Origin of the sequence: Bradyrhizobium nitroreducens (assembly GCF_002776695.1) — a bacterium.
Lineage (GTDB): Bacteria > Pseudomonadota > Alphaproteobacteria > Rhizobiales > Xanthobacteraceae > Bradyrhizobium > Bradyrhizobium nitroreducens.
In genome coordinates this window covers 7,366,902-7,423,436 of the sequence record NZ_LFJC01000003.1, presented here as the reverse complement: position 1 = coordinate 7,423,436, position 56,535 = coordinate 7,366,902, and the positions used below count along the sequence as shown (strand labels likewise).

Below are 56,535 nucleotides of genomic sequence, written 5' to 3'. Positions count from 1 at the left end.
CGAGGAGAAGGAACTGCTGGCGCGCGAGGAGATCGAGAAGACAAGGATCGCCAACCAGCGCTCGATCGACACCACGCGGATCGCGTCCGAACGCGAAGTGCGCCAGCGCGAGATCGAGCGGATGCGTACCGTCGAGGAAGCCGAGATCGCCGCGCGCGAAGCGATCGAGAAAGCGAGGATCCAGCAGGACCGCGCCGTCACCGACGCCCGCATCGCCAACGAGGAGGAGACGCGCCGCCGCGAGATCGAGCGCACCCGCGCCGTCGACGAGGCCGAGATCGCCGCCCGCGAGGCGACCGAAAAGGCCCGCATCGCCCAGACGCTGATCGTCAATGTCGAGCGGATCTCCTCCGACGAGCGCACCCGCGCGCTGGAGATCCAGCAGGTCCGCACCATCCAGGAGGCCGAGATCGAGGCCCAGCGCGCGGTCGAGGCCGCCCGCATCGCCCGCGAGCGAACGCTCGCCGCCGAGCGCATCGCCGCCGAGCAGAACACGCGGCAGCTAGAGATCGAGCGCAATCAGGCGCTCGACGTCGCTGGCATCACCGCGCGCGAGGCCACGGAGGCCAGTCGGATCGCCCAGGAGGAGCGCGTGCGCTCGCTGGAGATCGCCCGCAACCGCGCCGTCGAGGAAGCCGACATCGCTTCCCGCGAGGCGATCGAAGCGGCCCGTATCGCCCAGGAGAAGGCGGTTGCGGCCGAGCGTATCCAGGCCGAGCGCGATACGCGTTCGCTTGAAATCGAGCGCACCGGCGTGCTGGAGGCGGCCGAGCTGAAGCGGCGCGACGCCATCGAGCGTCAGCGCATCACGGTCGATCTGGCGCTCGAGGCCGAGCGCATCAATTCCTCCAAGAAGCGCGAAGTGCTCAACATCGAGCAGAAGAAGGCGATCGAGATCGCCGACGAGGACCGCGTCATCGCGCTGTCGACGAAGAAGTCCGAGCGGATCGATGCCGACCGCCAGGTCCGGCAGGCCGAGATCGTCGCGCGCAAGGAGGTCGAGACCACGGACGTCTCGCGCGAGCAGGCGCTGGAAGCCGCCCGGATCGAGCGGCGGCGCGCCATCGAGCAGCTCGAGGTCGCACGCGTACAATCGTTGCAGGAGGCCGAGATCGCCTCCCGCGAGGAGGTCGAGCGCGCCCGCATCGCCTCCGACCGCGGCCTGGACGAGGCCCGCATCGGCCGCGAGCGGGAGCTGCGCAAGCTCGAAGTCAACCGCGAGAAGGAGGTCGAGACCGTCCTGATGGAGAAGGCCATCGCGATCCACACGAAATCCCTGGAGGAGTCCGCCGCCAAGGCGTCGGCCGAGGAAGCGCGGATGCGCGCGACCGAAGCGACCGAGCGCGTCATCACCGCGCGCGAGAGCGAGATCGCCAAGCGACGCAAGACGGTCGAAATCCTGATCGCCGAGAAACAGGCCGAGGAGACCCGCATTGCTGCCGAAGCCGAGCGCGTGCGCGCCGCCGTCGAGGCCGAGGCACAGCGGATGCTGAACGAGGCCGAGAACGTGCTGACCGACCAGGCGCGCTACTCGCTGTTCCGCCGCAAGCTGCTCGACCGGATCGAGGGCATCGTGCGCGAGAGCGTCAAGCCGATGGAGAAGATCGAGGGCATCCGCATCCTCCAGGTCGACGGCCTCAACGGCAATGGGAATAGTGGCAATGGCGGACGCAGCGCCACCGACGAGGTGATCGACTCGGCCCTGCGCTACCGCGTTCAGGCGCCGCTGATCGACTCCATTCTGGCCGACATCGGCGTCGAGGGCGGCAGTCTCTCCAAGATGCCGGGCCTGATCCGCGAGGCCCGCGACATGCAGGGCATCAAGGAGTCCGCGCGCAAGAGCGGCGGAGGTGGCGGCGACAAGCCGGCGGCCTCGCCGGCTCCCTCGGCCGAGGGTGGCGAACCTCCGGCCGAACGTGGGCCGAGGAAGAAGAGCTGAGGTCGCGCCATGGCCCGCGTCTATGTCTCAACCGTCGTCAATGCCCGCAACGATCGCGTCTGGGCGCGGGTGCGCGATTTCAACGGCCTGCCAAACTGGCACCCGGCGATCGCTGAAAGCCGCATCGAGGGCGGGGAGCCCTCGGACAAGATCGGCTGTGTCAGGGATTTCCGCCTGCGTAACGGCGACCGCATCCGCGAGAAGCTCTTGGGCCTCTCCGACTACGACATGTTCTGCACCTATTCGATCCTGGAGTCCCCGATGGGCGTCGAGAACTATGTCGCAACCCTGCGGCTGACTCCCGTCACCGACGGCGACCAGACTTTTGTGGAATGGACCGCCGAATTCGACTGCGCGCCCGAAAGGGAGACCGAGCTCGTGAACAACATCGGCGGCGGCGTATTCCAGGGCGGGTTCGATGCCCTCAAACGCGTGTTCGGAGGTTGATGTGATCCGAACCATATCGATTAAGGCACATTGCGCTGCCTCGCCCCGCAAGCGGGGCGAGGTAAACGACACCGAACCGCGCCGCCGGGTGGAGACCTAGCCGTGCCGCATATCGTCAAGAGCACGATCCTGGACGCACCGACCGATGCGGTGTGGCACGTGCTGCGCGATTTCAACGGGCATGATCGCTGGCATCCAGCTGTTGCGACCTCCTCGATCGAGCGCGCGCAGTCTTCCGACAAGATCGGCTGTGTCAGGCGGTTCAAGCTGAAGGACGGTGCAGAGCTGCGCGAGCAATTGCTGGCGCTGTCCGACCTGGAACAGTCCTTCAGCTATTGCCTGCTCGATACGCCGGTGCCGATGTTCAACTACGTCGCCCATGTCCGGCTGCTGCCGGTCACGGACGGCGACCGCACCTTCTGGCACTGGGAATCCCGCTTCACCACGAAGCCTGAGGATAGCGACCGCATTACCCACATGGTCGCCGAAGACATCTATCAGGCCGGTTTCGAGGCGATCCGTCGACATCTGAAGGAGGCGGCATAGTCATGGCCGTGACAGTGAAGACCTTTGCAAGCGCAAGCGAGGCGGCCGGGGTGCTATCCTCGGACCGCAGCGCGCGCTATCTCGGCGGCGGCACGCTGGTGATGCGGGCGCTGAACGAGGGCGACGTCTCGATCTCGACGGTCGTTCGCGCCAGCGACCAGGCGCTGACCCGGATCGACGCTTCGGGGCCTCGCATCACGCTCGGCGCCGGCGTCACCTTCGCACGCGTTCTCGCCGAACGGGACCTCGCCTTCCTGCATACCCCTGCCCGTTCGATCGGCGGTCCCGCCGTGCGCAACATGGGCACGGTCGGCGGCAACCTGTTCGCGCCCAGCCCCTATGGCGATTTCACCGTGGCGCTGCTGGCGCTCGACGCCACCGTCGCCGTCGCGGGCGGCTTTGGTTCACGCGACATCCCGATCGAGGAGTTCCTGCAGGCGCGCGAACGTCAGGCCGGAACACTCGTGCTGTCGGTGTCCTGCACCCGGCCGGCAAACAGCGACGCATTCCGCTATCGCAAGATCGCGCGGATCAAGCCGAAGGGCGGTTCTGTGATCACCCTTGCCGCGCATCTGCCGATCAGCGGCGGCCGGATCGCGGGCGCCCGCATCGCGCTGGGCTCGATGGCCCCGACCCAGATCCGCGCCCGCGCCGCCGAGCGTGCGCTGGAGGGCCGCTCGCTGGACGCCGCAACCATTGCGGCCGCCGCATCCGCGGCGACCGAGGGAACATCGCCATCCGACAACGCGCTCGGCAGCGCCTGGTATCGCCGCGAGATCGTCGGCGTCCATCTGCGGCGCCTGCTGTCGGGACAGGAATAGAGCCCATGTCCAAGATACCCCTGCAATTCCGCCACAACGGTCGCGACGTCGCAATCTTCGTCGACGGCGGCACCAATCTGCTGGTGGCGCTGCGCGAGCTGATCGGCGACATGACGCCGAAATTCGGCTGCGGCCAGGGCGGCTGCGGCACCTGCAGTGTGCTTGTTGACGGCGAGCTCCACCTCTCCTGCCTGACATTGGCGGAGACTGTCGCCGGCCGCTCCGTCGAGACGCTCGACGGCATGAAGCAGGGCCCGAGCCTGCACCCTCTGCAGCGCGCCTTCGCCGACAATTTTGCCGCCCAGTGCGGCTATTGCACGCCGGGCATGCTGATGGCCGCCAAGGCGCTGCTCGACCGCAATCCCTCGCCGAGCCGCGACGAGGTCATTGAGGCGATCTCCGGCAACATCTGCCGCTGCACCGGCTACGAGCCGATCATCAATGCCATCCTGGCCGCAGCGAGCGGCCGGGTCAGCGCCTGAGGTCAACCATGCTGGAACTTCGTAAGGACATTTTCGCCGACGAGCGCGACGACAACCTCAAGGAGATCGGCAAGGGTACACAGCGCCAGGACATGCTCGGCCATGTCACGGGCACCTCGAGCTACTTCAACGACCACAAGCTGCAAGGCATGCTGCACCTGAAGGTCGTTCGCTCGACCCAGGCGCATGCGAAGATCCGCCGCATCGATACCACGGACGCAGAGCGCTCGGCCGGCGTGCGCCGGATCATTCGCGGCACCGACGTGCCGGTCAACCTCAACACGCTGCTCAGCCTGATCAACTTCGGCAAGGACGACGAGCCGTCGCTGGCCGTGGACAAGGTCCGCTACAAGGGCGAGCCGATCCTTGCCATCGTCGCCGACAGCGAGCGCGAGGCCTTCGAGGCCATCGCGAAGGTCAAGGTCGACTACGAGCCGCTGCCGACCGTGTTCGACGTCGAGGATGCGCTCAAGCCCGGCGCGCCCGTGGTCAACGAGACCTATCCGAAGAACGCCTTCATCTATCACGACGTCTACGATCACCAGCGCCTGCGCTTCGGCGACGCCGATGCCGCGCTCGCGAGCGCCGATCACGTCCTCGAGCAGCGATACCAGATGTCGCCGATCGAGCATGCGCCGACCGAGACCAACGGAGCCATTGCAGCGCCCGACACCAACGGCCGCTACGTCGTCTACACCTCGACCCAGGCGCTGTTCTTCTCGGTCGACACCTGCGCCAAGATTCTGGACGTGCCCTCGAACACGTTCCACTTCATCGGCGGTACCGTCGGCGGCGGCTTCGGCGGCAAGGTGGACACGCTGACCGAGCCACTCGCCATCCTCGGTGCGATGCTGACCGGGCGCCCCGTCCGCTACGTGTTCGGCCGCGAGGAGGAAATGCAGTACGGCCCGCCGCGTGGTGCCGAGCGCATCTACATCAAGGACGGCGTGATGCGCGATGGCCGCATCGTCGCACGCAAGATCCGCGCTCTCTTCGACAGCGGCGCCTATACGCGGCTGTCGAGCTATGCCGCGGTGAAGTGCGCCGCGCATCTGCCGGGCCCCTACACCATCCCGAACGTCTATGGTGACGTCTATTGCGTCTTCACCAATCGCACGCCTGCGACCGCCATGCGTGGCTTCGGCGTCACGGCGATGGACTTTGCCATCGAGTGCCAGATGGACAAGCTGGCCAACCTCGTCGGCATGGACCCGATGGAGTTTCGGATTCTGAACGCCTATCGCGACGGCGACATGAAGGCGCACCGGCGCGAGGCCAAGAACACCGCGCTGATCGAGTGCGTCCAGGTCGCGGCCGAGAAGGCCAAATGGCCGATCCGCGAGGAGTTCAAGCGGGCGTCCTCGCGCAAGGACGGCGGCGGCAGCCGTGCGGCCATCCCGCCGACGCCGACGGATTCTTCGCGCACGAGGCCAGCCGCGCCGGTCCAGCAGCGCACCAGTTACGACCGGCTTCCGCCCACCGTCACCCGTGAACCGCCGCGCGATCCGCCGCCACCCGCGCCGCCGCCTCCCCCACCACGCCCGGCCGCGCCGTCCCACGGCGCGACGCGGTTCTCCTCCGTGTTCGGGACGAGGAGGCGCTGACATGACCAGGCACCGCGGACGCGGCATGGCGTCGATCAATTATCCCATCGGCATGAATCTCGGCGGCGATCCGAGCCAGGCCCTGGTTCACTCCAATCCCAGCGGCAAGTTCACCGTGGCCTTGTCGTCGATCGACCTCGGCCAGGGCATGAAATCGGTGACGCGGCAGATCTGCGCCGAGACGCTGGGTGTGCCGGTCGAGGACGTCTATGTCGACACGGCGGATTCCGACACCGGCCCGCATTGCATGGGCTCGTTCGCCTCGCGCGGCACCCACCGCGTCGGCAACGCCGTGATGGCCGCCGCGCGAGAGGCCCGCGGCGTGATGATGGAAGCGGCGGCCGAGGAGCTCGAGGTCAACGCCGCCGATCTCGAAACCGACGGCCGGGGCAATATCCACGTCAAGGGCGCGCCGCACCGTTCGATCTCGACCAAGGATGTCGCGATTGCCGCGCAGTTCAAGCAGGGCAAGACCATCTCGGGCCGCGGCATCTTTCTCGTTCCCCTCTCCAACGTCGATCCGGAGACCGGCGAGATGTCGCCGGCAACCTGCTATGCCCATGCCTGCCTCGTCGCCGAGGTCGAGGTCGACGACGAGACCGGCGAGGTCGCGATGGTCCGCATGGATTCCGCCTATGAGCTCGGCCGCGCCCTCAACCCGCGGCTGGTCGAGCAGCAGCTGGTCGGCGGCGCCTGGATGGGCGTCAGCCACGCGCTCTACGAGACGCCGGAGCCCTATTATCCCGATCCCGTGCACGGCCCGCGCGACTTCGTCGAATACCTCATGCCCGGCCCCGGCGACATCTGTCCGCACGATATTGCCGTGCTCGAACGGCCCGCTCCTGACGGCCCCTTCGGCGCCAAGGGTCCCGGGGAGATGTGCGCCAACCCGGTGCTGCCGGCCGTTGCGAATGCAATCTTCAACGCCGTTGGCGTCCGCATCGACGAACTGCCGATCACGCCCGAAAAGGTGTTGCGCGCGATCAAGGCCCAGGGCGGCGCACGGCCGCAGGCACGGCGCTAGAGGATCAACCGTGGCGGTTCGCAGCAACATCGTCGGCATCGACAGCCCGGAGGCGCTGGAGAAGGCGCTGCGCGCCGCCTATTACCTTGCCGACGAGGGCCTAGCGACCGCTGCCTATCTCGGCCTCGCGCTCGGCAAGCCCCTGCTGCTGGAGGGCGCGCCCGGCGTCGGCAAGACGGAGGCCGCCAAGGCCATTGCCGCCGTGCTCGGCCGGCGCCTGATCCGCCTGCAATGCTACGAGGGGATAGATGCCTCTGCAGCACTGTATGAGTGGAACTACCCGCGCCAGATGCTGGCGATCCGCCAGGCCGGTGACGAGAGCATCGACATCTATGGCGAGACCTTCCTGATCGAGCGGCCGATGCTGGCCGCGCTCCGCGCGCCCGATTCCGCCGTGCTCCTGATCGACGAGATCGACCGCGCCGATCAGGAGTTCGAGGCCTTCCTGCTCGAATTCCTCTCCGACTTCCAGATCTCGATTCCCGAGCGCGGCACGGTGCGCGCGGCCGAACGCCCCGTGGTCGTGCTGACATCGAACCGGACGCGTGATCTGCACGAGGCCCTGCGCCGCCGCTGCGTCTATCACTGGATCGACTATCCCAGCGCCGAGCGCGAGGCGCGGATCATCATGATGCGCGCCTCCAGCGTCGCCGAGGCCACCGCCCGCGCCGTCGTCGCGGCCGTGGAGAAGTTGCGGCGCGAACCGCTGAGCAAGGCGCCAGGCATTGCCGAGGCCGTCGACTGGGCCGAGGCCGCGACGCTGCTGCACAAAGGCGGCGCGCGCTGGCCGGATGCGTTCAAGCGCTCGATCGGCGTGGCGCTGAAGGACGAAGAGGATCTGCACTTCATCTCGCCGCGGCTCGATGCCATGCTCGCGGAGGCGACGGCATGACCATCGAGCCGCAGCTCCCGCGCGCCGCACGCATCTTCGTTGCCTTCGTGCCCTTGCTGCGCGCGAACGGCTTTGCCGTGGCCCCGGAGCAGACCACGACGTTCCTGGCGGCGATCGAGCTGCTCGGCCCGCGCAGCATCGAGCATGTCAGGCAGGCCGCGCTGGCGACGCTGGCTCCGCCGCCCGAGCGCCGCGCCACCTTCGACCGGTTGTTCGACCTTCATTTTCGCGGCAGCGAGGCGATCGAGCGTACCGAAGATGGAGAGGACGACGAGACGGTCCGCCTGCAAGAGGAAGGCCGCGGCGACGAGGAGCCCCTGCTCTCCGACGACGCCAGCGAGTCCGGCCTGACCGCGACGCGCGCCGAGGCGCTGGTCGAGCGACGTTTCGCTCAACTCTCCACGACCGATGCGCTACGGCGCCTGACGCGCGAGGCGCCGCGGCGCCTGCCGCGGCGGCGTGGACATCGCCGCATGCGCGCCCGCCGCGGGCCGTTTGCCGATCTGCGCCGCACCTTGCGCGACTCCGTCCGCAGCGACGGCGAGATCCTGCGGCTCGGCCACATGAAGCGGCGCCAGCGCCCGCGCAAGATGCTGCTGCTGATCGACGTCTCCGGCTCGATGAAGAGCCGCACCGAGGAGAACATGAGGCTCGCGCATGCGCTGGTGCAGGCGGCCCCCAACGTCGAGGTGTTCACTTTCGGCACGCGGCTGACCCGCATCACGCGTCCGCTGCGGTTGAAGCGCCGCGAGCAGGCCATGAACGCCGCCGCGCATCTGGTCAGCGACTGGGACGGCGGCACCCGCATCGGCGACGCGCTGCAGGCCTTTCTCGGCGTGCCCCGCTTCGGCGGCTATGCCCGCGGCGCCGCCGTGGTGATCGTCTCGGACGGACTGGAGCGCGGCGAGACCGACGCGCTGCGCGACGCCGTCGCGAGATTGTCGCGGCGGGCCTGGCGCCTGAGCTGGCTGACGCCGCTGGCGACAAGCCCCGGATTCCGCCCGCAGACCGAGGCGCTCGTCGCCATCGAGCGCTTCGTCGATGACCTCGTGGATGGCGGTTCGAGCGCGTCGATCGTCGCTCATATTCTGGCGTTGGGACGAAGGAGAGCGGCGTGACCGACATCGTCGACGGCCATCATCACATCTGGCGGCAGGCCGACCTGCCCTGGCTGACCGGTCCCATGCAGCCCCGCATCTTCGGCCCGTATGAGCCGATCCGGCGCGACTATCCGCTTCGCGAATATCTCGATGACCTCAAGGGCACCGGCGTCACCCGCTCGGTCTACGTGCAGACCAACTGGGCCAACGACCGCTTCGAGGACGAGGCGGCCTGGGTGCAACAGACCGCGAGCGAGCACGGCTGGCCGCACGCGATCGTCGCCTATGCCGATTTTGCCGTCGACGACGTACGCCCGCAGCTCGATCGCCTGAAGCGCTATCCACTTGTGCGCGGCGTGCGCATGCAGCTGCACTGGCACGAGAACCCGCTGTATCGCTTCGCCGCCCGCCCGGACCTCTGCGCCGATCCAACGATCCGCCGCAACGTCGCGCATCTCGCCGGCTATGGCTGGAGCTTCGACCTGCAGGTGTTCACGCCGCAGATGCCGGACGCCGCAGCGCTGGCCGAAGCCTGCCCCGACGTGACCTTCATCCTCCAGCATGCCGGCATGCTGGAGGATCTCTCGCCGGCGGGCCGCGCGGCCTGGCGCGGCGGGATGGCCCGGCTTGCCGCCTGTCCGAACGTCGTCTCAAAGCTGTCCGGGCTCGGCACCTTCATCCATCGCAACGATCCCGCGCACATCGCCGCCGTGCTCACGGATACCGTCGCGATCTTCAGCGCCGAGCGCTGCCTGTTCGGCTCCAATTTCCCGATCGAGAAATTGTGGACCAGCTATCGCGAGCTCGTCGGCGCCTTTCGCGCGGCCGCCGCGCCGTTCAGTGCGGAGCAGCAGGACGCCATCTTCAGGACGACGGCGACGCGCGTTTATCGGCTTTGACAAACAAGAAAACGGATGAGGGAGGGAAACGAATGGCGCTGGAGATCAAGATCCTGGACTACGGCGATATCGAGCTGGAATCGAGCTTTCTGGTGCTCGGCCGCGACTGTGGCCGCACCCGCCGCGTCCTCACCCTCGGCTTTTTGATCCTCGGGGGGAAATATCCGGTCGTGGTCGACACCGGCTACCGCTCCAACCAGATCATGGAAACGCTGGGCATGCGGGGCTTGCAATACCACGAGAACATGATCGAGAACCAGCTCGCGCGCCACGGCGTGCGCATGGGCGACGTCCGCTTCGTCTGCCACACCCATCTGCACATCGACCATGCCGGCAAGGACGATCTGTTCCCGATGAACACGACCGTCGTGCTCAACCGCAAGGAGCTCGAATATTCCGTCTCCGGCCTGATGCATCCGCAATATCCCGCCCCCGACATCAAGCACCTGATCGACCGCCTGCACACCAAGAGTGCGCTGCGCTTCCTGGACCTCGAGATCACCGGTCCGATCGAGCTGATGCCCGGCGTCTACTGCGACGCCGCCAATGCACACACCGAGGGCTCGATGAACGTCATCGTCGAGACGGCCGATGGCATCGCGACCATCTGCGGCGACGTGATCTACGATTTCAACGACCAGATCGTGACGCCCTTCAACGAGATCCATGATTGGGAGCCGCGCACGACGGGCAACCACGGCACCAGCAAGCGGGCGGAGAAGGCCTCGATCAAGAAGCTCCTCAGCAATTCGCGCTATCTGCTGCCGGTGCATGATCGCCCCGCCAAGATCGAAGGCGGCAACGTCGTCGGACGCCTGCACGATCAGGTCCCCGGCCCGATCGTGCAATCGCTGCCCGCGCGCAACTGGTTCCCGGCATAGCCCGACGTGAGGATCGACCGATGACGCACGTCACCTTGCGAAGCGAATTCGAAACTTTGATCGACCCCTATGCGCCGGTCGCGCAGGTCGGCACCGGCTTCGACTTCACGGAGGGGCCGATCTGGCATCCGGTCGATCACTATCTCTTGTTCTCGGACATGCCGGGCGACGTCCGCCGACGCTGGGATGCGTGGCGGGGCGTGGCCGAGGTCAAGCGTCCCTCCAACAAATGCAACGGCATGACCTATGATGCCGAGCTCAACCTGATCGTCTGCGAGCACGCGACATCGCAGCTAGTCCGCGAACGGCCGGACGGGCGGCGCGAGGTGCTGGCCTCTCATTACCAGGGCCAGGAGCTGAACAGCCCGAACGACGTCTGCGTGCACTCCTCCGGCGCGATCTATTTCTCGGATCCATGGTACGGCCGCATGCCGGTCTACGGCGTCGAGCGGCCGCGCCAGCTCGGTTTCCAGGGCGTCTATCGCGTCTTGCCCGGCGGCGAGCCGAAGCTCGTGGTCGAGCGCAATTTGTTCGACCAGCCCAACGGGCTGTGCTTCTCGCCGGACGAGACGCTGCTCTATGTCAACGACACCGTGCAGGCGCTGATCCGCGTCTTCGACGTCAACGCCGACGGCTCGCTGTCGAATGCGCGGGTGTTCGCGAGCGGCATCCGCTCCGAGCTGGAGGCCGGCCTGCCCGACGGCATGAAATGCGACCAGCACGGCAATGTCTGGGTCACCGCGCCGGGCGGCGTCTGGGTCTACTCGCCGCGCGGCGAGGTGCTCGGCAAGGTCCGGGTGCCCGAGATGGTCGCCAACCTCGCCTGGGGCGGACCGGATTTCCGCACGCTGTATCTGACGTCAACGCATTCCGTCTACGCCATTCCGACCAAGGTCGGCCCGCGGCATGAGCCCTATATGGCTGGCCGGCGAAGCGGCGGCGGCCAGGCGGCAAGCGCCTCGCCGGCGGCGCCTATCCTCGCCGACGGCGAGATGCGGCTGGACCCGCAGCGCTGCGCCATGATCATCCAGGACCTGCAGAACGACGTCATCATGGACGGCGGCGCCTTCGCCGAATCCGGTGCGCCCGGCCACGCGAAGCAACAGCATGTCGTCGAGAATGTCCGGCGCCTGGCAGAGACCGCGCGGGCCCGCGGCGTCGCCATCATCCACGTCTGGTTCGTCGTCGAGCCCGGCGCGCCCGGCGTGACGCTGAACGCACCACTGTTCGAGGGCCTCGTCGACAGCAAGGCGATGGTGCGCGGAAGCTGGGGAGCGGCGCCGGTCTCCGGCCTGGAGCCACGGCCCGGTGACTTCGTCGTCGAGAAGATGCGCATGAGCGCCTGGGAAGGCACCCGGCTGGAGACCATCCTCAAAGCGACCGGCCGCGACATGATCATCAACACCGGCGCCTGGACCAACATGTCGGTCGAGCACACGGCGCGCACCGGCGCCGACAAGGGCTATTTCATGATCGTGCCCGAGGATTGCTGCTCGACCATGAATGCCGATTGGCACAACGCCTCGATCAATTTCGCCATGCAGAACGTTGCCGTGGTGACCAGGGCCGATGCCGTGATCAGAGCATTGGGATGAGCCGTGGCGAAGCTCCTGCATTTGTCCTGCTCGCCCCGTGCCGAGTCCGAGTCGAACGCCGGCGCACGCGTGTTTCTCGAGAGCTTCCGCAGGGCCCGGCCGAATTGGGACGTCGATATCGTCGACATCTGGCGCGAGCGCATGCCGGAATTCACCGGCCCTCTCATCGAGGCCAAATATGCGCGCATGAAGGCTCAGGCCTTCACCGCGGCGCAACGTGACAGCTTTGCGGAAGCCGAGCGAATGGCAGTGCGTTTTGCGTTGGCCGATCGGGTGCTGATCTCCACGCCGATGTGGAATTTTGGCATTCCCTACAAGCTGAAGCAGTGGTTCGACATCATCGTCCAGCCCGGGCTCACGTTTCGGTTCGATCCATCGCTGGGCTATCTCCCGCTGCTGAAGGATCGGCCGACGCTCGTCATTCTCGCCAGCGGCAGCGATTTCTCCACCGGCATGAATCGCGGACGCATCGACATGGCGACGCCCTACCTACGGGAAATCCTGCGCTTCGTCGGCATCAGCAATGTCAGCTTCGTGCCCGTCGGCCCAACCACCGGGCCGCAACAGCCGATCGAGGCTGCGCGTGAGAGGGCCCATCATCGCCTCGCTGCAATGGCCACGACCTTCTGAAGCTGGAATCGATCTGGGATCCAAGTCAGCGCGACTCCGACCGCCATGCCGGCGGGATCGACGATCAGCATGGATACGCTGCCATGTCACTCCTGGAGCGCCTCCTCGCGCCGGGCGCGGATCGTGGGCAGCATGATCAGGAGGATCGCGACGGCGGCGGCGGCCAGGAGGCCGGCCGAGATCGGCGACGTCAGTAGCGCGGTGGCGTCGCCCCGCGACAGCACCATGGCACGGCGGAAATTCTCCTCGATCGCCGGGCCGAGAACCAGGCCCAGCAGCAGCGGCGCCGCCGGCAGTTGCAGCTTGATCAGCACATAGCCGAACACGCAGAACACCGCCGCCTCATAGACCTCGAACGTTCCGCTGTTGATGGAATAGACGCCGATCGAGCAGAACACCATGATCGCCGGGAACAAATAGCGATAGGGAATGGTGAGCAGCTTGACCCAGAGGCCGACCAGCGGAAGATTGAGGATCAGCAGCATGAGATTGCCGACCCACATTGAGGCAATCAGGCCCCAGAACAGGGTCGGGTTCTTCGTCATCACCTCGGGGCCCGGATGGATGTTGTGGATGTTCATGGCCCCGACCATCAGGGCCATCACGACGTTGGAGGGAACGCCGAGGGTCAGCAGCGGGATGAACGAGGTCTGCGCACCGGCGTTGTTCGCGGACTCCGGGCCGGCGACGCCCTCGATGGCGCCTTTGCCGAACTGCTCGGGATGCCGCGAAAGCTTCTTCTCCAGCGTATAGGACGCAAAGGACGACAGCACCGCGCCGCCCCCGGGCAGCACGCCCAGCAGCGTGCCGAGCGCCGTACCGCGCAGCATCGCCGGCACCATGCGCCGGAAATCGTCACGGGTCGGAAACAGATTGGTGATCTTCTGGGTGACCAGTGACAGTTTGTCGTCCTGCTCGAGATTCTTGACGATCTCGGCAAAGCCGAAGATGCCCATCGCCAGCGGCACGAAATCTAGCCCGTCGAACAGCTGGGGAATGCCGAAGGCAAAGCGCTGGCTGCCGCTGTTCAAATCGGTGCCGACGAGGCTCAAGAGCATGCCGAGCACGACCATGCCGATGCCCTCGATGAACGGACCGCTCGACAGCACCGAGGCCAGGATCAGGCCGAGGATCATCAGCGCGAAGAATTCCTTGGGGCCGAACAGCAGCGCGGTTGCGGTCAGCGGCCCCGCGAGCGCCGCCAAGGCGAGCGTAGCGACGCATCCAGCGAAGAAGGAGCCGATGGCGGCGGTGGCAAGCGCCACCCCGGCGCGGCCCTGCTTCGCCATCTGGTATCCGTCGATCGTGGTCACGACGGACGAGGACTCACCAGGGAGATTGACCACGATGGCCGTGGTCGAACCGCCATATTGTGCGCCGTAATAGATGCCGGCGAGCATGATCAGTGCGGCGTCCGGCTGCAGCGCATAGGTGATCGGCAGCAGCATCGCGATGGTCGCGAGCGGACCGAGGCCTGGAAGCACGCCGATCAGGGTACCGAGCAGGCAGCCGAAGAAGGCGTAGAGGAGATTGGCGGGCTGGGCCGCCGTGGCAAAGCCAACCGCCAGATTATGAAAGAGATCCATCGACCGGCTCGATCAGGTGAGAAGGGACGGCCAGACGGGCAATGGCAGCCCGAGGCCGTAGACGAAGACGGCAAGGCAAAGCACGATCAGCACAGCGGCGTTGGTCAGCGCTCCGATCCAGGTGAATTCGGAACTCGCCCTGCTCGACACCACGATCAGCACGAACAGCGCGCCGACGAGGCCGAGCGGAAACAAGAGGGCCCCGAACAGGATCACCGAACCGGTGATCCAGGCGAGCCCCTTGAGGTCCCATTTGCGTAGCGCCTGCCGGTCCGCGGCCGGCTTCATCGCGCCGAACATCACGACAAGTCCGATGGCGGCGAGCACGATCGCGAGCAGGCGCGGGAAATAGCCCGGCCCCATCTTCGCCGCCGTGCCTGCCGGATATTGCAGCGCGGTTGCGAAGAAGAAGACCGCAAAGGCAAGGAACAGGACGCCGGACGCAAAGGCCCTGTGATTGCGGATTGCCAATCCCTTCATTCCCGTCCTCCGTTCTCATCCGAGCCGGCCTTCGCGGAGCGCTCCTCGAGGGCCTCCATCAGGACCGGCACGCCGATCGCACAGGCGTGCACGCCGAGATGCGCCGTCATCTGGAGAACCTGGCGGATCTCGCGCTGGTCGATCCCGAGCCGCAAGGCCCGCCTGATCTGCAGCCGCAGCCCTTGCGGGTTGAGCGCGGTGAAGCAGGCATTCAAGGCGAGCGAGATCAGGCATTGCGAGCGCTGGTCGAGACCGTCGCCCGTGCCCCGGTCCACGAGAAGATCGAGCAGGACGGCGAGATAGCCGGGATCGGAACGCAGCCATTGCTCGCAGAAATCCGGCCAGTCGCCGAACTGCGCAACGTAGACATCGCGCAACGCCTGCTGCTGTTTCGTAAGCTCGACGCGATCGGCCTGAATTCCGGCGCTCGCCAGTTCCTCAGTGAGGATGCCAATGCCGACGTTGCAGCCGTCCAGCCCTTGAACCGTGGCGAGGCGAAAGACGTCGATGATCTCCCGCGCCGTGGCGCCTTCCTGCAGCGCGAGGCGAAGGTGCAGCGCGAGGCCGGAGCGGAACAGATGCGTCGACGAGCCGTCGAGCGCGACGTAGATCAGCTCGCACATCTTGCGAGACAGCGGCCCCTTCTCTGCGGCATAGCCCCCATACCTGCCGTAGGCCTGAAGAAACTCGGGATCAAAACGCAACAGGCCTTCTGTCCAAGGCCGCCAATAGCCGCGCGCCCTGACATAGGCCTCTTTCAGCGCCTGCTGTTCCGGCGTCAGATCGGACATCACGATGATCCCATCAGGCAATGTTGGTCAAGGTAATGCCGCCATCGACGGTGAGCACCTGCGCTGAGATGAAGCCGGCCTCGTCGCCGGCGAGGAAGCAGATCGCCTTGGCGATGTCGTCGACCGTGCCGAGCCGGCCGAGCGGCGTTCGCGCCACACGGCGTGCGTCGAGCTCGGCATTGCGGTTGCGCATGGTTCCCTCGGTCGGGATAGCCGAGGGCGCCACCGCATTGACGCGGATGTTGCGCGCGCCAAGCTCGGCCGCGGCCGCGCGCGTGATGCCCATGACGCCGGCCTTGATGCCGCTGTAGACGATGCTGTTCTTGGCCGAGATCAGGCCTGCGACCGAGGCGACGTTGACGATGGCGCCGCCGCGCTCCGCATCCATGACCTCCGCGGCCGCCTGGATTCCCCAGATGATCGCCTTGAAGCCGATGTTGAGCATGCGATCGACGGTTTCCGGCGCAATGTCCGGAACGGATTGATAGCGGACCCAGGCCGCGTTGTTGACGAGGATGTCGAAACGCTTCTGTTGCTGCGCCAATGCCAGCACGGCCTGCCGCATGCCGTCGCGGCTTGAGACGTCCTGCGTGACGGCCACCGCATTGCCGCCTGCGGCCTCGATGGCGGCCACGGTGCTCTCGACGAATTCCGGCTTCAGGTCGTTGACGCCGACGATCGCGCCACGGGCGGCGAGCTTGAGCGCGGTCGCACGGCCGATGCCGTTTCCGGCGCCGGTGACGAGCGCGACGCGGCCCGCGAGCGTCTGATCCCTGATTTCGGTCATGGCAATCTCCTTCAAGCTCTTGTCCTTCAAGCCCCTGCCTCGGCGAACGGAGCAACTTCCGATACGTAACGGCGGCCGAACGCATTGATCAGGCCGCTGGCATCACCCTGGGCCTGCAGCGTGCGGATGCGGCGCAGATGGCGATGCACCGGCACGTCCCACGTAAATCCCATGCCGCCATGGATCTGCAGCGCGCCCTCGCCGATCGAGCTGCCATAGGTCACCGCTGCCAGGAACGCGGCATCGCGCTGCACCGGACCGCCCCCCTCGGACAGGCTGCGCGTGATCGCATGGCGGATGCTCTCGAGTCCGAGCTTCTGACGCGCCAGCGCATGGCGGATGGCCTGGTTGTAGGACAGCGCGTGACCGAACTGGCGGCGTGTCGATGCGTGTTCCTGCGCGAGCGCCAGGCACGCTTCGGCCGATCCCAGGATCGCCGCGGCGCGCAGCACGTTGGCGTCCGAATTGAGCAGATCCCACGTGCCCGCGGGCAGGATCGATCCGATGGAAACCTCGACCTTCTCCAGCCGCACCGTATGCTCCGGCACCGTCAGGTCGAGGCCGGCGGCCTCCTCCACCACGACACCGTCGGCATCGGTCGGGACCAGCGCCGCCGCGCCGCCGCTCATTCGCGCCAGAATGTAATCGACGCTCGCGGCGCAGGGCGCGCGTGCCACCATGCCGTTCAGCACCAGCAGCCCGCCTTCGCGCGCGGCGAGGGCCTCGCCCTGCCAGGCGATCGTCGTCAATGTCTTGCCGGACACGATCGCGGCGGCAAGCCGCGTCAGCGACGACTGGAGCGACCGGGCGACGAGGACGGTCTCCAGAAGCGGAAAGGTGAGCAATCCGGAATGGGCAGCCGCGATCACCGGCACCGCGAAGCCGAGCGGCAGGGCCAGTCCCCCCACCTGCTCATCCGCGATGACTCCGAGCAGTCCGTCGCCTGCGAGATTGTGCGCCTGCTCGCGCACGTCCAGGCCCGCACATGCGGTGACTGCGCGCGCCGCGGTTGCCGCGAACTCGTCGGGCTGAAGTCCTTCGGCCATGCTCATCTTCGTCCTCTTCCAAACCCTTCAATCGTTCACTAGGCGAGATATCCGCCGTCGACCGGCAGGATGGCGCCGTTGACATAGGACGCCATCGCAGACGCCAGAAAGACCACCGGCCCCGCGATCTCGTCCGGCTGTCCCACCCGCTTCATCGGCGTGCGCGCCATCAGGCCGTTGAGCCGCGCCGGATTGTCGCGCGTGGTCTCGCTCATCTCGGTCGCGATGATGCCGGGCGCGACGGCGTTGACCCGGATGCCATCAGGCGCGAGATCTCTGGCGAGTGCCTGCGTGAACAGCCTTACCGCCCCCTTGGACGGCGAATAGCCGAGCGCACCGTTCATGCCGCCAAAGGCCGCGACGGAGGCAACGTTGATGATGCATCCGCGCATCTTGCGCAGCGCCGGAATGAAGGCGTGAACCACGTTGAAGGTGCCATTGACGTTGACGTCGAAGACCTGGCGCCAGTTCTCGTGCGCGCGCGGGCTGTCGATCGGCTCACGGATGATGATCCCCGCATTGTTGACGACGACGTCGGCGGGACCGATCTCCTCGTCCACCCGCGTCGCCATCTGCCTGCACGCCGCGGCATCAGTCACGTCGAGCGAACAGGCGATTGCCTCCTTGCCTGCCTCCCTGATCTCGCGCGCTGCGGCGTCTGCCCGGTCCTGCCGCAGATCGGTCACGACGACCTTCGCCCCGGCAGCGGCAACGCCCAGGGCGATGGCACGGCCGATGCCCTGTCCGGCGCCCGTCACGACGACGAGGCGATTCCCGAGCAAGCCCGCTGGAGGGCTCTGGCCGTCGGACACCATCACTTGCCTCGCGACAGCTGGAGAATACGGTCGGCGATGATGCCGAGCTGAATCTCGGTCGTGCCGGCATAGATCGTCTCGGCCCGGGCCTGGAGATAGATGGCTTCGAAGCGCCGCCGCGCCACCTTGATCGCCGGGTTCTGCGGTAGCGACGCTTGCGAGAGCAGCTCGAGGGCAAGTGCCGCAAAGCGCTGGTGCGACTCGCTCCAATGGAGTTTTGCGAGACTGCCGCGTGCGCCGATCTTGTCGCCGTTGACCAGCGCCTCGACCGCGGTCTCGACATGCGCCTTCAGCACCTCGATCTCGACCGCAACCTCGCCGAGCCTGACCGCGTAGTGCCGGTCCGCGACCATCGCCGACAGCGCCGGGTCCGCCTTGCAGGCCGAGATCAGATGGCGCAGCTCGTTCTCGAACCGCCAGGCGCGATACATACGGTTGGTCGCCCGCTCGATCTCCAGCACGCGGATGGCCGCGGCCCAGCCCTCGTCGGGCGCGCCGATCGCATCTTGCTGCGCGACCTCGACCTCGTCGAAGAATACCTCGCAGAAGCTCTCGCGGCCGTCGATCGATTTGATGGTGCGCACGCGCACGCCCTTGGCGTCGAGCGGCACCGCGAACATCGCAAGGCCGCGATGGCGATCCTCCAGCGTCCCGGTGCGGGCGAGCACGAGACAGCGTTGCGACCGGTAGGCGCCGCTGGTCCAGATTTTTTGGCCGTTGATCCGCCAACCGCCATCGCCACGTGTGGCGCGGGTGCGGAGCCCGGCGAGATCGGAGCCGGCTTCGGGCTCGGAAAAGCCCTGACACCAGATGTTGCGCATCTCGAGGATCGCCGGCAGGAAGCGCCGCTTCTGCTCCTCCGTGCCGACGGCCAGAATGATCGGACCGGCGAGCTCCTTGCCGATCGAGTTGACGCTCTCCGGCATCGCAAGCCGGCCGATCTCCTGATTGGCGATGAGATGTTCGCGCAAGGAGCGGCCGTGCCCGCCATAGGCCTGCGGCCAGATGATGCCGGTGAGACCGGCGCGGTACATCGCCGCCTCCCAGGCAATGGACTGCTGGAGCGTGGGCGGCGCGAAGGCGGCGCTGTCACTGCGGAAGCCGGCGGGCAGATTGGCGTGAAGCCAGCGATGCATCGCATCGCGATAGGCCCCGCCGGTCAGGTTCTCGCTTGCGGTGGATTGCGCCGATACCGCTTCAACTACACTCATCGCCTGCTTCCCGCTATCGCCATATGCGCCGCCATGTCCTGCCGGGTTCGTCCACGCGTCACTGCGACTTGAGAAGATCGCAGGCGCTCTCCGAGGCCGGCCGCCACGCATCATCGGGCGCGATCGTGCCGGTGATCTCGTAATAGTCGTAGGTGTACTTGGATTCCGCCGGCGTCTTGATCCGCGCGACGTAGAGCGGGCGCATGACCTGGCCATCGGCCCGGATGCTGACGTTCTTCATCTCGAAATCGTTGATCGGCGTATTCTTCATCTGCCGCATCACGGCATCACCGTCGTCGGAACCGGCCGCGGCCACCGCCTTCAGGTAATGCGTGATGGCGCTGTAGGTGGCCGACTTGCCCTCGTTGAGCAGCTGACCATTGGTCGCCTCGGCATAACGTTTGGCGAAGGCGCGGCTCTCCGGCGTCATGTCCCAGTAGAACGGCGTCGTCAGCCGCACGTTCTGCAGATCCTTGAGGCCGATCCCGTGGGTCTGGCTGATCATGAGGCCGAGCGGGACGAGCAGTTGCGACTTGGTCAGCCCGAACTCCTGCGCCTGCTTGATCGCATTGGCGAAGTCCGCGCCCGAATTGGCGAGCGCGATCGCCTTGGCGCCGCTGGCCTGCGCCGTCAGCAGGAACGAGGAGAGATCCGACGCATTCAGCGGATGCAGCACCGAGCCCACCACTTTGCCGCCGCCGGCCTCGATGAACTTCGTCGCATCCGCCTGCCAGGCCTTGCCGAAGGCGTAGTCGACCGTCAGGAAGAACCAGCTGTCGACGCCCTGCGCGAGCAGCGCTTTCACCGTGGCCTTCGGCTGGGCATAGGTGTCGACCACCCATTGCGTGGTCATCGGCGAGCATTTGTCGTTGGTGAAGAACGAGCCTGCCGTGCCGGCCAGCATGTAGGGCTTCTTGCGGTTCTTCATGATGTCCTGCACGGCCAGCGCGATCGACGAGGCCGAGCAGCCGACGATGGCATCGACCCCTTCATTGTCGACCCAGCGCATCGCGATGGCGACGCCGACATCGGGCTTGTTCTGGTCGTCGGCGATCACGAGCTCGATCTTCTTGCCGCCAACCGTTCCTCCGAAATCGGCGATCGCGAGCTTGGCGGCCGCGACCGAGCCGAGGCCGCAATTATCGGCATAGGGACCATTCTGGTCGTTCATGATCCCGATCTTGATCACGTCGCCCGAGATGCCCTGCGCCCGCGAGGGCGTATACGTCAGCAGCAGGGCCATCATGCCGACCGCCGCCATCGCAAATCTCATCATGTTATCCTCCTGCTTCTTCGCGCTTGCTCTGGGCCGCTTCTGCGGCCTCTCGTGATTGCGTTCAATGACCTCTAACCGGCGGCCCACCGCGCGGGATCAGCAGTGCGTCGAGCGCCACGGCTCCCTCGCCGCTGGCGCGGAGCAGCAGCGGGTTGACGTCGATCTCCGCAATGGTCTCGGCATGGGCAGCGGCAAAGCGCGACAATGCGGCGACGGCACGCGCCGCGGCCTCGAGGTCGGCGCGCGGCCGCCCCCGCGCACCGTCGAGCACCGCGAAGGCCTTCAGCGATCTCAGCATCGCCATCGCCTGCGTCTCGCTGACCGGCGCCATCTGCACGGCGGAGTCCTGAAGGATCTCCGCGAAGATGCCGCCGAGGCCGACCATCACCACCGGTCCGAACACCGGATCGATGCGGCTGCCGAGGATCAGCTCGGCAACGCCCTTGGCCATCGGCGCGACGATCACGCCGTCGATTGTCGCGTGCGGCGCCCTGGTGGCGACACGATCGCGCATCTGGGCATAGGCCCGACGCACCTCCGCTTCCGAGCCGACGCCGACGACCACGCCGCCGACCTCCGTCTTGTGCGGCAGATCTGGCGAAGCGATCTTCAGCACCACGGGATAGCCGATCTCGCCGGCGGCACGTATGGCGGCGTCCGCATCGTGCACGAGGCGCTCGGGGAGCACTGGCACCCCTGCGTCAGCAAGCGCGCGCTTGGCGCCGAGTTCATGACGGAAGGCGTCGGCTGCGAGTGGCGCCGCTCGCACGACGGCCTCGGGCTTGTCCTGTGGACGCTGCGCCGCGGCCTGTAACCGCACCAGCGCGGCAACGGTCGCGCAGCAACCATCGAAGCTTGCGATCGTCGGAAAGCCCAGCGCGTGCAGCTCGGTCAGCGCATCATCAGGGCCATCAACGCACAGGACGATGGGACGCGCGGGAAACTGCGCGCGCATGTTGCGCAGCGTTTCCATGTAGATCGAGCGCAGGCGCGGCAGATGCAGCGAGAACGGCAGCGGCAGGATCACCGTGTCGACCCGCTCGTCCGCCACGACGGCGGTCATGATCTTCTCCAGCAGATCCGGGCGGCTCGACATCTGCGCGGTGGCGTCGACCGGGTTACGGGCCGAGGCAAACGGCACCAGCTCCAGAATTTTCCGCTGCGTCTCCTCACCGAGCTCGGGCAACGTCAGCCCGACCGATTGCGCGGCGTCCGCGAGCAGCACGCCGAAGCCGCCCGACGCGGTGAGGATGGCGATGCCCGGCCCCTTGGGCAACCGGTCCGGCAGCAGGATCGATGCGGCGTGACCGAGATCGATCAGCTCGTCGATGCTGCGCACACGCACCGCGCCGCAACGGGCAAACAGCGCGTCGAAGACGGCATCCGATCCCGCCATGGCTCCGGTGTGCGAGGCTGCGGCAGCCTGGCCGGCCGCGGACGTCCCGATCTTCATGGCGATGACGGGCTTGCCTGCGTCGCGCGCCTCCTCCAGCGCGGAGATCAGGCGGCCGGCGTCACGGCAGGCTTCGAGACAGCACAGGATCACCTTGGTGGCGGGATCACGCGCCATCCAGGCGATGCCGTCGGCGATGTCGATGTCACACTCGTTGCCAGTGGTGATGAAACGGCTGACACCGACGCCGCGCTCGCTGGCAAGGCGCATGGTGTAGCTGCCGAGATTGCCGCTCTGCGAGACGATGCCGAGCGAGCCGGCGGCCGGCATGCCATGCTCGAGCACGATCGAGAACGTCGCAATGCTCTTCTCGGCGACGCTGACCGCGCCGAGGCAGTTCGGCCCCAGCAGGCGCATGCCGCTGCTCCGCGCGGCAACGCGCAGCCGCTCCTGCATGGTGCGCCCCTGCTCGCCGAGCTCGGCAAAGCCCGAGGAGAACACGACGACGCTGCGAACGCCACGGGCGGCGCATTGCTCCACGGCCTCGCCCGCGCGCTCCGCGTCGACCGCGATGATGGCAAGGTCCGGCGCCTCCGGCACCTCGGCGACGGAGCCATAGGCCTGCAGCCCCTGCACCATCGCGGCCTTGGGATTGACCGGATAGATCCGGCCCGCATAGCCGTGGCGGCGCAACAGATCGACCGGCCGGCCGCCGATCTTGGTCGCCTCCTGCGAAGCGCCGATGATCGCGATCGAGCGCGGCGACATCAGCGCGTCGAGACCCTCTCCCGGCCGCATCTCAGCGACCCTTGAACACCGGCGCGCGCTTCTCCAGGAACGCCATCCGCGCCTCCTTGGCGTCCTCCGTCTTGGACAGCGCCATGGTGATGTTCTGCTCGAACCGGTAGGCATCGCGCGGCGGCATCAGCTCGACCATGTTCGCCGCGTTCTTGGCGTACTCCATCGCGATCGGGCTCTTCGAGGCGATCTCGCGCGCCAGCTTCATCGCTTCGGGGATCAGGTTCTCCCTGGTGGTGCAGGCCTCGATGATGCCGAGACGGTAGAGCTCGGCGGCCGGCACGCGGTAGCCGGTGAAGAACATGCGGCGCATCAGGGAGCGGCCGAACAGCGTGTTCAGCATCGCCGCACCACCGGCGAGTCCGACATTGATCTCGGGCATGCCGAACACGGCTTCCTCGCTGGCGTAGAAGATGTCGCAGGAGGCCATCAGGCCGACGCCGGCGCCGAGCGCGACGCCGTTGATCGCGGCGATGACCGGCTTCGAACATTCGCGAATGCAATTGCCGGTCTCACGCGTGATGCGGTTGTGGCTGTGGAACGCGCCGATCTTGGTCGGGTCCGGCCGGTCCTTCAGATCCGCGCCGCTGCAGAACACCTTCCCCGCGCCGGTCAGGATCGCGACCCTGACGTCGGTGCGCTCGGAAATCTCGTCGAACACGGCGACGATGCGGTCGCGCATGGCGCGATCGAGCGCGTTCACCGGAGGCCGGTTCAGCGTCACCAGCGCGATGTTGTCGGACACTTCGAGGGTGACGATATCTCCTGACATGGGCTTCCTCCTGGGCTTCTGCTTGTCTTGCTTGTTGTCGTATCGCTATTCCTGACCGATCGGTCAGCTTTCTGTGCTGATAACACCAAGCACGATGACTTGCAATATCCTGCCAACATCCCATTGACTGACCGATCGGTCGGTATCTACATTCGACGCAAGCAAGAACGACCTTGAGGAGGACTCCCATGCCCAGGATCAGCCGACGCCAGGCGACAGCTCTGATCGCCGGTGCCCTCGCCGCCCCGCTCGGTGCGCCCGCGATCGTCAGAGCGCGCGCATCGCAGATCTTCATCATCGTGCCCTATGCGCCCGGCGGCTCGATCGACAGCCTGATGCGCTCGATCGCCAAGGCCATGGCGGAAACCCTGGACCAGCCGGTGCTGGTCGACAACAAGCCCGGAGCCAACGGCATCGTCGGATCGCAATATGTGGCGCGCGCGCCGAAGGACGGATCGGTGCTGCTCGCCGGCGGCACCGGCCCGATCTCGCTGAATGTGCTGCTGCGCAAGAGCCTGCCCTACAAGCTGGAGGACTTCGCCTCCGTCGCCATGCTCTGCAACGGGCCGCTGTCGCTCACCGTGAACGCGCGCACGCCGGCCACCGACGTCAAGAGCTTCGTCACCTACGCCAAGGGACGCGACAAGCCGCTGTTCTACGCCACGCTCGGTCCGGGCAGCGTCACCCATCTGTTCGGAATCATGATGGGCAAGTCGATGGGGTTTGCGGTCACCGAGGTCGCCTATCGCAACAATCCCGCCTCCATCATGGAGACGCTGTCGGGAGAATGCGACCTCAATTTCGCAACGCCCGCCGCCGTGATCGAGCATGCGCGCAGCGGTCAGCTTCGCATCCTCGCCCTCTCCGCGGAAAGACGCATGGCGAGCTTCCCCGACATCCCGACGCTGGCCGAATCCGGCTATCCCAACCTCACGGCATCGTTCTGGACCGCGCTTCACGCCCCCGCAGGCACGCCGAGCGACGTCATCGCACGGCTGAACGCGGCCGCGAATGCCGCGATGCAGAAGCCGGAGATCGCCAAGCAGCTCGAGACCGACGGACTGATGGTCGATACCGGTGCGCCGGAACGGCTCGATGCCCAGTTGAGCAAGGATGCGGCGCTGTGGGGGCCGGTGATCAAGGCGCAGAACATCGTCCTGGAGTGAGGTGCGGCCGCCGACCGCCGGTCAGCGCGACTTGCGCCGGCCTGTCCTGGACGGCTCCGCCGACGGCAGCGCGACAAGCTCGCCGCTTCGCAGGCCGTTGAAGATCATGTCGAAGAAGATCTCCGCGATCTGCTCGGGGGTCGCGGATTTGTTGGGATTGTACCAGCGATGCATCCAGTTGAGCGAGGACAGGATGAGCCGCCCGGTCATGGGGACATCGACCTTGCGGATCTCGCCGGCGTCGATCGCCTCCTGGATCAGGCCGCGCAGGAAGTTCTCGAAGCGGTCGCGGCGCGTCAGCCGTTCCTTGTGCCGGCTTCGGTCGGGATCATTCCAGAAGGCGGTGGTGGATGCGATCCAGGCCCAGCGGTAGCGGCGGAAATACTCCGCCGTAGCAACCATGAACGCGCGGATCTTCTGCGAGGGTGGCCCGTCTGGAATGCGGTCACGCACGAACAGATAGAGCTCGAGCGTGGAGCCGACCGCGACGCGCGCGTAGATCTCGTCCTTGTTGGAGAAGTGATGATAGAGCAGCGATTTGGAGATGCCGCAGGCGAGCGCGATGTCGCGCATCGAGGTGCCCTCGAAACCTTTGCTGGCGAACAGCCGCCCGGCCTCGGCCAGGATCTGCAGCACGCGGTCCGAGGCCTCGGCCTGGTTCGCAACGCCATCCTTCATCGTTGACAGTTCGGTCATGAACTCCGCAATCCATTGGTCGGCCCGAGGATCTTTGGAATGAAACTAGGTTTTCACCGACCGATCGGTCAAGCCCGGCGATTGCAACGCGAGGAACCATGAGCGAGATCCGAATCAGGCGCATCGGCGCGACCAGGGATCGGCTCGGCGAGAGCCCGGTGTGGGACGAGCGCCGGCATCGCCTTGTCTGGATCGACGCACTCGCCGGAACGATCCATAGGCTGGATCCCCTCACCGGCGTGGTCGAGCAGTTCAGCGTCCCCGCACCGATCGGCTCCCTGGCACTGCGGAGCGACGGCGGCGTCGTCCTGGCGCTGCGCAACGGATTTGCGCATTACGATTTCGATCGGCGCCTCCTGACGGAGGGCCCGTCGATCGGGCTCGACCATCCGAATGTGCGGCTGAACGACGGCAAGGCCGATCCTCACGGCCGTTTCCTCGCAGGCACGATGCACGGCGACCGCGCTCCGGACGAAACACCGCTGGGCGGTCTCTATCGGCTGGACGCCTCGGATGCGCTGGAATTGCTGGAGACCGACCTCGCCGTAAGCAACGGGCCGTGCTTCAGCCCGGACGGCCGCACCTTCTACCTCGCTGACAGCGCAAGACGGATCATCTGGGCCTATGACTACGGTCCGGAGGGCCCCCTCGAGAACAAGCGCGTCTTCGTCGAGACCGATGCGCTGGGGTCAGGCTGCGACGGTGCCACGATCGACTCTGACGGCCATCTCTGGTCGGTGCTCGTGCGCATCGGCAAGATCGCGCGATTTGCGCCTGACGGGACGATGGTGCGGACCATCGACATGCCGATCCGTCACCCCACCAGCGTAAGCTTCGGCGGCCCCGATCTCGACGTTCTCCACGTGACCTCGATCTCGCGCAGCCACGCACTCGGCGATGATCATCCCGATGCCGGCGGCTTGTTCGCCGTCGAAGGCCTCGGCGTTCGCGGGCTGCCGGCACTACGGTTCGCGCCGGACTGACTTGCATCTATTGCGCGGATCTCTTGACCTGCTTCGGCACGTGTTCCGCCATGTAGTCCACGAAGACCCTGATCTTCTCCGGCAAATAGCTGCTCTGGAGGAACGCCGCATAGATCCCTTCGTCGAAGGTTGAATTCGTCACCCGGAAGCCCGGCAGCAAGCGGACGAGGCGCCTGTTCTTCAACTCATCTGCCACGGTGTAGTCGTCGAGCAGAGCGATGCCGTGCCCTGCGATGGCGAGATCGGACAGCACCACACCGTTGTTACTGCCAAAGGACGAGGGCACGACGATCTCGCGCAGCCGGTTCCGGCGCATGAACTTCCAGACCACGTCTTCCGGACCCATCCAGTAGGTCAGGCAATTGTGGCGCGTGATGTCCTCCGGCTCGCGCAGCTTCGGCATCCGGCTCACGTAGTCCGGTGACGCCACCAGAATCCGCTCGCTCCTCAGCAGTCTTCGCTGCATGAGGCCGGGGTCCGTCGGCGCCTGGATCTGGAAGTCGATGTCGAACTCGTCTTCGCGCAGCTGAGGCCGTCGCTCCGACAGGCGCAGCTCAACCTTCAGCTCCGGATAGAGCTTCTGGAAGCCGGGGATCAGCGGCGTGAGCACCTTGATGCCGAACAGCGTCCGCGAGTGCACGCGCAGCGTTCCGCGCGGCGCCGTCTGCAGCGCGAGCGCGGCGGCTTCGGCATCCTCGATGCCGTGCAGCACCTGCTCGGTGCGCTGAAAGAAGATCTTGCCGGCATCGGTCAGGCCGAGATGACGCGTGCTGCGGTTCAGGAGTTGAACGCCGAGCTGCGCCTCGAGCTCGCCGATGTAGCGCGACACCGAGGCCGGCGAGAGGCCGACGCGGCGCCCGGCTGCCGAAAAACTGCCCTCGCGGACGGAGCTGACGAACAATTCCATGGCCTGGAGGCGATTCATCGATCTTTTCAGATTTTGCAAAAGACATGCTCAGATTACGCCAATTGTTCGAAAATGCTCAAGCCCATATCGTTATGAGAACGCGTCGCAACAGCGACCGCTGCGGATCGCAACAGCGACCGCGATATGGTGGGAGGACGCAACCGATGGAATTCGGCGTATTCATTCTGGCGCAGCAGCGCGGCTATCATCAGAGCTCGCAGCAGGTCATCAACAACGCCGTCGAGCAGACGGTCGCCGCCGAGCAGGCCGGTTTCGATACCGCCTGGTACGCCGAGCACCATTTCAACAATTACAGCCTGTGCCCCTCGCCGCTGATGATGGTCGCTCACTGCGCCGGCCTGACCAAGCGCATCCGGCTCGGCTCGGCGGTCTGCGTACTGCCGCTGTATCATCCGGCGCGCCTGCTCGGCGAGATCGGTTTTGCCGACACGGTCTCGAACGGGCGCCTCGATCTCGGCATCGGCTCCGGCTATCAGAAGTTCGAGTTCGACCGCTTCGGCGTCGACCTCGACCATTCGCATGCGCTGTTCGCCGAATTCTACGACGTGCTCCACGCCGGCATGAAGGAGCGCATCTTCTCCTATTCCGGCGAACACCTGAGGATGCCGCCGACCGCGATCGCGGTGCGCACCGTGCAGACGCCGATGCCGCCGATCTGGGTCACCTCCGGCCACGGCGAGACGCTCGGCCGCGCCATTCGCGACAACCACAATCTGTTCGTCACCGCGCTGCTGAATGGCCTCGACGCCATCAAGGCCCTGCGCGAGCGCCTCGAAGGAATTGCGGCCCAGGAAGGCCGCTCCATCGACGGCACCCGCTTCGGCTTCCTGCGCTGCGCCTATGCCAGCGACAATGACAGCGAGATCCAATCCTATCTGGACAATGCCCGCTTCCAGCGCCGGCTGTCCGAAAGCCTGAAGTTCCGCCGCGCCCAGAGCGATGACGGCTACCTGATCAAGGAGGAAGCGGGACCGAACGACATGAGCCTGGAGACGATGCGAAGCAATCTGCCCGTCGGCAGCGTCAACCAGGTGATCGACCGCATGCTGGAGGAGATCAGCATCCTCAGGCCGACGCACATCGCGCTGCAGACCCAGCTCGGCGATTTCGATCAGCGCACGATGCTGCGCCAGATCGAGCTGTGGGGCAGCAGGATCATTCCCGCGATCCGCAAGGAACTGACATCGGGCCGCGGCAAGGTCGCGGGCGAGGCGGTCTCGGCGTAGGCGCAACCGGCGAGAAGCGCGGTTCGGAGGTCCGTCATGGGATGTCAGATGCCTCAAATGCCCGATGTCCGCTCGGTCGAAGCCGCGGAGTTCCGCCTGGCCATGCGCAACCTCGCGAGCGGCGTCGCCATCGTGGCGACGGGGACGGACGCGACACGGCGCGGGCTGACGGTCAGCTCCGTCACCTCGCTGTGCCTGGACCCGCCGAGCCTGCTCGTCGGCGTCAATTCCAGCTCCGAGACCCATGGCGCCATCCTCGCCAACGGCCGCTTCGGGGTCAGCCTCCTCGGCGCTGGGCAGGAGGATCTGGCGTTGCGTTTTGCCGGCAGCGTCAAGGGCGTCGAGCGCTTCGCAACGGCGCAATGGCAGCAAGGCACGCTCGACGTTCCGCTCCTCGAGCGGGCGATCGGCGCCCTGGAATGCGTCCTGCATCATCATCAGACGGTCGGCACGCATGGTCTCTTCATCGGCAGGATCGTGGCGACGCGGGGCGGTCACGGCGATCCGCTCGTCAATTTTCAGGGTGCTCTGCACGCGCTGCCGCGCGGCTAGCTGGATTTGCCGGGCGGGATCCGGCAATACCGTCTTTGTCGACGGGGATCGCAACAGGAGCGACACCATGATCATCGAATGCTTCGACGGAGGTGTCGTCCGGCTTTCCGAACCATCCGACTTTCGCAGGTTCAAGCTGGTGATGCATGCACAGACACCACTCGATCCCCAGGCATGGAAGGGAATCACGCTGCTCGGCGATCGCGATGCGCTCGTCTCGATTGACCTGGTCCCCTCGCTGCAGGGCCGACCTGATCATGCCAGCTGGCGTCTGGGCTATGATGACATGCTGGCCAAGGCCCGCGAGCACGGCTGGATCGACGTCGACAGAAACGCCATTCGCGCTCATATCGAAAGACCGGCCTAGATCGTCCGTTTTTCGAGCGGCCTCAGGCGGCTTGTCGGCCGCGGTCTCGGCACTCTAGATCAGCGGAGCGCCCTGCCGCAGATTCATGTGCCGGTTGACGTCCTTGTAGAGAAGGTAGCGAAACCGGCCGGGACCTCCCGCGTAGCACGCCTGCGGGCAGAAGGCGCGCAGCCACATATAGTCTCCGGCCTCGACCTCCACCCAGTCGCGGTTGAGACGGTAGACCGCCTTGCCTTCGAGCACGTAGAGCCCGTGCTCCATGACGTGCGTCTCCATAAAGGGGATCGTCGCGCCCGGCTCGAACGTCACGATGTTGACATGCATGTCATGGCGCATGTCGGCGGGGTCGATGAAACGCGTGGTCGCCCATCTCCCCTCCGTGCCCGGCATCGATACGGGCTCGACCGAGTCCGCGTTGGTCACGATCACCTCGGGCTCGGCCAACCCCGGCACGCGCTGGTACAGTTTGCGGATCCAGTGAACCTGCGCAGGGCCCGAGCCGCGATTATGAAGGCTCCAGGCGCAGCCGGGCGGCACATAGGCGAAACTGCCGGGCCTCAGCTCACGCTCTCCATCTGCCAGCTTGAGAACGAGCTTGCCGCCCACCACGAACAGTGCTCCTTGGGCGTCCCGGTCCGGCTCGGGACTGTCACTTCCCCCGGCCGGCGCGATCTCCATGAGGTAATGGGAGAACGTCTCGGCGAAGCCGGAGAGCGGTCGCGCCAGGACCCAGACGCGCGTGCCATCCCAGTGCGGCAGGTAGCTGGTGACGATATCGCTTTGAACGCCGCTGGGGATGACGGCGTAGGCGTTGGTGAAGACCGCGCGGCCGCTCAGCAGATCCGTCTGCGGCGGAAGTCCACCCTGCGGTACGTGATAGGTTTGCGACGACATCATCAGGCCTCGTGAAGGTTATCCGCGCGATGCGACCGAGCTGAGATCGAGCTGCATCTCCTCGCTCAGCCAATATTCTTCGAGATTGTCGCCGTCTCCCTTGCGGTCGACGACGAGGAACGAACTGGCGTCCTTGAGGACCAGCAGCGGATGGTGCCAGCAATTGCGGGCATAGTTCACGCCCTGGTGGCCCTTTGCCGCGAACGCCCGATAGCTCGAGAACACGAGCGGGTCCGCGCAGACGACGACCAGCCAATCTGCGCCGTTCAAGGGCATGAACATCTGGCTTCCCAGCGGATGGCGTTCCATCAGGCGAATCGCGATCGGCGCCGGCCGCACCGAGGCGACGAACCAGCTGATATTGACCTGCCCGCCTTCCGAGGCGACGTCGATATTGGCGAGCCCATTGAACCGCTCGGCGTAGCCCTGGTTGATCGACAGGGGCGTCATCCCCCTGGTTTCGACGACATCCCCGAACGGCGCGAACGCCTCTTTCGTCAACGGCTCGATCGAGAGTGTCCCCATTGCCAAACTCAAGGTCTTTCTGCGTTCAGAGCGTCTGCAGACCCGCCACGGGCGCATCGGCATCGACGGGATCGGCCCGCAGACTTTCGACTGACGGATCGATCTCACCGTTCAGAATACGCCGCGCCCTGGCGTGATCAAGGTCCCCCTCCCAGGAGGCGACGACGACCGCCGCGACGCAGTTTCCGACATAATTGCCGAGCGCGCGAGCGATACCGATGAACCAGTCCACCGACAGGATCAGCACCAGTCCGATCGCCGGGATGGCCGGAATGGCAGCCAGCGTCGCCGCGAGGACGACGATGGCCGAGCCCGGAACGCCATGAGCACCTTTGGAGGTCAGCAGCGCGACGCCGAGGATCGCCAGGAGGTCGCCCGTTGCGAGCGGCGTATTCGTCGCCTGCGCAATGAAGACGGCCGCCAGGGTCAAATAGATGGAGAACGCATCCAGATTGAACGAGTACCCGGTCGGGATCACGAGGCCCACGGTCGATCGCTTGATCCCGAGCAGCTCGAGCTTTCGCATGGTCTGCGGCAGCACGCTGTCACCCGCCGCCGTTCCGAGCACGATCATCAGCTCTTCGCGCAAGTACGCCAGCAGCTTGAACAGGCTGAAGCCGGAGATCCGCATGATCGTCCCGAGAATGATCACCACGAACAGCACCACGGCCAGATAGAACAGGGCAACGAGGCCGCCGAGCTGCTTGAGCGAACCGATGCCGTATTTCCCGACGGTGAAGGCGATCGCACCGAACACGCCGATGGGCGCGAGCCGGACCACGAAGTTCATCATCTTGAAGATGATCTCGTTCACGCGCTCGACGAATTCGATGACCGGCCTTGCACGCTCGCCGCACAGCGAGACGGCACAGCCAAACATGATCGAGACGATCAGGACCTGCAGGACGTCGCCCGAGCTGAAGGCGCCGACCAGCGTCGAGGGGATGAGTTTCATCAGGAATTCGGAGACGCCGCCGCCGGCAACCTGGGCGGCCGTCTGGCTGAAGCCGCTGAGCACCTTGGCATCCAGCGTCTTCGGGTCGATGTTCATTCCGGCGCCGGGCTGGAAGTAATAGGCAAGCGCGATGCCGAACACCAGGGCGATGGTGGTGACGATCTCGAAATAGAGCAGCGATCGGATGCCGACCCTGCCAACCTTCGAGAGGTCGCCGGCCGCCGAAATGCCCTGCACGACGACGCAGAATACGATCACGGGCACCAGCATCTTGATCAGCTTGATGAAGCCGTCACCGAGCGGCTTCATCTGCACGGCGGTGTCCGGATAGCCGACGCCGAACGCGATGCCGACGGCGAGGGCAACGACGACCTGGAAGAAGAGTGACTTGAAGATTTTCGGCATGACGAAACTGGACATGGCTTTCCTCGCTCGCTGGGCTTTCGTCTGGCTTGGTCGGCTGCAGCCTTTTGCCATTCTTGTCGTTGGCGCTCGACGTGAGGTCGTCGCGTACGGAGCCGTTCGTCGCGGCCGGGCGCTGGAAGGCTCCATCGGTCATTCGTTGACCAGGTGCGACATCAAGTCCAATATATAGAATGACACGATTGATAGGCTTTCACTATGGATCTCCGCCAGCTCCGTTACTTCATTGCCGTTGCCGAAGAGCGCAGCTTCACCCTCGCCGCCCGGCGGCTGAACCTTTCGCAGCCGCCGCTCAGCCAGCACATCCAGGCCCTCGAGGCGGAGCTCGGGACCCAGCTGCTCTACCGGACTAGCCGCAAGGTCGAGCTGACGCAGGCGGGCGAGGCCATGCTGCTGCGAGGACGCACGATCCTGCACCAGGTCAAGGCCGCGGAGGACGAGGCTCGGTCGATCGGGGCCGGCCTGATCGGAACGCTGGATGTCGGAGCGACCGGCTCCATCCTGCGCGGCCGTCTCGCCGAGCTGCTCGCGGCTTACCGGCAGGTCGCTCCGCTGGTGAAGATGACGGTGCACGAGCAGGCGCCGGCGCTGCAGATCGCGGCGCTTCTTGGCCGCACGACCAACATCTGTCTCATTCGCGGCGATCCCGCCGAGCGCGACTTGGTCAGCAAGCTTGCGTGGCGGGAAGAGGTCGTTGTCGCCATGCCCCGCACCCACCGGCTGGCGCGCCGCAAGCGCGTCGCCCTCGGTGACCTCGCATCCGAGGAGCACGTCGTGCTGGATCCCGATAGCTCCGATTTCGCACGCTACGTCCAGACTTGCTGCGTCGATGCCGGCTTCCTGCCAAAAGTGTCCCAGCAGGTGGTCGACGCCCAGTCGATCCCGAGCCTGATTGCCGCGGGTTTCGGCGTGGCGCTCGTGCCGCAGTCGATTGCGCGCTTCACCACCGCCGACATCGTCTTCCGTCCGATCCGGCCCTCGCCGCCGACGGCCGACGTGTTTCTGGTCTTCAGAGAGGATGAGACGTCGATGGTGGTGCACAATTTCGTCAAGCTGGCGCTTCGATATCTGAGTCAGCGGAAGAGCGTGGGATAAGACGAGGACGGAGCGGTGCGCTCTGTCGTCATTGCTGGCACGCAGCTCAGCTCGCAGACACGTCTTCTCGTTCTCGCGGCGCTTTCGCCCGAGCTTTGCTTCGTCGCTCCACCCTCCAAATCCAAGAGGGCGCAGGGAAGGCCGGGTGCCGGCTGGCACCCGCGGTCCGCTGCGCGAATGATGCACGCAGGAAGAACCGCACAGCAGCATACAGGTGTCGCCGATCACTCGGCCTTCCCTGCGCAGTGGCTGGACGGCTTATGCCGTGATCTCCCGGGAGCCGACCATTCCTTTTGGCCTCCCTCGCCCCGCGAATTTGGATGATGCAGTCTGCCCGGTTGGGCTCGCTCGCACCTTCGCAAGACTTGACCGTGGCAACGACGGCCAGGACCACACGGTTTTGCCGTACGCACGGCCCGCCATGTCGCCGCAGTATTCCCGGCTCCGTCGACAGAGCCGGAAACTTACGAGCGAGACGAAGCCTGACAGCGCCGTCGTCCGCACGCGGCCTCGGGCTCACAGGGACTACCCGCCCTGCCCGCACCTCTCGTGCCGACGCTGCCGCGTCCACCGCAACCCCGGCTCGCGAACATGACGACCACAAGTCGCCCCTCTTGGTGAGCCGGGATGGCCGACACATACGCCGAAACCGAATTTCGGTAAAGTGGAATATTTTTGGCGGAGAGGATTGACAGAGGGCGACACAGGCACCCGTTTTGGCGCGCGATGGGGTGGGGCCCAGATGGCCTTTAGCGCAGCCGCCGATCGAACGTCATAGCCAATGGTCCTGAAAAGAAAGCAAGCAAGGCGATCCAGACGACGCCGCCGCAAGACCTGGATCGCCCTCGCCTTTCCGTTCCTCAATCGATTCGAATCCGACGCGACCTGTCGCGCGGCCGCGGAGCGGCCGTGCTGAATGCGGTCGAGCAGTCGTCGTCGTTCTCACCGTCGAGCAGCGGAGCACCACAGTGCCGGCACATGCGCACCGACATCGACGACGCCTTGCCGCTCGCCAGGACCTGACGATAGTTCGCGAGGTCGATGACGTTGCGGGGCGACGTTATGTGTTTTTCAACCATGGTTGTTCCTCGCGGCTACGCACTGCTTATCGCAGACAAGTTTCGCGCAAACGTTCAGCCCACCGCTCAAATTTTACCGGAGGAATTGGGGCACTGAGCACCCATCACCGCGCGGCCGCAATCCCGCTCTATTCTGCGACACCAACCACCGTGTCTCTGCGAACGGCGTAAGGTCTCGGTAGTATTACAGCCACTTCTTGAACTTGAAGATCCAGTAAGGGACGATGGCGGCGATCAGCATCATCACCAGCGCCATCGGATAGCCGTGCACCCATTCGAGTTCCGGCATGACCTTGAAGTTCATGCCGTAGATCGAGGCGATCAGCGTCGGCGGCATCAGGACGACGGCCATGACCGAGAACAGCTTGATGATGTTGTTCTGCTCGAGATTGACGACGCCGAGCATGGCGTCGAGCACGAAGGTGATCTTGCTCGAGAGATAGGAGGCGTGGTCGGTCAGCGAAGAGACGTCGCGCTGCATGGTCTTGAGCTGCTCGCGCATGTCCTTCGACCATTTCACCCCCTCCACCACCGCCGAGAGGAAGGCGACGACGCGGCCGATCGAGACCAGGCTCTCGCGAACCTTGGAGGTCAGGTCGCCCTTGCGGCCGATCGAGATCAGGATCTGGGAATACCGCTTGGCGTGACCGTGGCGCTCGCTCTCGGGCTCGAAAATGTCGTGGCTGACCTGGTCGATCTCGGCGCCGCAGCGCTCCAGGATGTCGGCGCAGCGGTCGATCACGGCGTCCAAGAGCTCCATCAGCACCGACTCGCCGGTGATGGACGGCGTGCATGAGCGGGCGAGCTTGGCCTCGACCAGGGCGAAGGGCTTCGGCAGGTCGTAGCGCACCGTCACCAAGCGGTGGTCGCCGAGGATGAAGGTCACCGCCGTGGTCCGGGGCATGTCGGTATCGGAGTGGCACATCAGCGTCGCCGTCATGTAGCGCGCGCCGTTCTCGATATAGAGCCGGCTGGAGATCTCGATCTCCTGCATGTCTTCCCGGGTCGGGATGGCGATGCCCGCGAGCCGCTCCACCGCCTTGTCCTCGGCCGCACTGGGATTGACGAGATCGATCCAGACCGCGTTTTCCGGCAACGCCGAGAGATCCTCGATCACGACCTTCTTCAGGGCAGACTCGGAGGGAACAAACACCGAAAACATGCACGACTCCGACAGCACCTGCGACAGAATGACAGCCCTTAGCGCGATTCTGGCCAGTTCACGATGACAACTGCATTAAGGAAGCATTCGCATTTGTGGCAGCGCCATGGCTCAACTGTGGCATGGAATCGACAGTCCGGCTCCCGTAGACCAAAAATCTCCACGGGACCGCAAAATTTGCGGCAGAAAAGCCACAGCTCGGCTCTCGCAGCGCGGGAAAAGGGCTTCAGTGCTGGAATTGTGGCAGATTTCAACGATAATGGGATTAACGGAGTCGAGGAACTTGGGCGTTAAGCTCAAGTCTTCCGCACGGTATTGTTTTGATTGGAACCAAACCATGTCGTCGCTGAAAGTTAAGTTTGGGATTTTGGCCGCTGGCCTGATGCTGTCGGGCTGCATGCAGGCCACGCATTTCGAGGCGACCGACACCAAGGCCTTCAAGCCGAAGGACAAGGAACTTCTCGCCAAGGTCCGGTACGAGAACACCCCGGTTGCGGAGCCGTTCCGCCGCGCCATCGTCGACTACCACCGCAAAGAGGCGCCGGGCTCGATCGTGGTCGATTCGGACAATCACTATCTCTATTACGTCATGGATGGCGGCAAGGCGATCCGTTACGGCATCACCGTCGGCGAAGAGGCCATGGCCTGGTCGGGCATCGCCAAGGTGGGCAGCAAGACCGAGTGGCCGGCCTGGCACCCCACCCCCGGCGAAATTTCGCGCCTGGGTGTGCCGACCTATGTCGCACCCGGTCCGGACAATCCGATGGGCTCTCGCGCGATCTACCTCTATTCCGGCGGCAAGGACACGTTGTTCCGCATCCACGGCACCAACCAGCCGGAATATATCGGCGCCTCGATCTCGTCAGGCTGCATCCGCCTGACCAACGAGGACGCGATCGACCTCTATGATCGCGTCAAGGTCGGCACGATCGTGGTCGTGCTCGAGCCGAAGCACGGCGACTCGCCCTACAATTCGCGGCTGGCGCTCGGCAGCAGCCAGACCGGACAGGCAGGCAGCTACTGATCGCTTGCTGAGCCTTGAGATCCAAAAGCGCCGGTTTCACCGGCGCTTTTTTGTTGCCGGCCTGTGCGGCTGGGACTTGCTGCCCTCGGCCGCCGGCTTCTCAGCGGGCGCGGGCGCCTTCTCCGCCTCGTCGTCAGCGCCTTCCTTTTCTCCAGGCTTGGTCTCGGGCTTGGCCGCGACCTCGCGCGGCGGCGCCTCCTCAGGACGCTCCGCCGGCAATAGCGGGGCGATTTGCGGCAGCGGATCCCAGACATTCCACTGACAGATTCGGTAATCGTTGCGCCGCTGCGCCAGGTCGAGATGGATATGGTCCTCATGGTACCAGTCCGAGCCTGGGCCGAGCACGGTGGAAAACCGCGTGCAAACCGAATGCAGCACGCGCTCGCGCACCTCGCGCGGCATGGTGCGATCAGTGAGGCCGATCGACTGCCCGTTGGCGAGCTTGATGCCGCGAACGTCAAGCGCGTTGGCCTTGCCGTGCTCGGACAGCATCGCGCCGGCGACGCGGTTGCGGCCGCGGCACTCGAAGCTGTCAAAATTATCGAGTTCGCCGATGGTCGAGCCGAGGCTGGTGGCCAGCGGCACCATGTCCTTGCGCAGCCAGTCGGCGATCGCGGAGGCCATGGTGCAGCGGAGGATCGCCGCCGGCTTGACCGTCACCTTGCGCTTGTCCGGCAGCACGATGGCTTCCAGCCGGACCAGATCCTCGCCGCCGCAGGCGCCGGGGCCGCGGATATCCGCAATGGAGGGCGCGATCGCGATCTCCTCGGTCAGCGCCAGACGGCAGGCTGAGACCGGCTTCTGGGGTGGTGAGGCGGCCTCGGCAGGCTTGTCGGCGCCAGGCTTGTCGGGAGACGACTTTCCCTCCGCCTCGGGCGGAGCCTCGCCCGGCGCCTTGGGAGCCTCGTCGGGCCGCGGTCTCGGCAGCGGAATCCTGGCGGTATGAGCGGCCGCGCGCGGCCGTGGTGTACCAAGACCGAAGATGTCGAGGGGCGCAGGATATTTCCGCGCCTCGGCCCTCTCGGCGAGCAGGAGCGATAGCCCGAGCGCAGCGGTAACCATTGCCGCGCCAGCGGACATATAGCCGCGACAAGACCATTTGCGGCGAAAGTCCGGCAGGCTAAAACTCATGGCAATCTTTGGCCCAACGCTGAGAGCGACAACGCGCCCAGCGACTTTCTCGGAGGAACGTCGGAATGCTTGGTTTGATGCAAGATTGGCCCCTGCTCTGCCACCGGATCATCGAACACGCCGCCAAAATTCATGGCAAGCAGGAGGTGGTCACACGCTCGGTCGAGGGACCGATCCATCGCACCACCTACGCCGAGATCCACAAGCGGGCGCTCAAGGTCTCGCAGATGCTGGAGCGCGACGGCATCAAGCTCGGCGACCGTGTCGCGACGATCGCCTGGAACACCTGGCGCCATCTCGAGGTGTGGTACGGCATCATGGGGATCGGCGCCATCTGCCATACCGTCAATCCCCGCCTTTTCCCCGAGCAGATCGCCTGGATCATCAACCATGCGCAGGACCGCATCGTGATGACCGACCTCACCTTCGTTCCGATCCTGGAAAAGATCGCCGACAAGCTGCCGAGCGTGGAGCGCTACATCGTGCTCACCGACAAGGCGCATATGCCGCAGACCACACTGAAGAACGTGATCGCCTACGAGGACTGGATCGCGCAGGCCGACGGCAAATTCAAATGGAAGGACTTTGACGAGAACACGGCAGCCGCGATGTGCTACACCTCCGGCACGACGGGCGACCCGAAAGGTGTGCTGTATTCGCATCGCTCCAACGTGCTGCACGCGCTGATGGCCAACAATGTCGACGCGCTCGGCACGAGCGCGTCCGAGACAATGCTGCCGGTGGTTCCGCTGTTCCATGCCAACAGCTGGGGCATCGCCTTCTCCGCCCCGTCGCAGGGCACCAAGCTGGTCATGCCCGGCGCCAAGCTCGACGGCGCCTCGGTCTATGAGCTGCTCTCGACCGAGAGGGTGACGCATACGGCCGGCGTGCCGACGGTGTGGCTGATGCTGCTCCAGCACATGACCGCCAATAATCTCAGGCTGCCGGACCTGAAGATGGTGATCTGCGGCGGCTCGGCGATGCCGCGCTCCATGATCAAGGCGTTCCTCGACATGGGCTCGAACGTGCGTCACGCCTGGGGCATGACCGAGATGAGCCCGATCGGCAGCGTCGCGGCGCTGAAGCCGCCGTTCCAGAATGCGACCGGCGATGCACGGCTCGACGTGCTTCAGATGCAGGGCTATGCCCCCTTCGCGGTCGAGATGAAGATCACCGACGATGCCGGCAAGGAGCTGCCCTGGGACGGCAAGACCTTCGGCCGCCTCAAGGTCTCCGGCCCCGCCGTCGCCAAGGCCTATTACCGCGTCGACACCAACATCCTCGACGAGGACGGCTTCTTCGACACCGGCGACGTCTCGACCATCGACGAGGACGGCTACATGCGGATCACCGACCGCTCCAAGGACGTGATCAAGTCCGGCGGCGAATGGATCTCCTCGATCGACCTCGAGAACCTCGCGGTCGGCCATCCCGCCGTGGCGGAAGCCGCCGTGATCGGCGTGTTCCACCCCAAATGGGACGAACGGCCGCTTCTGATCGTGCAGCTCAAGCAGGGCCAGCAGGCCACGCGCGAGGACATCCTGGCTTACATGGACGGCAAGATCGCCAAATGGTGGATGCCCGACGACATCGCCTTCGTCGACGGCATCCCGCACACGGCGACCGGCAAGATCCTCAAGACGGCGCTGCGCGACCAGTTCAAGGACTACCGCTTCCCGAACGCGGCGGCGTAGGCGTTGGTACCACCCTCCCCTGAAGGGGGAGGGTCGGCTCGCGATCGAGCAAAGCGAGATTTGCGAGACGGGGTGGGGTGATCTCTCCGCACGGGCACCGCCTCGGTGGAGAGACTGTCACCCCACCCCGCTCGCGCTTCGCGCGATCGACCCTCCCCCTCCAGGGGAGGGTGAACGACTCTTGAATTTGCCCCCGGGCCGTGGTCTCAACGGCTCATCGTCGCGCCGCGTCGGCCGGCACCTCTCCAGAAGCCCCGGCAGAGCTCACCCGATGGCCCGCAGGTTTTCCGCTCCCTATCAGTCGGAGCCCGTGTCCAGCCTCGCGAGCTGGGCGCGCAATCTGGCCGTGTTCGCGGTGGTGGCGGTGGTGGTGTCGATCATCATCGTCCGCTTCGATTTCCTGGAGCCGAAGCCGGGGCTTGCGACCTTCTTCGGCGGCCTTGCGATATCAGGGCTCTCGATCCTGGTCGGGCTCGCCGGCTTTGCCGCGATCTGGCAGAACGGCTCGCGCGGCATGGCGCGCATCCTGCTCGCCTTCCTGATCGACGGCGCGATCCTCGCCTATCCCGCCTATCTGGCCCTGCAATATCGCAAGCTGCCGGCGATCTACGACATCACCACCGATCCGATCGATCCGCCGCGTTTCGAGGCGCTGGCGCGACTGCGCACCGGCGAGGGCGCCAACCCCGCGGTCTATGCCGGCCTCTATTCGGCGGAGCAGCAGCGCCACTTCTACCCCGACGTCGAGCCCGTCGAGCTCGAGATCTCCGTCGACCGCGCCTATGCGATCGCGCTGCAGCTCGTCAACAAGCGCAAATGGATCGTCATCGACGAGCGCGCACCGCAGCCGCCGCGCCGCATCGGCCGCATCGAGGCGGTGGCGCGCACGCCGATCATGGGGTTTCGCGAGGACATTTCGATGAGGTTCGTGGCGGACGGCGATGATTCCCGCGTCGATATCCGCTCGGCCTCGCGCAATTTCGACCGCGATCTCGGCAGCAACGCCGCACGCGTCAAGAAATTCATCGACGATCTCAACACCGCCGCCGATGCCGATGCGCTGAAGCCGGTGAAGAAGACCCCGGTGGCGCCGCCGAAAGCGCCGGCCAAGACGGTGAAGAAGTGACGCGATAGAGCGTCATCCCGGGGCGCGCGGTAGCGCGAACCCGGGATCCATCGTGCCACAGCGCTTGCGGATGAATGGATTCTCAGGTGCGCAATTGCGCACCATAGTTCGCGCTACGCGCGCCCCGGAATGACGGCCTGCAATTAACCCGCCATCCGATACGTCCCGCCGATCACGGGATCGCCCTCGGTCGCCACCACGCCGCGGGCGACCAGGTCTTCCAGATGCGCCAGCACGGAATAGCCGGCGGCCGTCGTCAGCCTCGGATCGATGCCGATATAGATCGCGCGGACCATGGTCGGGATGTCGGTCTCGCCCTTGGCGAGGCGGTGCAGGATCGAGGCCTCGCGCGCCTTGCGGTGACGGATCAGGAAGCGCACGAAACGCTGGCCCTCGGGGATCTCGGGGCCGTGGCCGGAGAAATAGAGATCTTCCTCGCGGGCGGCGAGCCGGTCGAGCGAGTCCATGTAGTCGATCATCGAGCCGTCGGGCGGCGCCACGATCGAGGTGGACCAGCCCATCACGTGGTCGCCGACGAAGTTGAACTTCCGCTCCGGCCAGGCAAAGGCGAGATGATTGGCGGTGTGCCCCGGCGTCGCCACGGCCTCGAGCCGCCAGCCGTCGCCTTCGACGACGTCGCCATGGGCGAGGTTGACGTCTGGCGCAAAGTCGCGATCGGAGCCGGATTCCGGATTGTGCTTTTCGCTCTCGAAGCGCGGACGCGAGGCCCGGTGCGGGCCTTCGGCATAGACCGGCGCGCCCGTCGCCTGCTTGATCCGCGCGGTGTTCGGCGAATGGTCGCGGTGGGTGTGGGTGACGAAGATATGGCTCACCGTCTCGCCGCGCACGGCATCGAGCAGCGCAGCCGCATGAGCCTCGTCATCCGGACCGGGATCGATGATCGCGACATTGCCGGTGCCGACGATATAGCTGACGGTGCCGGTGAAGGTGAACGGGCTCGGATTGTTGCAGAGCACGCGGCGCACGCCGGGCCGGACTTCCTCGACGATGCCGGCCTTCAGCGGGAAATTGCGGTTGAACGGGACGTCGTCGTTGTCGGACATGGCTTGCTCGTTCCTTGCTGACTTCGTCATGCCCGGCCTTGTGCCGGGCATCCACGTTCTTCGCGTGGCTTGAGACGTGGATGGCCGGACATCCAGCGCGAAGACGCGCTTCGCGCTTTTGCCCTTCCATCACGCAGTTGGAGAGTTCTCGTGCCTCAGACGTCCAACGCGTAGCCGCTCAGAAAAACGCCTGGATCCCCGTGATGGCGCGGCCGAGGATCAGGGCGTGGACGTCGTGGGTGCCCTCGTAGGTGTTGACGGTCTCGAGGTTATGGACGTGGCGCATCACGTGGTACTCGGCCGAGATGCCGTTGCCGCCGTGCATGTCGCGGGCGACGCGGGCGATGTCCAGGGCCTTGCCGCAATTGTTGCGCTTCATGATCGAGATCATCTCGGGCGCGAACTTGCCTTCGTCCATCAGGCGGCCGACGCGCAGCGAGCCCTGCAGGCCGAGCGCGATCTCGGTCTCCATGTCGGCGAGCTTCTTCTGCACCAGCTGGGTGGCGGCCAGCGGCTTGCCGAACTGCTTGCGGTCGAGCGTGTACTGGCGGGCGCGGTGCATGCAGTCCTCGGCGGCGCCCATCGCGCCCCAGGAGATGCCGTAGCGGGCGCGGTTGAGGCAGCCGAACGGGCCCTTCAGGCCGGAGACGTTGGGCAGCAGCGCGTCCTCGGGGACGACGACGCCGTCCATCACGACCTCGCCGGTGATGGAGGCGCGAAGCGACAGCTTGCCGCCGATCTTCGGGGCAGACAGGCCCTTCATGCCCTTCTCCAGCACGAAGCCGCGGATCTGGTTGTCGTGGGCGGCCGACTTGGCCCAGACCACGAACACGTCGGCGATCGGCGCGTTCGAGATCCACATCTTGCTGCCGGTGAGGCGATAGCCGTCCGACACCTTCTCGGCGCGGGTCTTCATGCCGGCCGGATCGGAGCCGGCGTCGGGCTCGGTCAGGCCGAAGCAGCCGACCCACTCGCCGCTGGCGAGCTTGGGCAGATACTTCTTGCGCTGGTTCTCGTCGCCATAGGCGTAGATCGGATACATCACCAGCGAGGACTGCACCGAGTTCATCGAGCGATAGCCGGAATCGACCCGCTCGATCTCGCGCGCGACGAGGCCATAGGCGACGTAGCTCGCATTGGCGCAGCCATATTCCTCGGGCAGCGTGATGCCGATCAGGCCGAGCTCACCCATCTCGTTGAAGATCTCGCGGTCGGTCTTCTCTTCGAGATAAGCCTTGGTGACGCGCGGCAGCAGCTTGTCCTGGGCGTAGGCACGGGCGGTGTCGCGCACCATGCGCTCGTCTTCGGTCAGCTGCTCGTCGAGCAGGAACGGATCGTCCCACTGGAAAGAAGCCGCAGCCGGCTTGTCCTTGGCCTGAGGGCGCACGCTCATGAAACGTCCTTTCGTCTGGTTCCGTCAGAAATTGCCCGACAAACTAAAGCGCCGCGGCAACAAGTGCAATTGCGATGCAGATCGATGGATCTGCGTGAATCCCGGGGGCCACGCATGGCGCCTCCCCGAATGACAGCGCTAACTCTCGAGCTGCTCGTTGGCGACGATCTCGATGCCGAAGCCCGACAGGCCCTTGTAGTCGTGCACCGAGGAGGTGAGATGCCGGATCGAGGTGACGCCGAGATCGCGCAGGATCTGCGCGCCGACGCCGACCTCGCGCCACTGGCGGTTGCGGTCGGCCTCGGTCTGCGTCTCGTCCGGCAGCGCCGCGACCGGAACGCCGGCCGCGCCGTCGCGCAAATAGACCAGCACGCCCCGGCCCGACTTCTTGAAATGCTCCAGCACGGCCGCCATGCGCTTGTGGCCGGTGAAGATGTCCTTGACGATGTTCGGCTTGTGGAAGCGCGTCAGCACGTTCTTGCCGTCGCCGACGCCGTTATAGACGAACGCGACGTGGGCGATGGAATCGAACGGCGAGCGGTAGGCATAGCCCTGCAAGGGTCCGATCGGGCTTTCGGTGACGAAGGTCGAGACCCGCTCGATCAGCTTCTCGCGCGCCTGGCGGTAGGCGATCATGTCCGCGATGGTGACGTGCTTCAGCTTGTGCCTGGCCGCGAACTGCGCGACCTGCTCGCCCTTCATCACGCTGCCGTCGTCGTTCATCAGCTCGCTGATGACGCCGACCGGCGGCAGGCCGGAGAGCTTGCAGAGGTCGACGGCGGCCTCGGTATGGCCGGAGCGCAAGAGCACGCCGCCGTCCTTGGCGATCAGCGGGAAGATGTGCCCGGGCCGGGCAAAATCGTTGGCGCCGACATTCGGATTGGCCAGCGCGCGGCAGCACGAGGCGCGCTCCTCGGCCGAGATGCCGGTGCCGCCATCGGGCTTGTAGTCGATCGACACCGTGAAGGCGGTGGTGTGCGCGGAATCGTTGTGGGCCACCATCGGATCGAGCCGCAGGCGGCGCGCGTCCTCGGTGGTCACGGGCGCGCAGACGATGCCGGAGGTGTGACGGATGATGAACGCCATCTTCTCGGCGGTGCAGAGCGAGGCGGCGACGATCAGATCGCCCTCGCCCTCGCGATCCTCGTCGTCGGTGACGACCACGAGCTCACCCCGGGCAAAGGCCTGCAAGACTTCCTGAACGCTATCGGGCATGTCCCAATCTCTAACGGTTATGGGCGGGAGGCTTAGCCGGACTTGGGCCGGGGCGCTAGTGTCCTGGACGCAACCGCATATGCCAACCGGCAGGCCTGCCAAGGTAGACAGGCTTGCACCGAAGATACCAGGGATATAGGTGCAGACAGCCGGGCGGGAAGGCCGACCACCCTCAGGGCAACACTTCGCGACGCTCGCCGAGCCGCTGATCGAGCTCGGCGCGCTTGTCGGCGAGCAGGCCGGCCTGCGCGGCCTCGATCACGGTAAACAGCTCATGAGCGTCGCTGAGCCTGGTCACGGTGACGTAGCTGGCGCCGGCCGCATAGAGCTCGTCCACGTCCGACAGCAGGTCGGCCGTGGCCACGATCATGGCGGTCGGATTCAGGGTGCGGACGTGGCGGACCAGCTTCTCGTTGCTGGCGCCCTTCAATAACGCATCCGGCACGCTGAGGATGATCATCTCGGACTTGCCGACGCCGGCATGGAGCAGCGTATCGGCGCTGCTGATGTCGCCATAGATCACGTGCAGGCCGCGCGACAGCAACGTCTGGTACACATTGGGGTTGAAATCGATCACGGTGATCTGCTCGAGCAGCACCGGCGCCTGCCGCTCGATCTCGGCCAGCAGCGCGCTCGCCGCACGGAAGAAGCCGAGGATGACGATGCGGCGGGCCTCGCCATGGCCGCCCTCGTGCCCCTCCTCGCCGTGGCCACTGCCGTGGTCGAGGTCGCGCAGGCCGATCCGCTTCAGGGGGCCGATCGCCCAGCGGGTGATCTCGTCGCTGCGACTCATCGCGAAGGTCGAGAGCACGGCCAGCACCACGAAGGCGAAGGAGGCGGCGTTCGCGCTCTGGGCTGCGATATGGTGATCGTTGACGCCGGTCTGGATCACCACCAGCGAGAACTCCGAGATCTGCGCGAGGTTCAGCGCCGGCAACAGGCTGGCGCGCAGGCCCTGCTTCATCAGATAGAGCGGCGTGAAGGTGGTGACGAGACGGCTGACCACCGTGAACGCCGCGATCATCAGCGCCAGCCCGATCACGGAGAGGCCAGGGACGGGAATGGTCATGCCGAGCGCGACGAAGAACAGGGTGATGAAGAAGTCGCGCAGCGTGGTGACCTTGGCGGTGACGTCGAGCGCGTAGGGAAAGGTCGAGAGCGAGACGCCGGCGATCAACGCGCCCATTTCGCGCGACAGCGACAGCCGCTCGGCGGTCTCGGCGACGAGGAAGCACCAGGCCAGCGCGCCGAGCAGGATCAGCTCGGGGCGGCGCGCGATCTGGTGAAACAGGCGCGGCAGCACATAGCGGCTGACCAGCAGAGCGGCGGCGACCAGCACCGCGACCCGGCCGATCGAGAGCAGAATGACGCTGGCCTGCAGATTGGCAAGGCTCGGCTGCACCGCCAGGAACAGGATGGCGAAGATGTCCTGCAACACCAGCACGCCGAGCGTGATGCGGCCCGGCAGCGTGTCGAGCTCGCGCTTCTCGTAGAGCACCTTGACGATGATGACGGTGCTGGACAGCGCGCAGGCGACGCAGAGATAGACCGCATCGAAGTGTCCGCCGCCGAGCGACAGGCCGATGCCGACGAAGAACAGCACCCCGAGCAGGCAGCCGCCGAGCAGCTGGCCGCCCGCCGCGAACAGGATCACCTTCCCCGCCCGCACGATCTTCTTCAGGTCGATCTCCAGGCCGATCATGAACAGCATGAAGATCAGGCCGAGCTCGGAAATGACGCCGATCGATTCCTGCGAATGGACCCAGCCGGCGCCGAATGGACCTATGCAAAAGCCGGCGATAAGATAGGCCAGGATCAGCGGTTGCCGGGAGAAATGGGCGAGCAGGCCCAGCATCCAGGCAAACAGAATACAGAGAGTGATGTCGCGAATGAGCTCGTGCATGCCAAATTGGTCCGTTTTGCCGCACCCTAGAGACAGGTTGCGGCGCGGCAAGCGAGCAATTCGTCACATGCAAAGAAGCCTGCTCGCAGCAATGCTGCTATGCCCCCTCGCCTTTGCCGTGCCCGCGGCCGCACAATCCAAGGTCAATATTGAACAGAACTTTGCCGATTCCCTCACCGCAATGCCAAAGGAGGAACTCGTCGTCTCCGGCGGCTTCTACGTGCCGGCTTACTCCAGCGTGGCGATGAGCCAGGGCAAGCTGCGCGTCGACTTCTCGGTGACCCTGAGTGTTCACAACGCCTCCGAGACCCAGCCGCTGGTGATCAAACGCATCGCCTATTTCGACACCGCAGGCAAGCAGGTCGAGACCTACCTGAAAGGCCAGGTGGCGCTGAAGCCGCTGGCCACCGTCTCGATCTTCATCCCGACCGACGACGTGCGCGGCGGGACCGGGGCCAATTTCCTGGTCGACTGGGCCGCGACCGGCGAGATCGCCGAGCCCGTGGTCGAGGCGCTGATGGTTGGCGGCGTCGCCAATGCGCATTACGCTTTCATCAGCCAGGGACGTCCGACCCGGACGGCCGGCAAGAAGTAAGGTGGCCCGGCGCAACGCCGGCCGCTCAACAAGAACAAAACGAGGAACGCCCCATGACGTCCAGCTTCGATTTCGCGCCCCTGTTTCCAGCAGGGCTGCCGGCCCCTTCCGCGCGCTGGACGGGCCTTGCCAAATACAGCTTCGTCGGCGGCAACAATGATTCCGAACAGGTGCCGCTCGACGAGCTGATCGAAGCGACCAATGCGGTGCTGCGGCGCGAGGGCCGCTCGCTCGCCACTTACGGGCTGGCGCATGGGCCGCAGGGCTATCTTCCCCTGCGTGAATTCCTGGTGACGAAACTCAAGCGTGATGCCGGCATCAGCTGCACCGTCGACGATCTCCTGATCGTCTCGGGCTCGCTCCAGGCACTCGACCTCGTCAACGCGACGCTGCTGACGCGCGGCGACACCGTGATCTTCGAGCAGGACAGCTATCAGGGCTCGCTGACCCGCCTGGCGCGGCTCGGCGTCAATGTGGTCGGCGTCCCCCTCGACAAGGACGGCATGCGCATGGACGCGCTGGCCGCCACACTGGCCGACCTGAAGAGCCGCGGCATCCGTCCCAAATACATCTACACGATCCCGACCGTGCAGAACCCGACCGGCAGCATCATGCCCGAGAGCCGCCGCGCCGAGCTGGTGCGGCTCGCGACCGAGTACGGTGTGCCGATCTTCGAGGACGATTGCTATGCCGACCTCGTCTGGTCGGGGCAGCGGCCGCCGGCGATCCACGCCATGAGCGAGAGCGGCGGCGTGATCCATATCGGCTCGTTCTCGAAATCGATCGCACCGGCCTTGCGCGTCGGCTTCATCGTGGCGCCCTGGGAGGTGATGTCGCGGATGCTGGCGCTGAAGACCGATGCCGGCTCCGGCGCGCTGGAGCAGATGGTGCTCGCCGCCTATTGCAAGCCGCATTTCGAAAGCCATGTGCCGGCGCTGACCAAGGCGCTGCGCACCAAGCTCGACACGTTGATGGAGGCGTTGAACGAGCAGTTCGGCACGGCGGCCGAATTCGAGGAGCCCAAGGGTGGCATCTTCCTCTGGGTCAAGCTGCCCGACCAGGTCGACACGTTGAAGCTGTATCAGGCCGCGCTCGCGGCGGGCGTCTCGATCAATCCGGGGCCGGAATGGTCGACCAACAAGAGCCATTCCAGCTCGCGCCTGCGGCTGTGCTTTGCAAGTCCGACGCATCAGCAGATCCGCGAGGGCGTCGCCGTGCTGGCGGAGGTCTGCCGCAAGGAGTTCGGCGTGCCGGCCCGCAGCGCCAACGTGGAGAAGCGGGCCTGAGGCCACTTGCCTCACGCCTCGACGTGAAACTCCACGTTGACCTGGCCGCTCCCGGACGACGGAAAGTAATCACAGAGCTGCTCGGCGGCACCCCGGTAGTCGTACCAGCCGAGCGCGGCGAACAGCATGATGGTGTCGGCCATGCCGCCTTCGCCGTTGCACTTGGTGGCGTAGTCCGGAAGCATGTCGAGAAATTCGCGGTAGCGGCGGCTCTGCCACAGCTCGAGCACGCGCAGATCGACCTGGCGGTTGAACTCGCTGGCGACCGACGTCCAGGCCTCGGGGCCGAGCTTCTTGTTCGGCCAGAGCCGATGTGAGAGCGAACCGCTGGCGAGGATCGCGACCCGCTCACCGGATTCGTCGATCGCCCGGCGGGTTGCCTCACCGAGAAGCCGGCTCTCCTCGAACGAGGTGAACAGCGGCGAGGCGACCGAGACGACCTTCGCGAAACCGTCCGGATTCATGTAGTGCATCGGCACGATCGTGCCGTATTCGAGCCCGAGGCTGGCCACCTGATGGGCGATCACGTTCAGGCCGGCGTCCCCGGCCCGGGCAGCGATGGCTTCGGCGAGGCGCGTGTCACCCGGCAGGTCGTAGCGCAGATCCTGGATCATCTGCGGCGCCTCGTGGCTCGTAAACGAGCCGCGATGCCGCGCATTCGCGTTGATGTGGTAGCCGAAATTGGAGAGCCAGTGGGTGTCGAACACCACGAAGCAGGTGACGCCGCGCTCTCTCGCCCGCCGGCCGAGCTCCCGCAGGGAGCTGACTGCCGGCGCGCGCGCATCGCGTAACGGGCTACCTGATAGCTCCGACAGCATCAGTGATGGAACGTGGGTGACCTTGGCGGCGAGGACGAGCTGCCCCATGACGGTCACCTCGAAGCGTCAGGCCGCCTGGGGCTGGCTGCCGTGGATTGCGGAGGCCAACCTCAGCAGAAGCACGATCGAGACGTTGCCCTTGCCGGCCTCGATCTGGGCGATATAGCGCTCGGAAATCCCGGAACGGCGGGCCAGCTCGCGGCGCGACAGGTCGCAACGCATGCGCGAGGACCGCAGGCGATCACCCAGCTCGCTCAGAAACTCGGTCTCGGAATACGGCGGCACGGCGCAGCTCCCCGGCAGCACTTCGCCCGCAAAATCCATGACTTGATTCAGCATTGCTCTATCCAGGTTCGCTTTCGGGAAACGCCATCCTACCCCGGAAAGGACCGCCCTCATTGACGCGGATCAAATTCGCGAGCGATCGGGGGCGACCATGGACGGATGCGGGCGGGATGCTACATTGGAATTCTTCGAGGCGGGGTTCTTTAGGGACATGACACGTGGTTTGGGCCGCTGGATCGCGGCTGCGATACTGTGGGCGGCGATCTGCCCCAGGGCCGGTGCCGAGACGCTGGCTGCGACGGTCGAGCAATGGGGCCTGCTCGGCTCATGGGCGGTCGACTGCGCGGCCCGGCCCGACCGCGACAAGGGGGCGCTCCTCACTTACGAAATCCGGAAGGACGGTCGGGTGATGTACCGACGCAATTTCGGCGACGCCAAGGACGAGAACGAGGTCGTGTCCGCCACGGTGAGCGCCGAGCGCCTGCTCAATGTGATGGTGTATTTTCCGTCGCTGCATCAGACCCGCGAGTTCGGGCTGCAACTGGCGAAGGACGGCAGCTTGCGCGCGATCTACAATCGCAGCGAGCGCGGCGAGTACACGATCAAGGACGGCAAGTATGTCGCGACGGGCGCGCCGACGCCGACACAACAGCGCTGCGATTAACCAGCTGAACAGCTGTTCAGAATTCTCCTGTGATCCTTGCGGAACGTTCGCATGAATGCGCGGTTTAAATGTGCATTCGAGTTGGAGGAGGACATCATGAAGAAGCTTGGTTATGTGGTTGCGGCCCTGGGTGCGCTCGTGATCGCGGCGCCGACGCTGGCGAGCGCGGAAACCGTGGTGATCAAGCACGGCGGCTATCACCATCATCACGGCCCGTACGGCGCCCGCGCCGAATTCCGTGGGCATCGCGACTACGGCTGGCATCGCGGCCACCATCGCGACCGGGTTGTGGTGATCAAGCGCAGCCATCGCCACTGGGACTAACTGACAACGCATATGGAAATGGCCCCTCACGGGGCCATTTTCTTTGGTTTTCTTCCTTCTCCCCTTGTGGGAGAAGGTGGCGCGAAGCGCCGGATGAGGGGTTGCTTCAGCAGACTCTCACGCAAGAGATCCGCACGCGGATAGAACCCCTCACCCGTCTCGCCGCTATCGCGGCGAGCCACCCTCTCCCGCAAGGGGAGAGGGGCAACAGCGGTTGCCTTGGCCCGCTAGTCCCACGCCGGCGCGAAGCCCGGATTGACGCAGCGGCGATCCTTCGGCAGCGCGGCGATCTTCCGGCGGTCGGCATCGTCGAGCGTGATCTTCAGCGCATCGAGATTGGCCTGCTGGCTCTCGCGGCGCGAGGCCTTCGGAATCGCGGCAACGCCATCCTGGTCGAGCAGCCATTTCAGCGCCACTTGCGCAGCGGTCGCACCATGCCTGGCGCCGATCTCGGCCAGCACCGCATCCGAGGCAACGCGCCCCTGCGCCAGCGGACAATACGCGACGAGCGGGATCGATTTCGCCTTGAGATAAGCCAGCACCTTCGATTGATCGAGCATCGCATGATATTCGATCTGGTTGCAGGCGATCGGCGCCCCGATGTCCTCGACCGCGATCTTGAGCAGCGCCGTGGTGAAGTTCGCAACGCCGATGGCGCGGGTGCGGCCCTCTTCCTTCAGCTTCATCAAGGTCTCGAACACCGCGCCCCAGTTCGCCGATGTCGAGGGCCAGTGCACGAGATAGAGGTCGACGTGGTCGAGCCTGAGCTTGTTGAGGCTGTTGTCGAAGGCGCGGCGAATCGCATCGCGATTGAGATTCTCGTGCCAGACCTTGGTCGTGACGTGCAGCTCGTTCCGCGGCAGGCGGGACGCGGCGATGGCTGAACCGATCGGCTCCTCATTGGCGTACATCTCGGCCGTGTCGATGTGGCGGTAGCCGATCGACAGCGCACTCTCGACCGCGGCGCGGCAGGCATCGCCCTGCATGCGGAAGGTACCGAGGCCGAGCTTGGGCATGCTGATGCCCTGTGTCTTCAGATTGTCCATGAACAGGCTCCTGACATATTGCATCCTGCCGGTCGCGCGGCGGGGCCGCGGGGAACAGACTCTTCGGTGATGGAAAAGAGGTGGCGGGAGCGCCGAGTATAGCGAGGGCGGCGGGAGGCGGCCAATCAAGAACGGGTTAGGTGCGCGCGATGCATCCCGCCGTCATGGCCGGGCCTGTCCCGGCCGTCCACGCCCTGCTCCGCGGCACGAAGAACGTGGATGCCCGGGACAAGCCCGGGCATGACGACGCGGCAAGGCGTCGTACGCCCCCTCACGAATGCTGCGCGACCACAGCGGGACGGGTCTGCCGCTGCGGCACGATGTCGACGGACCAGAGGTCGCGATTGTCGACGTCCTTCAAGGTCACCGTCATCACGCCACTTTCGCCGTCGATGTCGACGCGGCCAAAGAACTGCAATCCGAAGCAGGGCGCCAAATTCTCGCCCTGCGCCGCGCTGCAGCCGTTCTGGTACATCGCGACCGGACCAAACGTATTGTCGAGCTCGCCCGGGCCCCAGCTGCCGGCATGCAGTGGGCCGGAGACGAATTCCCAGAACGGCTCGAAATCCTGAAATTGCGCCCGGTTCGGATCGTAATAATGCGCGGCGGTGTAGTGCATGTCGGCGGTGAGCCAGACGACGTTGCGCACGCCTGAGCGCTTGATGGAGCTGAGCAGGTCGGCGATCTCGTGCTCGCGACGGTCGGGCCGCCCGTCGCCGAGCGCGACGGCATCCAGGCTGACCAGGCCGATCGGCAGGTCAGCCGCAATCACTTTCCAGGTCGCGCGCGAGGCGGCGAGCTCGCGCTTCAGCCAGGCGAGCTGCTCGGCGCCGAGGATCCAGCCGCGATGGTCGCCGCCCTTGTTCCAGCTGTCGTCGCGATAGCTGCGCATGTCGATCATGAAGACGTCCAAGAGCGGACCATAGGCGATCTTGCGATAGACCCGGCCCTGCCGCGCGCCGATATCGCGGATCGGCATGAAGTCGAAGAAGGCGCGGCGGGCGCGCGCGACCAGGCGCGGGGTGCCGTCATCCTCATGGCCGGCGTCGTCGAAAGTGCCGGTCGGTGACCAGTCGTTGCTGACCTCGTGATCGTCCCATTGCGCGAACATCGGCACCTCCGCATGGAAGGCGCGAAAATGTTCGTCGAGATGGTTGTATTTGTAGTTGCCGCGGAACTGGGCCAGCGTGTGCGCGACCTCGCACTTTTCCTCGGTCACGAGGTTGCGCCAGGTCTCGCCGTTCGCCAGCTTCTGCTCGGCGGGAATCGTGCAGTCGGCGTAGATGTGATCGCCGGAATGGATGAAGAAGTCCGGGCGGTTGTCGAGCATGGTGCGATAGCTGCGATAGCCGCCGCGCGCGACGTCGATGCCCCAGCCCTGCCCCGCGACATCACCGGACCACACGAAGGAAATCGACCGGCCCACGGCCGGCGCCGTGCGAAAATGGCCGACACGACTCTCGCCGCGAAGGCCGGTTGCGATGTCGTCGAAGCGGACGCGATAGAAGATATCCTGCCCGGACGGCAGGTCGTTCAGCTGCAGCTTCGCCGTGAAATCGGCGTCCGGCAGCGCGTCGTGCGAAGCCGACGCGATGATGGTCTTGAAGCTCTCGACGGTGGAGCATTCCACCTGCATCCGCGCGGGACGGTCCGCGCGTGCCCAGACCATTGCGGAGCCGTCGCAGATGTCGCCGGACTGGATGCCGCCTGCGACCTGCGGACGATCTGCTGCGCGGCTGAGATACGGGGTTGCGAGCGTGCCAAGCGAGGCAAATGCCAGGCTCGAAGTCGAACGGACCAGGAATTGCCGCCGGGTCCATGCGCTGGAAGCGCGGAGCATTGCCATTCAGGAGACCTTCGTCGAATCGCGACGGAAGGTGCCTGCGCTGCTTGACGGCTAACCTGACGGTTTCTTGACCCCGCGCCTACGGTTTTGCGACGTCGGGATGACGGGGCATCAAGCGCGAATAGCGCAGCCGCGATGCAGGTCTGCCCCCTCGCCCCGCTTGCGGGGAGAGGGTTGGGGTGAGGGGGACTCTCCGCGGAGACGGTGAGCATTGGACTCGCGGAGAGTCCCCCTCACCCGGAATCCACGCTCCGCGCGGATTCCGGCCTCTCCCCGCACGCGGGGAGAGGCGAAGTACCTAGTGCTTCCAGTTGCAGATGCCGCCGCTGCGGCACGGCCAGGTCTGGATACGGGTGTCCATCGCCTGCGCGTCCAGCGGATTGCCGTGGCGATGCGCGAGCTTGGTGCGGGCCACCCCGCGCGGCTGGGCGGGCTTGGCATGCGCAACCTTCGGCTCGGCCGCGCGAACACGTTCGGCCGCAACCTTCTTCGGCACGTCGACCGGCTCCGCGCGTGCCTGCGCCTCATTGCCGCCGCGCGCTTCGAGCGCGATGGGTGCGAACTGCGTCTCGGGCCCGAGCCGCTTCGGCGACAGTACCGCCTTGGAGAGATCGAGACCGAGATATTCGTCTGGCTTGTAGTCGTCAGCGCGCGCGACGCCGCCCGCTGCGAGCACGAGGGCAACGGCAACTGCAAAATGAACGCTCTTCAGGACCACGGACGCCTCCTGAAATTGATTTTGAAAGGACTATTTTATCCCTATTTAGGAGGCGTCGCGCGCAATTCCAGCGGTCAGTTCCCGCGTTGGTTAAGAAGTTTGGCGGTGTCAGGCGACCTTTCGCGGCGTCGCCGTCCCATCCAGGAACCCCATCAGGCGACTGCGGATGATCTGCTCCGCCTCGGCCATGATCCGGTCGATCAGTTCCTTGCAGGAGGGGATGTCGTGGATCAGCCCGGCGACCATGCCGCAGCTCCAGGCGCCGGCGTCCATCTGGCCCTCCAGCATGATCCTGGGATAGACGCCCGCCACCTGGTCGTGGATGTCGTCGATCTTCAGCTTGTCGCCCTTCTCGCGCTCGATCTCGATGAGGCGATCGACATTGGCGTTCCGCAGCACGCGCTCGGTGTTGCGCAAGGAGCGCATGATCAGGCGGGTATCGAGCTCGGTGGCCGCGACCAGCGCGTTCTTCACGTTCTGATGCACAGGCGCTTCCTTGGTGGCGATGAAGCGCGTGCCCATGTTCATGCCGGCCGCGCCCAGCGACAGCGCCGCGACCAGGCTGCGGCCGTCGGCCATGCCGCCGGAGGCGACGAACGGGATCTTCAATTCCTCCGCCGCGCGCGGCAGCAGGATCATGTTGGGGATGTCGTCCTCGCCGGGATGGCCGCCACACTCGAAGCCGTCGACGCTGACGGCGTCGCAGCCGATGCGCTCGGCCTTCAGCGAGTGGCGCACCGAGGTGCATTTGTGGATGACCTTGATGCCTGCGGCCTTCAGCGCCGGCATGTAGGCCTCGGGGCTGCGGCCCGCGGTCTCCACCGCCTTGATGCCACCTTCGACGATGGCCGCGATGTATTCGGGATAAGGCGGCGCCGCGAAGGTCGGCAGGAAGGTGAGGTTCACGCCGAACGGCTTGTCGGTCATGTCGCGGCAGCGCGCGATCTCCTTGGCGAGCAGCTCCGGCGTCTTCTGCGTCAGACCCGTGATGATGCCGAGCCCGCCGGCATTGGAGACGGCAGCGGCAAGCTCCGCAAAGCCGACGAAATGCATGCCGCCCTGGATGATGGGATGCTCGATGCCGAACAGTTCGGTGATCGCGGTCTTCACTTAAATACCTCCCCGGAATTTTGCTTGAGCTGGATTCAGTCTAGCCGGACTTCTGCGCCGCGGTCACCATTTCTCTCCGAAGGGACGGATCTCCATTTCGAAGGTCCAGGCGCTCCTGGGCTGCTGGTAGAGCTGCCAGTAGGCATCCGCGACCGAGGACGGCGGCATCAGGAGATCGGGATTGTCCAGTGCATTCGGCCCGAGCGCCTCGAGCCGGCGCTGCCGCACCCATTCGGTGTCGACGCCGGAATCGATGATGAGATGGGCGACATGAATTTGCTTCGGCCCGAGCTCGCGCGCCATCGCCTGCGCCACCGCGCGCAAACCGAACTTGGCGCTGGCGAAAGCGGCAAAGCCGCTGCCGCCGCGCAAGGACGCTGTTGCGCCGGTGAAGAAGATGTTGCCGCCGCCACGCGGCAGCATCAGCCGCGCCGCTTCCCGGCCCGCGAGGAAGCCGGAGTAGCAGGCCATCTCCCACACCTTGCGGAACACGCGCTCGGTGGTGTCGAGAACAGGGAAATTGACGTTGGCGCCGACGTTGAAGATGCAGACCTCGAGCGGGGCATGCTTGTCGGCGTCGTTGAGGAACGAGATGATCTCCTCCTCCTTGCGCGCATCGAGCGAACGGGCATGGATCTCGCCGCCGGCGGCCTCGATGTCCTTGACCAGCGGCGCCAGCTTGTCGCCGTTGCGGCGGCCGGCGAAGACCGTGAACCCCTCGGCTGCAAACTTCTTGGCGATCTCGGAGCCGATGAAATCGCCGGCCCCGATCACGGCGGCTGTCGCGTTTCGCTTGGGCAAGGTCGCCTCCTCCGGTGAGAGCGCTGTGTGATTGAGATGGAGGCTATAGTTCTAAAATAGAACTGTCAAACCTCCGGACGAAATGCTAGCTTCATCTCGAAATTGTCTCGACCATTCAAGTCAGTTCCTTTTTCTGACTGACCAGGCCCGAGCCGGAGACCGATCATGAAGTGGGACACGTTGGACGAAGAGCAGTGCTCGCTCTCCCGCACCATTGCTGTGGTCGGCGACCGCTGGACGCTGCTGATCCTGCGCGAATGTTTCCTGCGGGTGCGCCGGTTCGAGGGATTCCAGTCCTCACTGCAGATCACGCGGCACCTGCTCTCGGAACGGCTGAAGAAGCTGGTGCGCTTCGGCATCCTGCGCCGCGTCCCCTATTCCGAGGCGCCCAAGCGCTACGAGTACATCCTCACGCAAAAAGGCCTCGACCTCTACCCGATCATCATGGCGATGGTGCATTGGGGCGACACCCATATGGGCGACGAGCGCGGCCGGCCGCTGCTGCACGAGCACAAGACCTGCGGCAAGCTGTTCGATCCCGTGATGGTGTGCTCGGAATGCGGCGAGGCGTTGCATGCCAAGCAGGTGCATGTGCATGCGGGACCGGGGCGGAAGGAGGCGGCTGC

Annotated in this window: 56 protein-coding genes (1 of these 56 cut by a window edge); 27 read left to right on the top strand and 29 right to left on the bottom strand. The window is 65.6% G+C overall.

The annotated features are described in order from the left end of the window. The 13 genes from TSA1_RS35130 to TSA1_RS35070 form a co-directional block, all read left to right on the top strand. Positions 1-1,939 carry the 3' portion of a flotillin family protein gene (locus tag TSA1_RS35130; RefSeq protein ID WP_100180311.1) on the top strand. 971 nt of this gene lie to the left of the window's left edge, so only the last 1,939 of its 2,910 coding nucleotides appear in the window; its start codon lies beyond the left edge, outside the window; its stop codon occupies positions 1,937-1,939. A gap of 9 nt (positions 1,940-1,948) precedes the next feature. Beyond that, positions 1,949-2,386 (top strand): SRPBCC family protein, encoded by a 438-nt coding sequence (locus TSA1_RS35125; protein ID WP_097659057.1) that lies wholly within the window; start codon positions 1,949-1,951, stop codon positions 2,384-2,386. A 102-nt stretch (positions 2,387-2,488) separates the two neighbouring features. Beyond that, positions 2,489-2,932, top strand: a complete 444-nt coding sequence (locus TSA1_RS35120) for an SRPBCC family protein (RefSeq protein WP_100180310.1) — start codon at positions 2,489-2,491, stop codon at positions 2,930-2,932. Positions 2,933-2,934: 2 nt separating this feature from the next. Further along, positions 2,935-3,753, top strand: a complete 819-nt coding sequence (locus TSA1_RS35115) for an FAD binding domain-containing protein (protein ID WP_100180309.1) — start codon at positions 2,935-2,937, stop codon at positions 3,751-3,753. Between the two features lie 5 nt (positions 3,754-3,758). After that, positions 3,759-4,235, top strand: a complete 477-nt coding sequence (locus TSA1_RS35110; protein ID WP_100180308.1) for a (2Fe-2S)-binding protein — start codon at positions 3,759-3,761, stop codon at positions 4,233-4,235. Between the two features lie 8 nt (positions 4,236-4,243). Further along, a complete protein-coding gene (locus tag TSA1_RS35105) occupies positions 4,244-5,839 on the top strand; it encodes a xanthine dehydrogenase family protein molybdopterin-binding subunit (RefSeq protein WP_100180307.1) in 1,596 nt (531 codons plus the stop codon). A gap of 1 nt (position 5,840) precedes the next feature. Further along, entirely contained in the window at positions 5,841-6,863 is a 1,023-nt protein-coding gene (locus TSA1_RS35100) for a xanthine dehydrogenase family protein molybdopterin-binding subunit (RefSeq protein WP_100180306.1), read from the top strand. 10 nt (positions 6,864-6,873) lie between these two features. Further along, the gene (locus TSA1_RS35095) at positions 6,874-7,755 is read left to right on the top strand and encodes an AAA family ATPase (protein ID WP_100180305.1); all 882 of its coding nucleotides are present in this window, start codon (positions 6,874-6,876) and stop codon (positions 7,753-7,755) included. Then, positions 7,752-8,873, top strand: a complete 1,122-nt coding sequence (locus TSA1_RS35090; RefSeq protein ID WP_100180304.1) for a vWA domain-containing protein — start codon at positions 7,752-7,754, stop codon at positions 8,871-8,873. Before TSA1_RS35095 ends, TSA1_RS35090 begins: the two co-directional genes overlap by 4 nt. Continuing rightward, positions 8,870-9,754: an amidohydrolase family protein gene (locus TSA1_RS35085; RefSeq protein ID WP_100180303.1), complete on the top strand. Its 885-nt coding sequence runs from the start codon at positions 8,870-8,872 to the stop codon at positions 9,752-9,754. Before TSA1_RS35090 ends, TSA1_RS35085 begins: the two co-directional genes overlap by 4 nt. A 32-nt stretch (positions 9,755-9,786) precedes the next feature. After that, the gene (locus TSA1_RS35080) at positions 9,787-10,635 is read left to right on the top strand and encodes an N-acyl homoserine lactonase family protein (RefSeq protein ID WP_018318076.1); all 849 of its coding nucleotides are present in this window, start codon (positions 9,787-9,789) and stop codon (positions 10,633-10,635) included. 20 nt (positions 10,636-10,655) lie between these two features. Beyond that, the gene (locus TSA1_RS35075) at positions 10,656-12,230 is read left to right on the top strand and encodes an isochorismatase family protein (RefSeq protein ID WP_100180302.1); all 1,575 of its coding nucleotides are present in this window, start codon (positions 10,656-10,658) and stop codon (positions 12,228-12,230) included. A 3-nt stretch (positions 12,231-12,233) separates the two neighbouring features. Beyond that, on the top strand, positions 12,234-12,860 hold the full coding sequence (locus tag TSA1_RS35070; protein ID WP_100180301.1) for an FMN-dependent NADH-azoreductase: 627 nt from the start codon (positions 12,234-12,236) through the stop codon (positions 12,858-12,860). A gap of 86 nt (positions 12,861-12,946) precedes the next feature. On the opposite strand, the gene TSA1_RS35065 is transcribed toward TSA1_RS35070, so the two are convergent. The 10 genes from TSA1_RS35065 to TSA1_RS35020 all read right to left on the bottom strand — a co-directional run bounded on the left by TSA1_RS35065 (position 12,947) and on the right by TSA1_RS35020 (position 23,815). Further along, a complete protein-coding gene (locus tag TSA1_RS35065; RefSeq protein ID WP_100180300.1) occupies positions 12,947-14,446 on the bottom strand; it encodes a tripartite tricarboxylate transporter permease in 1,500 nt (499 codons plus the stop codon). A 12-nt stretch (positions 14,447-14,458) separates the two neighbouring features. Next, a complete protein-coding gene (locus TSA1_RS35060) occupies positions 14,459-14,926 on the bottom strand; it encodes a tripartite tricarboxylate transporter TctB family protein (RefSeq protein ID WP_100180299.1) in 468 nt (155 codons plus the stop codon). Next, a complete protein-coding gene (locus TSA1_RS35055; RefSeq protein ID WP_100180298.1) occupies positions 14,923-15,717 on the bottom strand; it encodes a carboxymuconolactone decarboxylase family protein in 795 nt (264 codons plus the stop codon). Before TSA1_RS35055 ends, TSA1_RS35060 begins: the two co-directional genes overlap by 4 nt. A gap of 13 nt (positions 15,718-15,730) precedes the next feature. After that, positions 15,731-16,504, bottom strand: coding sequence for an SDR family NAD(P)-dependent oxidoreductase (locus TSA1_RS35050; protein ID WP_100181513.1), 774 nt, complete (start codon positions 16,502-16,504; stop codon positions 15,731-15,733). A 26-nt stretch (positions 16,505-16,530) separates the two neighbouring features. Continuing rightward, a complete protein-coding gene (locus TSA1_RS35045) occupies positions 16,531-17,556 on the bottom strand; it encodes an acyl-CoA dehydrogenase family protein (RefSeq protein WP_100180297.1) in 1,026 nt (341 codons plus the stop codon). Between the two features lie 32 nt (positions 17,557-17,588). Next, positions 17,589-18,365: an SDR family NAD(P)-dependent oxidoreductase gene (locus TSA1_RS35040; protein WP_174719212.1), complete on the bottom strand. Its 777-nt coding sequence runs from the start codon at positions 18,363-18,365 to the stop codon at positions 17,589-17,591. Further along, positions 18,365-19,576, bottom strand: a complete 1,212-nt coding sequence (locus tag TSA1_RS35035; protein ID WP_100180296.1) for an acyl-CoA dehydrogenase — start codon at positions 19,574-19,576, stop codon at positions 18,365-18,367. The genes TSA1_RS35040 and TSA1_RS35035 overlap by 1 nt, the downstream gene beginning before the upstream one ends. A 58-nt stretch (positions 19,577-19,634) precedes the next feature. Continuing rightward, entirely contained in the window at positions 19,635-20,852 is a 1,218-nt protein-coding gene (locus TSA1_RS35030) for an ABC transporter substrate-binding protein (protein WP_100181511.1), read from the bottom strand. Positions 20,853-20,913: 61 nt separating this feature from the next. Continuing rightward, a complete protein-coding gene (locus tag TSA1_RS35025) occupies positions 20,914-23,043 on the bottom strand; it encodes an acetate--CoA ligase family protein (protein WP_100180295.1) in 2,130 nt (709 codons plus the stop codon). Between the two features lies 1 nt (position 23,044). Next, on the bottom strand, positions 23,045-23,815 hold the full coding sequence (locus TSA1_RS35020; RefSeq protein ID WP_100180294.1) for an enoyl-CoA hydratase/isomerase family protein: 771 nt from the start codon (positions 23,813-23,815) through the stop codon (positions 23,045-23,047). Positions 23,816-24,003: 188 nt separating this feature from the next. Between TSA1_RS35020 and TSA1_RS35015 the strand changes: the two genes are divergently transcribed. After that, complete coding sequence (locus tag TSA1_RS35015; protein ID WP_174719211.1) at positions 24,004-24,981, top strand: tripartite tricarboxylate transporter substrate binding protein; 978 nt, start codon at positions 24,004-24,006, stop codon at positions 24,979-24,981. Between the two features lie 21 nt (positions 24,982-25,002). Here the strand turns inward: TSA1_RS35015 and TSA1_RS35010 are convergent, their stop codons facing one another. Beyond that, positions 25,003-25,677, bottom strand: a complete 675-nt coding sequence (locus TSA1_RS35010; protein WP_100180292.1) for a TetR/AcrR family transcriptional regulator — start codon at positions 25,675-25,677, stop codon at positions 25,003-25,005. 98 nt (positions 25,678-25,775) lie between these two features. Here TSA1_RS35010 and TSA1_RS35005 point away from each other — a divergent pair, with 98 nt between their 5' ends. Continuing rightward, positions 25,776-26,660, top strand: coding sequence for an SMP-30/gluconolactonase/LRE family protein (locus TSA1_RS35005; protein WP_100180291.1), 885 nt, complete (start codon positions 25,776-25,778; stop codon positions 26,658-26,660). 7 nt (positions 26,661-26,667) lie between these two features. Here the strand turns inward: TSA1_RS35005 and TSA1_RS35000 are convergent, their stop codons facing one another. Continuing rightward, entirely contained in the window at positions 26,668-27,585 is a 918-nt protein-coding gene (locus TSA1_RS35000) for a LysR family transcriptional regulator (protein ID WP_100180290.1), read from the bottom strand. A gap of 146 nt (positions 27,586-27,731) precedes the next feature. Between TSA1_RS35000 and TSA1_RS34995 the strand changes: the two genes are divergently transcribed. The 3 genes from TSA1_RS34995 (at position 27,732) to TSA1_RS34985 (ending at position 29,733) form a co-directional block, all read left to right on the top strand. Further along, positions 27,732-28,814, top strand: coding sequence for an LLM class flavin-dependent oxidoreductase (locus TSA1_RS34995; RefSeq protein WP_100180289.1), 1,083 nt, complete (start codon positions 27,732-27,734; stop codon positions 28,812-28,814). A 48-nt stretch (positions 28,815-28,862) separates the two neighbouring features. Then, positions 28,863-29,366, top strand: a complete 504-nt coding sequence (locus TSA1_RS34990; RefSeq protein WP_245448492.1) for a flavin reductase family protein — start codon at positions 28,863-28,865, stop codon at positions 29,364-29,366. Positions 29,367-29,433: 67 nt separating this feature from the next. Continuing rightward, positions 29,434-29,733, top strand: coding sequence for a hypothetical protein (locus TSA1_RS34985; protein ID WP_100180287.1), 300 nt, complete (start codon positions 29,434-29,436; stop codon positions 29,731-29,733). Between the two features lie 54 nt (positions 29,734-29,787). Here TSA1_RS34985 and TSA1_RS34980 read toward each other — a convergent pair whose 3' ends face one another. The 3 genes from TSA1_RS34980 to dctA are packed head-to-tail and all read right to left on the bottom strand — an operon-like array spanning position 29,788 to position 32,512. Further along, on the bottom strand, positions 29,788-30,627 hold the full coding sequence (locus tag TSA1_RS34980; protein WP_100181510.1) for a bifunctional allantoicase/(S)-ureidoglycine aminohydrolase: 840 nt from the start codon (positions 30,625-30,627) through the stop codon (positions 29,788-29,790). A gap of 18 nt (positions 30,628-30,645) precedes the next feature. Beyond that, positions 30,646-31,152, bottom strand: coding sequence for an ureidoglycolate lyase (locus TSA1_RS34975; protein ID WP_100180286.1), 507 nt, complete (start codon positions 31,150-31,152; stop codon positions 30,646-30,648). Between the two features lie 25 nt (positions 31,153-31,177). Beyond that, a complete protein-coding gene (gene dctA, locus TSA1_RS34970) occupies positions 31,178-32,512 on the bottom strand; it encodes a C4-dicarboxylate transporter DctA (protein ID WP_100180285.1) in 1,335 nt (444 codons plus the stop codon). Between the two features lie 216 nt (positions 32,513-32,728). Between dctA and TSA1_RS34960 the strand changes: the two genes are divergently transcribed. After that, a complete protein-coding gene (locus TSA1_RS34960; RefSeq protein ID WP_100180283.1) occupies positions 32,729-33,625 on the top strand; it encodes a LysR substrate-binding domain-containing protein in 897 nt (298 codons plus the stop codon). Positions 33,626-34,485: 860 nt separating this feature from the next. Here TSA1_RS34960 and TSA1_RS34950 read toward each other — a convergent pair. Next, positions 34,486-34,704 carry a hypothetical protein gene (locus TSA1_RS34950; protein ID WP_100180282.1) on the bottom strand — a complete coding sequence of 73 codons (219 nt, stop codon included), beginning with the start codon at positions 34,702-34,704 and terminating at the stop codon, positions 34,486-34,488. A 184-nt stretch (positions 34,705-34,888) separates the two neighbouring features. Then, entirely contained in the window at positions 34,889-35,866 is a 978-nt protein-coding gene (locus TSA1_RS34945; RefSeq protein ID WP_100180281.1) for a magnesium transporter CorA family protein, read from the bottom strand. A 337-nt stretch (positions 35,867-36,203) separates the two neighbouring features. On the opposite strand from TSA1_RS34945, the gene TSA1_RS34940 reads away from it, so the two are divergent. Then, complete coding sequence (locus TSA1_RS34940; RefSeq protein WP_100180280.1) at positions 36,204-36,890, top strand: L,D-transpeptidase; 687 nt, start codon at positions 36,204-36,206, stop codon at positions 36,888-36,890. Positions 36,891-36,926: 36 nt separating this feature from the next. Here TSA1_RS34940 and TSA1_RS34935 read toward each other — a convergent pair whose 3' ends face one another. After that, positions 36,927-38,021, bottom strand: coding sequence for an extensin family protein (locus TSA1_RS34935; RefSeq protein ID WP_100180279.1), 1,095 nt, complete (start codon positions 38,019-38,021; stop codon positions 36,927-36,929). A 65-nt stretch (positions 38,022-38,086) separates the two neighbouring features. Between TSA1_RS34935 and TSA1_RS34930 the strand changes: the two genes are divergently transcribed. Both TSA1_RS34930 and TSA1_RS34925 read left to right on the top strand, forming a co-directional pair. After that, positions 38,087-39,715 carry a fatty-acid--CoA ligase gene (locus TSA1_RS34930; RefSeq protein WP_100180278.1) on the top strand — a complete coding sequence of 543 codons (1,629 nt, stop codon included), beginning with the start codon at positions 38,087-38,089 and terminating at the stop codon, positions 39,713-39,715. Positions 39,716-39,986: 271 nt separating this feature from the next. Beyond that, positions 39,987-40,841, top strand: coding sequence for a DUF1499 domain-containing protein (locus TSA1_RS34925; protein WP_100180277.1), 855 nt, complete (start codon positions 39,987-39,989; stop codon positions 40,839-40,841). A 143-nt stretch (positions 40,842-40,984) separates the two neighbouring features. Here the strand turns inward: TSA1_RS34925 and TSA1_RS34920 are convergent, their stop codons facing one another. The 4 genes from TSA1_RS34920 to TSA1_RS34905 all read right to left on the bottom strand — a co-directional run bounded on the left by TSA1_RS34920 (position 40,985) and on the right by TSA1_RS34905 (position 46,416). After that, a complete protein-coding gene (locus TSA1_RS34920; RefSeq protein WP_100180276.1) occupies positions 40,985-41,905 on the bottom strand; it encodes an MBL fold metallo-hydrolase in 921 nt (306 codons plus the stop codon). A gap of 178 nt (positions 41,906-42,083) precedes the next feature. After that, a complete protein-coding gene (locus TSA1_RS34915; RefSeq protein WP_100180275.1) occupies positions 42,084-43,298 on the bottom strand; it encodes an acyl-CoA dehydrogenase in 1,215 nt (404 codons plus the stop codon). A gap of 138 nt (positions 43,299-43,436) precedes the next feature. Then, the gene (gene ribB, locus TSA1_RS34910; protein ID WP_100180274.1) at positions 43,437-44,513 is read right to left on the bottom strand and encodes a 3,4-dihydroxy-2-butanone-4-phosphate synthase; all 1,077 of its coding nucleotides are present in this window, start codon (positions 44,511-44,513) and stop codon (positions 43,437-43,439) included. A 172-nt stretch (positions 44,514-44,685) separates the two neighbouring features. Further along, positions 44,686-46,416: a cation:proton antiporter gene (locus TSA1_RS34905; protein WP_100180273.1), complete on the bottom strand. Its 1,731-nt coding sequence runs from the start codon at positions 46,414-46,416 to the stop codon at positions 44,686-44,688. 67 nt (positions 46,417-46,483) lie between these two features. On the opposite strand from TSA1_RS34905, the gene TSA1_RS34900 reads away from it, so the two are divergent. After that, positions 46,484-47,011 carry a DUF3124 domain-containing protein gene (locus TSA1_RS34900; RefSeq protein ID WP_347338561.1) on the top strand — a complete coding sequence of 176 codons (528 nt, stop codon included), beginning with the start codon at positions 46,484-46,486 and terminating at the stop codon, positions 47,009-47,011. 53 nt (positions 47,012-47,064) lie between these two features. Further along, positions 47,065-48,297, top strand: a complete 1,233-nt coding sequence (locus TSA1_RS34895; protein WP_100180271.1) for an aminotransferase-like domain-containing protein — start codon at positions 47,065-47,067, stop codon at positions 48,295-48,297. Positions 48,298-48,308: 11 nt separating this feature from the next. Here the strand turns inward: TSA1_RS34895 and hpaD are convergent, their stop codons facing one another. Next, complete coding sequence (gene hpaD, locus TSA1_RS34890; RefSeq protein ID WP_100180270.1) at positions 48,309-49,163, bottom strand: 3,4-dihydroxyphenylacetate 2,3-dioxygenase; 855 nt, start codon at positions 49,161-49,163, stop codon at positions 48,309-48,311. An 18-nt stretch (positions 49,164-49,181) separates the two neighbouring features. Further along, positions 49,182-49,454 (bottom strand): helix-turn-helix domain-containing protein, encoded by a 273-nt coding sequence (locus TSA1_RS34885; RefSeq protein ID WP_174719210.1) that lies wholly within the window; start codon positions 49,452-49,454, stop codon positions 49,182-49,184. Positions 49,455-49,611: 157 nt separating this feature from the next. Here TSA1_RS34885 and TSA1_RS34880 point away from each other — a divergent pair, with 157 nt between their 5' ends. Together TSA1_RS34880 and TSA1_RS34875 are read left to right on the top strand one after the other, a co-directional pair. After that, a complete protein-coding gene (locus TSA1_RS34880) occupies positions 49,612-50,064 on the top strand; it encodes a hypothetical protein (protein ID WP_174719209.1) in 453 nt (150 codons plus the stop codon). 96 nt (positions 50,065-50,160) lie between these two features. Further along, positions 50,161-50,388 (top strand): hypothetical protein, encoded by a 228-nt coding sequence (locus tag TSA1_RS34875; protein ID WP_100181509.1) that lies wholly within the window; start codon positions 50,161-50,163, stop codon positions 50,386-50,388. A 227-nt stretch (positions 50,389-50,615) separates the two neighbouring features. Here TSA1_RS34875 and TSA1_RS34870 read toward each other — a convergent pair whose 3' ends face one another. The 5 genes from TSA1_RS34870 to TSA1_RS34850 all read right to left on the bottom strand — a co-directional run bounded on the left by TSA1_RS34870 (position 50,616) and on the right by TSA1_RS34850 (position 55,909). After that, a complete protein-coding gene (locus tag TSA1_RS34870) occupies positions 50,616-51,434 on the bottom strand; it encodes an aldo/keto reductase (RefSeq protein ID WP_100181508.1) in 819 nt (272 codons plus the stop codon). Between the two features lie 271 nt (positions 51,435-51,705). Beyond that, positions 51,706-53,280, bottom strand: a complete 1,575-nt coding sequence (locus tag TSA1_RS34865; protein ID WP_100180267.1) for an alkaline phosphatase D family protein — start codon at positions 53,278-53,280, stop codon at positions 51,706-51,708. Positions 53,281-53,578: 298 nt separating this feature from the next. Next, complete coding sequence (locus TSA1_RS34860) at positions 53,579-53,998, bottom strand: hypothetical protein (protein ID WP_100180266.1); 420 nt, start codon at positions 53,996-53,998, stop codon at positions 53,579-53,581. A gap of 108 nt (positions 53,999-54,106) precedes the next feature. Beyond that, positions 54,107-55,108, bottom strand: a complete 1,002-nt coding sequence (locus tag TSA1_RS34855; RefSeq protein ID WP_100180265.1) for an NAD(P)H-dependent flavin oxidoreductase — start codon at positions 55,106-55,108, stop codon at positions 54,107-54,109. A gap of 63 nt (positions 55,109-55,171) precedes the next feature. After that, the gene (locus TSA1_RS34850; protein WP_100180264.1) at positions 55,172-55,909 is read right to left on the bottom strand and encodes an SDR family oxidoreductase; all 738 of its coding nucleotides are present in this window, start codon (positions 55,907-55,909) and stop codon (positions 55,172-55,174) included. A 165-nt stretch (positions 55,910-56,074) separates the two neighbouring features. Between TSA1_RS34850 and TSA1_RS34845 the strand changes: the two genes are divergently transcribed. Continuing rightward, positions 56,075-56,535 (top strand): winged helix-turn-helix transcriptional regulator (locus tag TSA1_RS34845; RefSeq protein WP_100181507.1); only part of this gene is annotated, 461 nt, incomplete at its 3' end.

Coding starts and splice junctions, on each gene's coding strand:
- TSA1_RS35115 (WP_100180309.1), top strand. CDS start 2,935: ATGGCCGTGACAGTGAAGACCTTTGCAAGCGCAAGCGAGGCGGCCGGG.
- TSA1_RS35000 (WP_100180290.1), bottom strand. CDS start 27,585: ATGAATCGCCTCCAGGCCATGGAATTGTTCGTCAGCTCCGTCCGCGAG.
- TSA1_RS34950 (WP_100180282.1), bottom strand. CDS start 34,704: ATGGTTGAAAAACACATAACGTCGCCCCGCAACGTCATCGACCTCGCG.
- TSA1_RS35050 (WP_100181513.1), bottom strand. CDS start 16,504: ATGACCGAAATCAGGGATCAGACGCTCGCGGGCCGCGTCGCGCTCGTC.
- TSA1_RS34995 (WP_100180289.1), top strand. CDS start 27,732: ATGGAATTCGGCGTATTCATTCTGGCGCAGCAGCGCGGCTATCATCAG.
- TSA1_RS35110 (WP_100180308.1), top strand. CDS start 3,759: ATGTCCAAGATACCCCTGCAATTCCGCCACAACGGTCGCGACGTCGCA.
- TSA1_RS35100 (WP_100180306.1), top strand. CDS start 5,841: ATGACCAGGCACCGCGGACGCGGCATGGCGTCGATCAATTATCCCATC.
- TSA1_RS34875 (WP_100181509.1), top strand. CDS start 50,161: ATGAAGAAGCTTGGTTATGTGGTTGCGGCCCTGGGTGCGCTCGTGATC.
- TSA1_RS34985 (WP_100180287.1), top strand. CDS start 29,434: ATGATCATCGAATGCTTCGACGGAGGTGTCGTCCGGCTTTCCGAACCA.
- TSA1_RS35090 (WP_100180304.1), top strand. CDS start 7,752: ATGACCATCGAGCCGCAGCTCCCGCGCGCCGCACGCATCTTCGTTGCC.
- TSA1_RS35020 (WP_100180294.1), bottom strand. CDS start 23,815: ATGTCAGGAGATATCGTCACCCTCGAAGTGTCCGACAACATCGCGCTG.
- TSA1_RS35055 (WP_100180298.1), bottom strand. CDS start 15,717: ATGTCCGATCTGACGCCGGAACAGCAGGCGCTGAAAGAGGCCTATGTC.
- TSA1_RS34960 (WP_100180283.1), top strand. CDS start 32,729: ATGGATCTCCGCCAGCTCCGTTACTTCATTGCCGTTGCCGAAGAGCGC.
- TSA1_RS35025 (WP_100180295.1), bottom strand. CDS start 23,043: ATGCGGCCGGGAGAGGGTCTCGACGCGCTGATGTCGCCGCGCTCGATC.
- TSA1_RS34940 (WP_100180280.1), top strand. CDS start 36,204: ATGTCGTCGCTGAAAGTTAAGTTTGGGATTTTGGCCGCTGGCCTGATG.
- TSA1_RS35015 (WP_174719211.1), top strand. CDS start 24,004: ATGCCCAGGATCAGCCGACGCCAGGCGACAGCTCTGATCGCCGGTGCC.
- TSA1_RS35030 (WP_100181511.1), bottom strand. CDS start 20,852: ATGATGAGATTTGCGATGGCGGCGGTCGGCATGATGGCCCTGCTGCTG.
- TSA1_RS35075 (WP_100180302.1), top strand. CDS start 10,656: ATGACGCACGTCACCTTGCGAAGCGAATTCGAAACTTTGATCGACCCC.
- TSA1_RS34865 (WP_100180267.1), bottom strand. CDS start 53,280: ATGGCAATGCTCCGCGCTTCCAGCGCATGGACCCGGCGGCAATTCCTG.
- TSA1_RS34980 (WP_100181510.1), bottom strand. CDS start 30,627: ATGTCGTCGCAAACCTATCACGTACCGCAGGGTGGACTTCCGCCGCAG.
- TSA1_RS35105 (WP_100180307.1), top strand. CDS start 4,244: ATGCTGGAACTTCGTAAGGACATTTTCGCCGACGAGCGCGACGACAAC.
- TSA1_RS34895 (WP_100180271.1), top strand. CDS start 47,065: ATGACGTCCAGCTTCGATTTCGCGCCCCTGTTTCCAGCAGGGCTGCCG.
- TSA1_RS34905 (WP_100180273.1), bottom strand. CDS start 46,416: ATGCACGAGCTCATTCGCGACATCACTCTCTGTATTCTGTTTGCCTGG.
- TSA1_RS34920 (WP_100180276.1), bottom strand. CDS start 41,905: ATGTCCGACAACGACGACGTCCCGTTCAACCGCAATTTCCCGCTGAAG.
- TSA1_RS34935 (WP_100180279.1), bottom strand. CDS start 38,021: ATGAGTTTTAGCCTGCCGGACTTTCGCCGCAAATGGTCTTGTCGCGGC.
- TSA1_RS34990 (WP_245448492.1), top strand. CDS start 28,863: ATGCCTCAAATGCCCGATGTCCGCTCGGTCGAAGCCGCGGAGTTCCGC.
- TSA1_RS35005 (WP_100180291.1), top strand. CDS start 25,776: ATGAGCGAGATCCGAATCAGGCGCATCGGCGCGACCAGGGATCGGCTC.
- TSA1_RS35010 (WP_100180292.1), bottom strand. CDS start 25,677: ATGACCGAACTGTCAACGATGAAGGATGGCGTTGCGAACCAGGCCGAG.
- hpaD (WP_100180270.1), bottom strand. CDS start 49,163: ATGGGGCAGCTCGTCCTCGCCGCCAAGGTCACCCACGTTCCATCACTG.
- TSA1_RS35125 (WP_097659057.1), top strand. CDS start 1,949: ATGGCCCGCGTCTATGTCTCAACCGTCGTCAATGCCCGCAACGATCGC.
- TSA1_RS35065 (WP_100180300.1), bottom strand. CDS start 14,446: ATGGATCTCTTTCATAATCTGGCGGTTGGCTTTGCCACGGCGGCCCAG.
- TSA1_RS34930 (WP_100180278.1), top strand. CDS start 38,087: ATGCTTGGTTTGATGCAAGATTGGCCCCTGCTCTGCCACCGGATCATC.
- TSA1_RS35060 (WP_100180299.1), bottom strand. CDS start 14,926: ATGAAGGGATTGGCAATCCGCAATCACAGGGCCTTTGCGTCCGGCGTC.
- TSA1_RS34870 (WP_100181508.1), bottom strand. CDS start 51,434: ATGGACAATCTGAAGACACAGGGCATCAGCATGCCCAAGCTCGGCCTC.
- TSA1_RS35035 (WP_100180296.1), bottom strand. CDS start 19,576: ATGAGTGTAGTTGAAGCGGTATCGGCGCAATCCACCGCAAGCGAGAAC.
- dctA (WP_100180285.1), bottom strand. CDS start 32,512: ATGCCGAAAATCTTCAAGTCACTCTTCTTCCAGGTCGTCGTTGCCCTC.
- TSA1_RS34915 (WP_100180275.1), bottom strand. CDS start 43,298: ATGAGCGTGCGCCCTCAGGCCAAGGACAAGCCGGCTGCGGCTTCTTTC.
- TSA1_RS34885 (WP_174719210.1), bottom strand. CDS start 49,454: ATGCTGAATCAAGTCATGGATTTTGCGGGCGAAGTGCTGCCGGGGAGC.
- TSA1_RS34925 (WP_100180277.1), top strand. CDS start 39,987: ATGGCCCGCAGGTTTTCCGCTCCCTATCAGTCGGAGCCCGTGTCCAGC.
- TSA1_RS34900 (WP_347338561.1), top strand. CDS start 46,484: ATGCAAAGAAGCCTGCTCGCAGCAATGCTGCTATGCCCCCTCGCCTTT.
- TSA1_RS34975 (WP_100180286.1), bottom strand. CDS start 31,152: ATGGGGACACTCTCGATCGAGCCGTTGACGAAAGAGGCGTTCGCGCCG.
- TSA1_RS35080 (WP_018318076.1), top strand. CDS start 9,787: ATGGCGCTGGAGATCAAGATCCTGGACTACGGCGATATCGAGCTGGAA.
- TSA1_RS35040 (WP_174719212.1), bottom strand. CDS start 18,365: ATGGTGTCCGACGGCCAGAGCCCTCCAGCGGGCTTGCTCGGGAATCGC.
- ribB (WP_100180274.1), bottom strand. CDS start 44,513: ATGCCCGATAGCGTTCAGGAAGTCTTGCAGGCCTTTGCCCGGGGTGAG.
- TSA1_RS34880 (WP_174719209.1), top strand. CDS start 49,612: ATGACACGTGGTTTGGGCCGCTGGATCGCGGCTGCGATACTGTGGGCG.
- TSA1_RS34945 (WP_100180281.1), bottom strand. CDS start 35,866: ATGTTTTCGGTGTTTGTTCCCTCCGAGTCTGCCCTGAAGAAGGTCGTG.
- TSA1_RS35045 (WP_100180297.1), bottom strand. CDS start 17,556: ATGAGCATGGCCGAAGGACTTCAGCCCGACGAGTTCGCGGCAACCGCG.